Annotated in this window: 52 protein-coding genes and 2 pseudogenes (2 of these 54 only partly in view); 34 read left to right on the top strand and 20 right to left on the bottom strand. The window is 75.2% G+C overall.

Translation table 11 applies throughout. The features are described 5' to 3' along the window. Positions 1-678 carry the end of a DUF2398 family protein gene (locus AB0M03_RS06185; RefSeq protein WP_363488970.1) on the top strand. The gene continues 723 nt to the left of window position 1, outside the view, so 678 of the gene's 1,401 nt are visible here — the last part of the coding sequence; the start codon falls outside the window, past its left edge; the stop codon is at positions 676-678. Positions 679-715: 37 nt separating this feature from the next. Here the strand turns inward: AB0M03_RS06185 and AB0M03_RS06190 are convergent, their stop codons facing one another. Further along, positions 716-922 (bottom strand): cold shock domain-containing protein, encoded by a 207-nt coding sequence (locus AB0M03_RS06190; RefSeq protein WP_363488972.1) that lies wholly within the window; start codon positions 920-922, stop codon positions 716-718. A gap of 80 nt (positions 923-1,002) precedes the next feature. Then, positions 1,003-1,185: a hypothetical protein gene (locus AB0M03_RS06195; protein WP_363488974.1), complete on the bottom strand. Its 183-nt coding sequence runs from the start codon at positions 1,183-1,185 to the stop codon at positions 1,003-1,005. 148 nt (positions 1,186-1,333) lie between these two features. On the opposite strand from AB0M03_RS06195, the gene AB0M03_RS06200 reads away from it, so the two are divergent. Next, positions 1,334-2,443 carry a sulfite oxidase gene (locus AB0M03_RS06200; RefSeq protein WP_363488976.1) on the top strand — a complete coding sequence of 370 codons (1,110 nt, stop codon included), beginning with the start codon at positions 1,334-1,336 and terminating at the stop codon, positions 2,441-2,443. A gap of 14 nt (positions 2,444-2,457) precedes the next feature. Here the strand turns inward: AB0M03_RS06200 and AB0M03_RS06205 are convergent, their stop codons facing one another. The 4 genes and pseudogenes from AB0M03_RS06205 to AB0M03_RS06220 all read right to left on the bottom strand — a co-directional run bounded on the left by AB0M03_RS06205 (position 2,458) and on the right by AB0M03_RS06220 (position 5,437). Then, positions 2,458-2,868: a carbohydrate-binding protein gene (locus AB0M03_RS06205; RefSeq protein WP_363489170.1), complete on the bottom strand. Its 411-nt coding sequence runs from the start codon at positions 2,866-2,868 to the stop codon at positions 2,458-2,460. Further along, a pseudogene (locus AB0M03_RS06210) lies at positions 2,848-3,651 on the bottom strand (Tat pathway signal sequence domain protein); the annotation flags it as partial. The pseudogene AB0M03_RS06210 and the gene AB0M03_RS06205, both read right to left, overlap by 21 nt. Positions 3,652-3,871: 220 nt before the next feature. Further along, positions 3,872-4,501 (bottom strand): TetR family transcriptional regulator, encoded by a 630-nt coding sequence (locus tag AB0M03_RS06215; RefSeq protein ID WP_363488978.1) that lies wholly within the window; start codon positions 4,499-4,501, stop codon positions 3,872-3,874. A 48-nt stretch (positions 4,502-4,549) separates the two neighbouring features. After that, complete coding sequence (locus AB0M03_RS06220) at positions 4,550-5,437, bottom strand: acyl-CoA thioesterase II (RefSeq protein ID WP_363489172.1); 888 nt, start codon at positions 5,435-5,437, stop codon at positions 4,550-4,552. A gap of 147 nt (positions 5,438-5,584) precedes the next feature. Between AB0M03_RS06220 and AB0M03_RS06225 the strand changes: the two genes are divergently transcribed. From AB0M03_RS06225 to AB0M03_RS06245, 5 genes are all read left to right on the top strand, one after another. Further along, on the top strand, positions 5,585-6,952 hold the full coding sequence (locus AB0M03_RS06225; RefSeq protein ID WP_363488980.1) for an SWIM zinc finger family protein: 1,368 nt from the start codon (positions 5,585-5,587) through the stop codon (positions 6,950-6,952). Then, the gene (locus AB0M03_RS06230) at positions 6,949-9,549 is read left to right on the top strand and encodes a DUF6493 family protein (protein ID WP_363488982.1); all 2,601 of its coding nucleotides are present in this window, start codon (positions 6,949-6,951) and stop codon (positions 9,547-9,549) included. The genes AB0M03_RS06225 and AB0M03_RS06230 overlap by 4 nt, the downstream gene beginning before the upstream one ends. Before the next feature lie 72 nt (positions 9,550-9,621). Next, the gene (locus AB0M03_RS06235; protein WP_363488984.1) at positions 9,622-10,158 is read left to right on the top strand and encodes a helix-turn-helix domain-containing protein; all 537 of its coding nucleotides are present in this window, start codon (positions 9,622-9,624) and stop codon (positions 10,156-10,158) included. A gap of 50 nt (positions 10,159-10,208) precedes the next feature. Then, on the top strand, positions 10,209-10,586 hold the full coding sequence (locus AB0M03_RS06240) for a hypothetical protein (RefSeq protein ID WP_363488986.1): 378 nt from the start codon (positions 10,209-10,211) through the stop codon (positions 10,584-10,586). Positions 10,587-10,657: 71 nt separating this feature from the next. After that, the gene (locus tag AB0M03_RS06245) at positions 10,658-11,608 is read left to right on the top strand and encodes a DUF389 domain-containing protein (protein WP_363488988.1); all 951 of its coding nucleotides are present in this window, start codon (positions 10,658-10,660) and stop codon (positions 11,606-11,608) included. Here the strand turns inward: AB0M03_RS06245 and AB0M03_RS06250 are convergent. From AB0M03_RS06250 to AB0M03_RS06260, 3 genes are all read right to left on the bottom strand, one after another. Further along, positions 11,598-12,800, bottom strand: coding sequence for an MBL fold metallo-hydrolase (locus tag AB0M03_RS06250; RefSeq protein ID WP_363489174.1), 1,203 nt, complete (start codon positions 12,798-12,800; stop codon positions 11,598-11,600). The two genes, AB0M03_RS06245 and AB0M03_RS06250, sit on opposite strands and share 11 nt — an antisense overlap. 353 nt (positions 12,801-13,153) lie before the next feature. Then, a complete protein-coding gene (locus tag AB0M03_RS06255) occupies positions 13,154-13,612 on the bottom strand; it encodes a MaoC family dehydratase (RefSeq protein WP_363489176.1) in 459 nt (152 codons plus the stop codon). Between the two features lie 86 nt (positions 13,613-13,698). Further along, positions 13,699-14,148 carry a pyridoxamine 5'-phosphate oxidase family protein gene (locus AB0M03_RS06260; protein ID WP_363488990.1) on the bottom strand — a complete coding sequence of 150 codons (450 nt, stop codon included), beginning with the start codon at positions 14,146-14,148 and terminating at the stop codon, positions 13,699-13,701. A gap of 75 nt (positions 14,149-14,223) precedes the next feature. Between AB0M03_RS06260 and AB0M03_RS06265 the strand changes: the two genes are divergently transcribed. From AB0M03_RS06265 to AB0M03_RS06355, 19 genes are all read left to right on the top strand, one after another. Then, positions 14,224-15,108 (top strand): hypothetical protein, encoded by an 885-nt coding sequence (locus AB0M03_RS06265; protein WP_363488992.1) that lies wholly within the window; start codon positions 14,224-14,226, stop codon positions 15,106-15,108. Between the two features lie 351 nt (positions 15,109-15,459). After that, positions 15,460-15,867, top strand: coding sequence for a hypothetical protein (locus tag AB0M03_RS06270; RefSeq protein WP_363488994.1), 408 nt, complete (start codon positions 15,460-15,462; stop codon positions 15,865-15,867). Positions 15,868-15,965: 98 nt separating this feature from the next. Further along, positions 15,966-16,793 carry a hypothetical protein gene (locus AB0M03_RS06275; protein WP_363488996.1) on the top strand — a complete coding sequence of 276 codons (828 nt, stop codon included), beginning with the start codon at positions 15,966-15,968 and terminating at the stop codon, positions 16,791-16,793. Between the two features lie 57 nt (positions 16,794-16,850). Further along, positions 16,851-17,678, top strand: a complete 828-nt coding sequence (locus tag AB0M03_RS06280; protein WP_363488998.1) for an SAF domain-containing protein — start codon at positions 16,851-16,853, stop codon at positions 17,676-17,678. Beyond that, positions 17,678-18,751 carry a hypothetical protein gene (locus AB0M03_RS06285; RefSeq protein ID WP_363489000.1) on the top strand — a complete coding sequence of 358 codons (1,074 nt, stop codon included), beginning with the start codon at positions 17,678-17,680 and terminating at the stop codon, positions 18,749-18,751. Before AB0M03_RS06280 ends, AB0M03_RS06285 begins: the two co-directional genes overlap by 1 nt. Beyond that, on the top strand, positions 18,741-20,285 hold the full coding sequence (locus tag AB0M03_RS06290; RefSeq protein WP_363489002.1) for a CpaF/VirB11 family protein: 1,545 nt from the start codon (positions 18,741-18,743) through the stop codon (positions 20,283-20,285). The genes AB0M03_RS06285 and AB0M03_RS06290 overlap by 11 nt, the downstream gene beginning before the upstream one ends. Further along, positions 20,285-21,235 carry a type II secretion system F family protein gene (locus tag AB0M03_RS06295; RefSeq protein ID WP_363489004.1) on the top strand — a complete coding sequence of 317 codons (951 nt, stop codon included), beginning with the start codon at positions 20,285-20,287 and terminating at the stop codon, positions 21,233-21,235. The genes AB0M03_RS06290 and AB0M03_RS06295 overlap by 1 nt, the downstream gene beginning before the upstream one ends. Beyond that, positions 21,232-22,113 (top strand): hypothetical protein, encoded by an 882-nt coding sequence (locus AB0M03_RS06300; RefSeq protein WP_363489006.1) that lies wholly within the window; start codon positions 21,232-21,234, stop codon positions 22,111-22,113. The genes AB0M03_RS06295 and AB0M03_RS06300 overlap by 4 nt, the downstream gene beginning before the upstream one ends. Before the next feature lie 42 nt (positions 22,114-22,155). After that, entirely contained in the window at positions 22,156-22,431 is a 276-nt protein-coding gene (locus AB0M03_RS06305; RefSeq protein WP_363489008.1) for a hypothetical protein, read from the top strand. Beyond that, positions 22,428-22,838, top strand: a complete 411-nt coding sequence (locus AB0M03_RS06310) for a TadE/TadG family type IV pilus assembly protein (RefSeq protein ID WP_363489010.1) — start codon at positions 22,428-22,430, stop codon at positions 22,836-22,838. The genes AB0M03_RS06305 and AB0M03_RS06310 overlap by 4 nt, the downstream gene beginning before the upstream one ends. After that, the gene (locus tag AB0M03_RS06315; RefSeq protein WP_363489012.1) at positions 22,838-23,296 is read left to right on the top strand and encodes a TadE/TadG family type IV pilus assembly protein; all 459 of its coding nucleotides are present in this window, start codon (positions 22,838-22,840) and stop codon (positions 23,294-23,296) included. The genes AB0M03_RS06310 and AB0M03_RS06315 overlap by 1 nt, the downstream gene beginning before the upstream one ends. Before the next feature lie 44 nt (positions 23,297-23,340). After that, complete coding sequence (locus AB0M03_RS06320) at positions 23,341-23,772, top strand: hypothetical protein (RefSeq protein ID WP_363489014.1); 432 nt, start codon at positions 23,341-23,343, stop codon at positions 23,770-23,772. Next, positions 23,772-27,530: a LysM peptidoglycan-binding domain-containing protein gene (locus AB0M03_RS06325; RefSeq protein WP_363489016.1), complete on the top strand. Its 3,759-nt coding sequence runs from the start codon at positions 23,772-23,774 to the stop codon at positions 27,528-27,530. Before AB0M03_RS06320 ends, AB0M03_RS06325 begins: the two co-directional genes overlap by 1 nt. 147 nt (positions 27,531-27,677) lie before the next feature. Further along, positions 27,678-28,052: a GatB/YqeY domain-containing protein gene (locus AB0M03_RS06330; protein ID WP_363489018.1), complete on the top strand. Its 375-nt coding sequence runs from the start codon at positions 27,678-27,680 to the stop codon at positions 28,050-28,052. A gap of 91 nt (positions 28,053-28,143) precedes the next feature. Next, complete coding sequence (locus AB0M03_RS06335; protein WP_363489020.1) at positions 28,144-28,842, top strand: hypothetical protein; 699 nt, start codon at positions 28,144-28,146, stop codon at positions 28,840-28,842. A gap of 79 nt (positions 28,843-28,921) precedes the next feature. Continuing rightward, a complete protein-coding gene (locus AB0M03_RS06340; RefSeq protein WP_363489022.1) occupies positions 28,922-29,050 on the top strand; it encodes a hypothetical protein in 129 nt (42 codons plus the stop codon). Between the two features lie 39 nt (positions 29,051-29,089). Further along, a complete protein-coding gene (locus AB0M03_RS06345; RefSeq protein ID WP_363489024.1) occupies positions 29,090-29,884 on the top strand; it encodes a zinc-binding dehydrogenase in 795 nt (264 codons plus the stop codon). A gap of 82 nt (positions 29,885-29,966) precedes the next feature. Next, entirely contained in the window at positions 29,967-31,010 is a 1,044-nt protein-coding gene (locus tag AB0M03_RS06350) for a S66 peptidase family protein (RefSeq protein ID WP_363489026.1), read from the top strand. Positions 31,011-31,171: 161 nt separating this feature from the next. Then, positions 31,172-33,028 (top strand): hypothetical protein, encoded by a 1,857-nt coding sequence (locus AB0M03_RS06355; protein WP_363489028.1) that lies wholly within the window; start codon positions 31,172-31,174, stop codon positions 33,026-33,028. A gap of 119 nt (positions 33,029-33,147) precedes the next feature. On the opposite strand, the gene fabG is transcribed toward AB0M03_RS06355, so the two are convergent. Genes fabG through AB0M03_RS06370 form a run of 3 tightly spaced genes read right to left on the bottom strand, consistent with a single transcriptional unit; the run spans position 33,148 to position 36,281 of the window. After that, positions 33,148-33,906, bottom strand: a complete 759-nt coding sequence (fabG, locus tag AB0M03_RS06360) for a 3-oxoacyl-ACP reductase FabG (protein WP_363489030.1) — start codon at positions 33,904-33,906, stop codon at positions 33,148-33,150. A gap of 11 nt (positions 33,907-33,917) precedes the next feature. Then, positions 33,918-35,105, bottom strand: a complete 1,188-nt coding sequence (locus AB0M03_RS06365; RefSeq protein ID WP_363489032.1) for an acetyl-CoA C-acyltransferase — start codon at positions 35,103-35,105, stop codon at positions 33,918-33,920. A 27-nt stretch (positions 35,106-35,132) separates the two neighbouring features. Then, positions 35,133-36,281 (bottom strand): acyl-CoA dehydrogenase family protein, encoded by a 1,149-nt coding sequence (locus tag AB0M03_RS06370; RefSeq protein ID WP_363489034.1) that lies wholly within the window; start codon positions 36,279-36,281, stop codon positions 35,133-35,135. Between the two features lie 126 nt (positions 36,282-36,407). Between AB0M03_RS06370 and AB0M03_RS06375 the strand changes: the two genes are divergently transcribed. Further along, the gene (locus AB0M03_RS06375; protein WP_363489036.1) at positions 36,408-37,040 is read left to right on the top strand and encodes a TetR/AcrR family transcriptional regulator; all 633 of its coding nucleotides are present in this window, start codon (positions 36,408-36,410) and stop codon (positions 37,038-37,040) included. Positions 37,041-37,276: 236 nt separating this feature from the next. Here the strand turns inward: AB0M03_RS06375 and AB0M03_RS06380 are convergent, their stop codons facing one another. From AB0M03_RS06380 to AB0M03_RS06410, 7 genes are all read right to left on the bottom strand, one after another. After that, a complete protein-coding gene (locus AB0M03_RS06380; RefSeq protein WP_363489038.1) occupies positions 37,277-38,539 on the bottom strand; it encodes an aminoglycoside phosphotransferase family protein in 1,263 nt (420 codons plus the stop codon). Positions 38,540-38,628: 89 nt separating this feature from the next. Continuing rightward, complete coding sequence (locus AB0M03_RS06385) at positions 38,629-40,050, bottom strand: sugar porter family MFS transporter (protein WP_363489040.1); 1,422 nt, start codon at positions 40,048-40,050, stop codon at positions 38,629-38,631. Between the two features lie 139 nt (positions 40,051-40,189). Further along, positions 40,190-41,161, bottom strand: a complete 972-nt coding sequence (gene egtD, locus AB0M03_RS06390) for an L-histidine N(alpha)-methyltransferase (RefSeq protein WP_363489042.1) — start codon at positions 41,159-41,161, stop codon at positions 40,190-40,192. Next, positions 41,158-42,024 (bottom strand): ergothioneine biosynthesis protein EgtC, encoded by an 867-nt coding sequence (egtC, locus tag AB0M03_RS06395; protein WP_363489044.1) that lies wholly within the window; start codon positions 42,022-42,024, stop codon positions 41,158-41,160. Before egtC ends, egtD begins: the two co-directional genes overlap by 4 nt. Further along, complete coding sequence (gene egtB, locus AB0M03_RS06400; protein ID WP_363489178.1) at positions 42,024-43,340, bottom strand: ergothioneine biosynthesis protein EgtB; 1,317 nt, start codon at positions 43,338-43,340, stop codon at positions 42,024-42,026. Before egtB ends, egtC begins: the two co-directional genes overlap by 1 nt. Then, on the bottom strand, positions 43,337-44,665 hold the full coding sequence (gene egtA, locus AB0M03_RS06405) for an ergothioneine biosynthesis glutamate--cysteine ligase EgtA (protein WP_363489046.1): 1,329 nt from the start codon (positions 44,663-44,665) through the stop codon (positions 43,337-43,339). The genes egtB and egtA overlap by 4 nt, the downstream gene beginning before the upstream one ends. 99 nt (positions 44,666-44,764) lie before the next feature. Beyond that, positions 44,765-45,895, bottom strand: coding sequence for an aminotransferase class I/II-fold pyridoxal phosphate-dependent enzyme (locus AB0M03_RS06410; protein WP_363489048.1), 1,131 nt, complete (start codon positions 45,893-45,895; stop codon positions 44,765-44,767). A 141-nt stretch (positions 45,896-46,036) separates the two neighbouring features. Here AB0M03_RS06410 and AB0M03_RS06415 point away from each other — a divergent pair. Continuing rightward, positions 46,037-47,527 (top strand): annotated as a pseudogene (locus AB0M03_RS06415) (glycoside hydrolase family 6 protein); the annotation flags it as partial. 70 nt (positions 47,528-47,597) lie between these two features. Here the strand turns inward: AB0M03_RS06415 and AB0M03_RS06420 are convergent. Beyond that, on the bottom strand, positions 47,598-49,385 hold the full coding sequence (locus AB0M03_RS06420; RefSeq protein ID WP_363489050.1) for a glycoside hydrolase family 15 protein: 1,788 nt from the start codon (positions 49,383-49,385) through the stop codon (positions 47,598-47,600). Between the two features lie 163 nt (positions 49,386-49,548). Here AB0M03_RS06420 and AB0M03_RS06425 point away from each other — a divergent pair, with 163 nt between their 5' ends. From AB0M03_RS06425 to AB0M03_RS06450, 6 genes are all read left to right on the top strand, one after another. Continuing rightward, positions 49,549-50,355 carry an SAM-dependent methyltransferase gene (locus AB0M03_RS06425; protein WP_363489052.1) on the top strand — a complete coding sequence of 269 codons (807 nt, stop codon included), beginning with the start codon at positions 49,549-49,551 and terminating at the stop codon, positions 50,353-50,355. Next, complete coding sequence (locus tag AB0M03_RS06430) at positions 50,352-52,478, top strand: EAL domain-containing protein (protein ID WP_363489054.1); 2,127 nt, start codon at positions 50,352-50,354, stop codon at positions 52,476-52,478. The genes AB0M03_RS06425 and AB0M03_RS06430 overlap by 4 nt, the downstream gene beginning before the upstream one ends. A 293-nt stretch (positions 52,479-52,771) precedes the next feature. After that, positions 52,772-53,605 (top strand): glycosyltransferase family 2 protein, encoded by an 834-nt coding sequence (locus AB0M03_RS06435; RefSeq protein WP_363489056.1) that lies wholly within the window; start codon positions 52,772-52,774, stop codon positions 53,603-53,605. Continuing rightward, positions 53,605-54,915, top strand: coding sequence for a glycosyltransferase (locus AB0M03_RS06440; RefSeq protein ID WP_363489058.1), 1,311 nt, complete (start codon positions 53,605-53,607; stop codon positions 54,913-54,915). The genes AB0M03_RS06435 and AB0M03_RS06440 overlap by 1 nt, the downstream gene beginning before the upstream one ends. Continuing rightward, positions 54,912-56,150, top strand: coding sequence for a glycosyltransferase (locus tag AB0M03_RS06445; RefSeq protein ID WP_363489060.1), 1,239 nt, complete (start codon positions 54,912-54,914; stop codon positions 56,148-56,150). The genes AB0M03_RS06440 and AB0M03_RS06445 overlap by 4 nt, the downstream gene beginning before the upstream one ends. Next, positions 56,147-56,952: the 5' portion of a hypothetical protein gene (locus tag AB0M03_RS06450; RefSeq protein WP_363489062.1), read on the top strand. 568 nt of this gene lie beyond the right edge of the window; 806 of the gene's 1,374 nt are visible here — the first part of the coding sequence; it begins with the start codon at positions 56,147-56,149; its stop codon lies beyond the right edge, outside the window. Before AB0M03_RS06445 ends, AB0M03_RS06450 begins: the two co-directional genes overlap by 4 nt.

Raw genomic sequence — 56,952 nt, forward strand, 5'->3', positions numbered from 1 at the left:
GGGCTGCTGACGGAGTGGCAAGTCGTCACCAGCGACCCGGACGGCGGCCTCGCCATCGACCGCGACCTCGCCCGCACCCTGCTCGCCGAACCCGCGCCGGCCGCCGCCGGCCCGGCCGCGGGCCCCGCGCCGGCCGTCCGCCGACTGCTCGCCGAGAACCCGGTCGTCCTCGTCGACGAACTCGCCGCCACCGAACGCACCTGGCTGCTCGGCCGGCTGCCCGCCGAGGCCGAACTCTTCGCCGACTTCCTCGGACTGGAGGCGGAGATCCGCAGCGAGGGCATGGCGCTGCTCGACCCGGCCGACGAACTCTCCGACCTCGCCGACGCCGGCGGCGGCCCGATCGCCCCGACCGCCCTGCTGCTCGCCGAGCGCCTGGTGGAGGAGCTCCGGCCGCTGCCCGAGGAGGCCGCCCCGCCCGCCGTCCTCGTCCCGGACGCACTGATAGACGGCGCCCTCGGCGACATCACCGACGACTACGGGCTGCCGGACCGGCCCGAGTGCGACTACCTCGCGGACCGCACGGCGCTGCGCCGCGACGTCCTCGACCTGCTCCACCGCATGCAGCTGATCGCCCCGGCCGGCCGCAACTGGGTGCTCCGCGCCCCTGCCGCCCGCTACGCCCCGCAGCTCGAACTGCACCCCGCCCCGGGCACCGGCCGCCACTCCCGCCCGTAGCACGCGGCGGGGTGCATCGCCCTTGAGCGGTCCTCCGTCATTCGACGGCGCGGACGCGCTCGGCGACCTCGCGGAACTCCTGGACGGTGGCGTCGTACTCGACCCGCTGCCCGTCGGCCAGGACGTGGTCGGGTGCGTCGACGATCGAGTCGTAGTAGACGGTCAGCTCGGGCCCGCCGTCGTCGGGCGTGATGTAGCCGTAGCCGTGGCCGCGGAAGTACGTCCTGACAGTGCCGGTGGCCATGGGACCACCCCTTCGTTCCAGGGGCTTGTGCCGATGACGGCAGTATCGGCCGCCGGAGGTCCCGGCACCACTCGGTCGGCTCAGCGGGCCGCCTGCGCGGCCTCGGCGCGCTGCTGGTGCCGGACGGTCTCCGCGGTGGCGGCCACGCCGAGAACCCCGAGGGCCAGCGAGGCGGCGACGGCGGCGCAGGCCAGCCGGCGGCGGTGGCGCCGGGGGAGCAGGAAGCGCGGCTGCGGTACGGGAGTGGTGGATGGTGCGAGCATGCCGAGGAGCCTTCCAGATCGGTGTGAAAGGACGGCCACGAGCGGATGAAGTCCGGGCGGGCGCCCGGCGTCGAGTCCGTCGTCGCAGCTCAGGGCCGGTGACCGGACGGCGTGCCGTCACCCGGTCGGCCGTACTACCGTGGGAGTCGTGCCCTCCGGGAGTCCGCCCCCGTACGGCGGCGGCATCGTCAAACCGCTGCCGCGGGAGTGGTTCGTGCCGCACGGCGGCAGTGCCGAGATGCGCTGGGACACCCTGGCCGGCACCGGGCTGTACACCCCGAACGAGCGGTTCTTCGTCCGCAACCACACCGCCACCCCGCTGATCGACCCGCGCACCTGGCGGCTGCGGGTGCACGGCAGTGCGCTGCGCGGCGGCGGCGCCGAGTTCTCGGCGGCCGACCTGCGTACCCTGCCCGCCCGCACCGTGGACGCCGTCCTCGAGTGCGCCGGGAACGGCCGCCGCTTCTGGGCCGAGCAGCAGGGCACGCCGGCTCCGGGCACCCCGTGGGGGCTCGGCGGTGTCGGCATGGCGGCCTGGCGCGGCGTCCCGCTCGCGGACCTGCTGCGGGCCGCGGGCCTCGGCCCGGACGCCGTGGACGTGCTGCCGAGCGGCCTCGACCCGGAGTACACGGTGGGCGGCCGGAACCTGGGGCACGTCCGCCGGCCGCTGCCCATCGCCAAGGCCCTGGACGCCGACGTGCTGGTGGCGTACGAGATGAACGGGGAGCCGCTGCCGCCGGACCACGGTGCGCCGGCCCGGCTGGTGGTGCCGGGCTGGGTGGGGGTCGCCTCGATCAAGTGGCTGGGGGACGTCGAGGTCGCCGACCGGCCGCTGGGATCGCCGTGGAACACCGAGTACTACCGGCTGTTCGGCCCGGCCCAGCCGGAGGGCGGCGGGCCGGCGCTCACCGGACAGGTCGTCAAGAGCGCCTTCGAGCTGGCCCGCGGCGCGGTGCTGGCGGCGGGCCGCAGCCACCGGCTGTGCGGCCGCTCCTGGTCGGGGACGGGCCCCGTCCGGGAGGTCGGGGTGAGCACCGACGGCGGCCTCGTCTGGCGCCCGGCCGAACTGCTCGACCCGCCGGCCGGCCACGGCTGGACGCGGTGGTGCCTGGACTGGCGGCCTCCGGCGCCCGGCAGGTACGGGCTGCGGGCCCGCGCCACCGACGGGCGGGGTGCCGTCCAGCCGGCGGAGGCGGAGTTCAACCGGGAGGGCTACCTCTTCGGCGCGGTGGTGGTGCATCCGGTGACGGTGGTCTGACGCGATCGGCCGGGTCAGGAGATCGCGATCCGGTCCAGGTGGGGGCCGCCGGCGGCGGTGGCGGCGGTGACCCGGACGGTGTTGGCGCCGGTCCTGAGGGTGATCGGCACGGAGACGGTGGCCCAGCTGCCCCAGCCGCCGGTGGGCCGGAAGGGCCGCGCGGCCACCACCCGCGTGCCGTTCACCGCGATGTCCATCGGGCGGTCGGCGGTGCCGCCGTTGGCGTACCGCAGGGCCAGGGTGGCGCTCGCCGGGGCGGCCGCCTCGACCTCCCACTCGGCCTGCCCGCCGGCGCCCTCCTCGAGGACGGCGTAGGCCGCGCCGCTGTATCCCGGGTGCTCGGTGTCGGTGCGGCCGCGGTGCAGCCGCGCCTCCTCGGCCCGGAAGACCCCGGACGCGCCGGAGACCAGTTGGTAGCCGCGCATGTTCCGGATCAGCAGGTGGCAGTCGCGCAGCGAGCCGGAGGTGTCCCCGAGCGAGCGGTAGATGCCCCACTTGGGGCGGACCCGGTCGGCGAGGAAGGTGTCCACGCCCTCGCGGGAGGCGTCGACCACGGTGCTGCCGCCGCTGCGGAGGATCCAGCGGACCATGCCCTTCTTCCCGTCGCCGATCCTGATCCGGAAGTCGACGTCCACCCACCGGTCGTGCAGCGGCTCCAGCGCGGTGCGGCCGACCAGGACGTCCGACTCCGGGAGCCTGAGCTCGACGGTCTGTGCGCCGCCGACCCGCCGCAGCGACTGGACGACGATGGGCGAGGTGCCGTTGCCGGGCTGCTTCATCTGCATGATGTGGGTGAAGGTCGTGGTCGCCTGCAGCGAGGCCGGGATGTACACGGAGTAGGTGGTGCGCCAGGTCTCGCCGGGCTTCCACAGCAGGTGGGCGCTGCCGGCGGGGGTGCGCATGCCGGTCACCTCGTGGCGCTGCCGGTCGGTGTCGGAGTCCCGGTCGACGGTGTGCATGGTCCAGCGGTAGGCGTCGCCGTCGGTGGTGATGTGCGGCCGGGCGGAGGGGTGCGAGCCGGCCCGGTCGTCCTCGACGGTCTCGAAGGCGCGCAGGCCGTCGTGGGCCGCGGACGGGGACCAGCGCAGCTGCCAGGCGGCGACGGCCGGGGCGGCGGAGGTGTCGCCGCGGGCGACCATCTGGAGTCCGGCGGAGGCCGCACCGCCGAGGGCGGCACCGAGCAGCAGGCGGCGGGAGGTCGTGCTCATGACAGGACTCCTCGTGGTCGGGGGCAGGCCGAGGGGTGTTCCTGGGTCGGAGTCCGTCCAGCGTCGGCGCCTGCCGGGCCGCGGTCAAGGAACGTCAGGAAGGCTTAGGGCCGATTTAAGGCCGACCGGCACATGGGGGTGGGAGAAGGAGCGGCGGCAGGGCGACAGCCATGGCGCCGTGACGCCGCCCCCCATGTGCCGGTCGGCCCGAGAGCCGCCGTCAGGCCGCCGGATCGGCCGCCTCGTACGGGGTGAGCACCAGGCGCACCACGTCCTCCAGGCGGCGCCGCGCGTCGTCCAGTGTGGTGCGGCCGGTCACCCAGGCCGTCAGTTCGCCCTGCCAGGCGTGCCCGACGATGTGCCGCACCACGTCGCCGGCCGAGGGCGGCACCTCCACCATCACGGCGAGCAGGGCGGCGCCGTCGGCCCGGGCCATCGCCTGCAGCGCCTCACTGGCGAACGGGTCCGTGGACGCCGCCACCGACACCCTCAGCCGGGCCAGCTCGGGCTGCCGCTGGTAGGCGCGCATGCCGTGCCGGACGAAGCGCACCATGCGGTCGCTGGCGGACGGCCCGGCGCGGCGCCCGCGCCCCTCGGACACCAGATCGGTCAGCAGCGAGCGGTGCCACTCGGCGATCGCCGCGGCCAGCAGGTGGTCCTTGGACGAGAAGTAGCGGTAGGTCGTCCCGAGGGCGACCCCGGAGCGCTCGGACACCTGGCGCATCTGCAGCCGCTCGACACCGATCTCGGTCACCAGGGAGAGGGCGGCCGCGATCAGGTTCCTGCGCCGTTCGAGCTGACGGGGCGACATCGCCTCCACCGGACGTGGTGACAGGTCAACCTTGGTCACCTTCACCATCATACGGCCCGGGGTGTCGTACGGGTATGACGCGATCGGTCACGGACGGGTCGCGCGCCGCTCGCGCAGCAGTGTCTCCTGCACCGCGGAGGCCACCAGCTGGCCGTCCCGGTTGTAGAACTCGCCGAGCGCCAGCCCCCGGCCGTCCGAGGCGGACGGGCTGCGCTGCGCGAACAGCAGCCACTCGTCGGCCCGGAACGGCCGGTGGAACCACATCGCGTGGTCCAGCGAGGCCAGCAGGGTGCGCCGTGGCTCCTTGCGGCCGAAGCGGTGCGGCTCCAGGTGCAGGGCGGTGGTGGACGCCAGCGTCAGGTCGGAGAGGTAGGTGAGGGCGCAGACCTGCAGCAGCGGGTCGTCCTCGGGCAGCGGTGTGCCGGTTCGCAGCCATACGAACTGCTGCGGGACACCCGGCAGTTCCGGCGGCATCCCGGGCGCGTCGGCGGGCAGGAAACGCATTTCCAGCGCGCGGAAGCCGGTCGACTTGGCGAAGTCCTCCGGGTTCGCCTGCTCCCAGGCCACGAACGGGTCCGGCAGCTCCTCGGGGCCCGGCACCGGCGGCATCGTCCGCTGGCGCTCCCCGGACTCCTCCGGACGCTTGAACGAGGCCGACATGGTGAAGATCGCCTCGCCGCGCTGAACCGCCGTCACCCGCCGGGTCGCGTAGGAGGAGCCGTCGCGGATCCGGTCGACCTGGTACACGATCGGCCGCTGCGGATCGCCCGGCCGCAGGAAGTACCCGTGCAGCGAGTGCACGGCGCGGTCCGCCCCGATCGTCCGGCCGGCGGCGGTGAGCGCCTGCGCGGCGACCTGCCCGCCGAACGCGCGCATCGGTGCGCCGGCATGGCACCGGCCGCGGAACAGGTTCTCGTCCAGCTCCTCGATGCACAGCAGATCGACGAACGGGGGCACGGAGTCGTCGGCCGGCATCCCCTGCTCCATGGCGTCTGTCACCGCTCCATAGTGGCAGATCGCCCCCGGGGGAGGGTGTGACCTGGGTTACCCGTGGTGCCGATGGGAACAAGAACACGTTACAGATCGGACGCCCTGTCAGTGCCCACCCCTAGCGTCCTCGCCATGACCCAAGCCGTGCAGACGTACGCCTACCTGCGCTCCTCGGCCGTGCAGGAGAGCACCGCCGGGCGCAGCCTCGCCCTGGAGACCTCCGGCGGCGCCGGCCCGCTCGGAGCCGCCGCCAACCCGCGCTTCTTCAGCGGCTTCCTGACCTCCCCGGGCGCCGCCGCGGCCGCCCTGCTCGCGGTGGCCGACGTCGCCGCCGCCCGCTACTACCAGCCCCTGCTGCGCGCCTCCCTCGACCCGGTGGTCACCGCCGGCGGCGACCGGCTGCGCTTCGAGTCCTTCTCCGGCTGCTGCGGCGTGCACGCCCGCCTCGACGTCCTCGCCGACGGCCTCGACGGCGACGACATCGGGTACGGCACCACCAACGTCGACGTGAACAACCCGCTCCGCGAGGGCCTGAGCCGGATCGGCACCGGCGAGCCGCTGCACATGGCCGTCGGCCCGGACGCCCTGGAGGTCACCACCCTCGACGGGCCCGTGGTGGAGAAGAAGGTGCCGCTGCCCGACCGCTGGCTGCGCGGCTTCGCCGAGACCCAGGTGCTCGCCGCCGGTTTCGACCTGCGCGCCGAACTGCCCGCCGCCGAGGCCGTCCGCTTCCTGCGCTCGCTGCCTCGCTCCGGCGGCCGCGGCTCCACCGTCGGCTGGGTCGTCCCGGCCGGCCGCACGCTGCGCCCCACCAGCCGCCCGGTACCCGGGGCGGTCTGCCTGCCCGGCCCCGAGCGGCTGGCCGCCCTGCAGCGGGTGCTGCGGCACGCCCTGGCCCTGCGGGTGTACGGGCCGGCCCGTGCGGACGGCCCCGCCGCCTCCGCCTGGGAGGTCGTGCTGCCCGGGATGCGGCTCACCCTGACGCTGTCCCCGGACGCCTCGCGCGGCTTCTCCGGGGAGGGCGGGGTGCTCACCGCGCTGGCCGCCGAGGGCTCCGCCCAGGACGCGGAGCTGATCGCCACCCTGCTCGCCTGGGAGCCGCGGATCGACCCGGCCGAGCTCGCCGAGCAGTCCGGCCTGCCCGTCGCGCGGGTGCGCGCCGCACTCACCCGGCTCGGCACCGCCGGCCAGATCGGCTACGACTTCGCGGACGCCGCCTACTTCCACCGCCGGCTGCCGTACGAGGCCGGGCGCGCCGAGGTGCACAACCCGCGGCTGCGGGCCGCCCGGGCCCTTGTCGCCGCCGGCGCCGTCCGGCTGGAGGGCGCCACGGCCGTCGTCACCGTGGACGACCACGTGCAGCGGGTGCGCACCGGCGCGGACGGGCAGCTCGGCTGCACCTGCCTGTGGTGGGCCAAGTACCGCGGCGGGCGCGGACCGTGCAAGCACGTGCTGGCGGTCGGCCTGGTCCGCGCCGAGCAGCCGGAGGTCGTCCGATGAGCCTCGCCGACCTCGTGCGCAAGGGCGACACCGCCGGTGTCGCCGCCGCCCTCGCCGAACTGACCCCCGAGCAGCGCCGGGCCGAGGTGCCCGCGCTGCGCGAGCGCCGCAAGGAGATGCGGGACAGCTGGTCCAGCTCGCCCGACCGGTGGACGGCCCTGCTGGTGGCCGGCGCCGGCTGCCTGACCGCGCCCACCGCGGCCGCCGAGTGGATCGGCAGCCGGGCCTTCGAGGACCGCGCCGGCTGGCGCAACCCGCTGCTGGTCGAGGTGATCGACCGCCAGCCGCCGGAGTGGCGGCAGGTCGTCACCGAACGGCTGGCCGAGCGGCGGGCACCGGGCTGGGGCTGGTCGGAGCACTTCCCGCTGCTGGAGTACCTGGTCCGCTCCACCGGCTGCCCGGTGCCGACCACCGACTCCTTCACCACCCAGTGGGTGCGCGAGCGCTCCCGGCCGGAGCCCCGGCACGCCGCCTTCGGCACCCTGCCGCCCGGCCGCAACCTGTTCGCCCGGCTGGCCGCGGACCCGTTCACCCCGGTGCTCGCCCCGCGGGTCTTCGAGGTGCCCGACCTCGCGTCCGAGCTGGAGGGCCCCTGGTCCGCCCGCGACGACTCCGAGCGCTGGCCGGGCGTGCTGGCCCGGCTGGCCGCCGAGGGCGTCCTGGACCGGGCCGACCTGATCGACCGCTGCCTCGCCCGGCTGCTGCGCGGCGGCGGCCGGCCGAACGACAACCGCGTTCACCTGAGCATCCTCGGCGCCCTGGCGCCCACCGAGGACGAGTACGCCGGGCACGCCCGCACCCTGCTCGGCATGCTGGACGGCCCCTCCACCACCGCTGCCCTGGCCCAGCAGGTGCTGGCCGCGCTGGACGCCGCCGGCCGGGTCGATGCCGAACTGCTCGGCGAGGCCTGCCTGACCGTGCTGTTCCGCCCGGAGAAGAAGCTCGTCCGCACCCAGCTCGGCTGGCTCGACCGGGCCGCCCGCACCGCCCCCGACCGGGCCGGGCCGGTCGTGCTCGCCGCCGCCGGCGCCTTCGGCCACCCCGACCGCATCCTGCAGGAGCAGGCGCTCAAGGTGGTCGCCAAGCACCTGCGGAAGGCCGGCCCCGCCGTCCTCCCGGAGCTGCGCGACGCCGCCGAGCAGCTGGACCCGGCCCACCACGTCCGCGCCGCCGAGCTGTTCGGCACCGAGGTGCGGGCCGAGGAGTACGCCGAGCTGCTGCCGGCGGTGCCGCAGCCCCGGCCGGTGCCGGCGCCGATCGCCACCCCCGCCGAACTCGCCGAGGAGCTCGGCGCAGTGCTCGCCGGGGACACCGGGCTCGTCCCCTGGGAGCGTGCGCTGGACGGGCTCGTCCGGCACGCCCGGGCGGACCGCCCGGCGCTGGCCGAGGCCCTGGAACCGGTGTTGCGGGTGCACGGCGGGAACAGCCTCGCCCTGGTCGCCGAGGCCGCCGCCGGCCGGATGACCGCCGCCCGGGCCGCCGAGATCTCCCTGGGGCGCGTCCGCGGGCACTTCCGGTACGACTGGTCCACCGGCTTCGACGTCCAGATCGCCGCCCGGCTGGAGGAGGCGGTGCGGCTGCTGGCCGTCCGCCCGGTGCCGTACCTGCTGGCCACCCCGACCCTCTCCACCGGCGCGATCGACGCCGCCGTCCTGGTCGAGCGGATCGCCGGGTACGCGGCCGCCGACATCGGCCCCGGCCCGGTCGACCTCGGCCAGGCCCTGCTGCGGGTCACGCCCACCGACGACCCGGCGGTGCTCGCCGCGGCCGCGCAGATCGACACCCCGGCCGGCCGACGGCTCACCGCCTGGCTGCGCGGCGGCGGCCTGCCGCACCAGGAGTCCACCGTGCTGGCGCCGTCGAACGGGCGGGCGCCGAACGGCCGGCGGCGCTCCGCCACCCGCCGCCTGGTCCACCAGCCGGGCGCGGGCGCCACCGGGCTGCCCGCCGACGCCGACCGGCTGGTCGACTCGACGGACCGCCAACTGTCGCAGCGTTACGTCTGGTGGAACCCGCCGGCCTCCGAGCAGTGGGCCGCGATCCTGCCCCACCACCGGGAGGAGACCGCCGCCCGGATGCTGGAGCGTTTCGCGGCCTGCGCCGACGCCGACGACCGCGGCGGGTGTCGACTGCTCCCGGTGCTGGCCGAGGCGGGCGGCCCGGCCGGCCCCGCGGTGCACCTCGCGGTCGCCTACGGCCTCGGCGCCCGGCACTCGGAGGACCGCACCGCGGCCGTCGACGCCCTGCTGGTGCTCGCCGCCCGGGGCGACCTGGACGGCGCCCTGCTCGGCCGGGAGGCGGCCGAACTGGTGGTGCCGGGTGCGGTGAAGCCCAACCGCCTCGCCGAGGCGCTGCGTTCGGCCGCCGACACCGGCGCCTTCGGCACCGTCTGGACGGTGCTGGCCGCGGCGCTGCCCGTCCTGCTGGCGGGGGAGCCGGGCCGAGGCACGGGCGACCTGCTGGCGATCGCCGCGGACTGCGCCCGGCGGACGGCCGCCCGAGGCCCGATCGCCGAGGTCACCGCGCTCGCCGCCCGCGGCGGCAGCTCCCGCGCGGTGCGCGAGGCCGCGGCCCTCCGCGACGTGCTGGCGGGCTGACCGGAGGGGTGGGGCGAGTTTGAGAATGATTGTTCTTGACTGACCGTTCTTCAACTCGCTACGGTTCGGCGCATGGGAAGACCACGCGCCTTCGACGAGGACGAGGCCGTCGAGGCCGCTGCCCGGCTGTTCGCCGTGCACGGCTTCGAGGGCACCTCGGTCGACGACCTGGTGGGCGCGCTCGGCGTCCACCGGGGCAGCCTGTACAAGGTGTTCGGCAGCAAGCGCGGCCTCTACCTGGCCGCCCTCCGCCGTCACCTGGACCGGGACGTCCTCCCGGTCGCGGCGGCCGTCGCCGCCGCGGGCTCGCTGCCCGCCGCCCTGGCGCAGGCCGCCGCCGCGTACGACGCGGGGCCGGCCGCAGGGCTGCTGCTGCTCGCCGCCGCCGAACGGGCCGCGGCCGACCCGGACGCCGCCGCCCTGGTCGAGGAGGGTGTCGCCGCCCTCGAGACCGCGGTCACCGCGGTCCTCGGCCCGGGCGACACCGCGCCCGGTCTCGCCGAGGCGCTGGCGGCCACCGTGCTCGGCCTGCGGCTGCGCGGACGCGCCACCGGCGGCCGCCCGGCGGGCGCCGCCGTCCTCGCACTGGCCGACCGCCTCACCCCCTGACCCGGGCCGGCCCACCCGCCGCCCTCCACCACCACCCGAGGAGCCATCAGATGGCACGCCTGTCCGTCGTGGACGACACCCTGGTCGTCGAGGTCGAGGGCCTCGACAAGCTGTGGGCCCTGCGCAGCCGGCTGGAGATACCGCTGGCCAACATCCGCGGCGCCACCGCCGACCCCGGCATCGTCCACGAGTCCAAGGGCATCCGGATGGGCGGCACCCACCTGCCGGGCGTGATCACCGCCGGCACCTTCCGCTCCCAGGGCGAATGGATCTTCTGGGACGTCCACAACCCCGCCGGGGCCGTCGTGGTGGAGCTCGCGGACGAGCGGTACAGCCGCCTGGTCGTCGAGGTCGCCGACCCGCGCGCGGCCGTCGCGCTGGTCGAGGACGCCATGCGCGCCCACGCCACCGGGGCCGGCTCCGCCTGACCCGGCGCGGACGGCTCCGCCCAAGCCCTAGGGTGAGCTGGTCCGACCGGTCCACCCCTCACGGAGCCTCCGTGCTGCACCTGCGCCTGATCGTCCCCGTCGACCTGCGGGACACCGTCCTGAAGAGCCTCGACGACTGCGTGGGCGTCACCCACGTGATCGTCCTGCCCGGCTCCGCCGTCCGCCCCGCGGGCGACGTGGTGCTCTGCGACGTCGCCCGCGAGTCCGCCGACGAACTCCTCGGCGAGCTCCGCGGACTGGGCCTGGCCGAGCGCGGCGCGATCAACGTCGAGGAGGTCGCGCTGACGATCTCCGCCGCCGCGGACAAGGCCGAGGAGGAGGCGCCGGGCGAGGGCGCCGACGCCCTGGTCTGGGAGGAGGTCTCCGAGATCACCCACGAGGAGTCCACCCTCACCGCCGTCTACCTGGCCTTCCTCACCGTCGCGACGATGCTCGCCGCCTGCGGGGCCGTGCTCGACAGCGCGATCCTGGTCGTCGGCGCCATGGCCGTCGGCCCGGAGTTCGGACCGCTCGCCGGGCTGTGCGTCGCCCTCGTCCAGCGGCGCGGCCGGCCGGCCCTGCGCTCGCTCACCGCCCTGGTGGCCGGCTTCGCGTTCGCCATGCTGCTCACCGTCGGCTTCTGCCTGCTGATGGACCGGCTGGGGCTGTTCACCGAGGCCATGTTCGAGGCCGACCGGCCGAACACCTCGTTCATCTGGAAGCCCGATGCCACCTCCTTCGTGGTGGCCCTGCTGGCCGGCGTCGCCGGACTCCTCTCGCTCACCTCGGCGAAGGCCGGGGCACTGGTCGGTGTCGCCATCTCGGTGACCACCGTCCCGGCCGCGGCCAACGCCGCCGCCGCGATCGCCTACGGCGACTTCGCCCAGGGCAGGGGGTCGGCGGAGCAGTTGCTGTTGAACATGCTCGGCATCGTCGTGGCGGGCGTCGCCACCCTGCTGGTGCAGAACGTCGCCTGGAGGGTCATCCGGTCCCGCCACCGGGTCCGCGGCGTCACACCGTGATGCCGTCGTCCTCCGCGGTCGCCGCCGTGCTGCGGGTCGGCCGCCGGGAGGCGGCGGAGGCGGGCGAAGCCAGCCCGTCCGGCACGGTCAGGCCGCCGGCCTCGGGCACCGCGGCGACCGCCCGCCACCACAGGGCGGGAGCCGGCGGATCGGCCGGCTCGAACGGCGCACCGGGACGGGGCACCGCGAACCGCACCCCGAGCGCCTGTGCCGCCGCGACCGTCCGCTCCGCGGGCTCCTCCCACGGGTGCGGCGCCAGGTTGAAGGTGCACCAGTGGATCGGCAGCAGCAGCCCGCCGCCCACGTCCTGGTGCGCCTGCACGCCCTCCTCCGGCGTCATGTGGACCTCGGGCCAGAAGTCGCTGTACGCCCCGATCTGCACCATCGTCGCGTCGAACGGGCCGAGCCTGGCGCCGATCTCGGTGAAGCCCGGGAAGTAGCCGGTGTCCCCGCTGTGGAACACCCGGTGCTCCGGGCCGGCCACCGCCCAGGAGGCCCACAGCGCGTACGGATGGGTGCGCGGGCCGCGGCTGCAGTAGTGCCGGGCGGGCGCGGCGGTCAGCGTGAGCCCGGCAACCTCGGCCGACTCCCACCAGTCGAGCTCCACGATCCGCCGCGGCGGCACGCCCCAGTGCTCCAGGTGCGCACCGACGCCGAGCGGTACGGCGAACACCGTGTCGGTGGCGGCCAGTGCCTTGACGGTCGGCATGTCGAGGTGGTCGTAGTGGTCGTGCGAGACCACCACCACGTCCACCGGGCCGAGTTCGGCCAGGTCGACCGGCATCGGGTGGAGCCGCTTGGGGCCCGTCCAGGAGAACGGCGAGCAGCGCTCGCCCCACACCGGGTCGAACAGCACCCGGCGGCCGTCGATCTCGGCGAGCACCGTCGCGTGGCAGAGCCAGGTCAGCCGCAGGCCGGACGCCGGCGGCTCGGCCAGGTCGAGCGGGCGCAGCCGGTGCAGCGGCACCGGCGCGGCCGGCATCCGGCGCGTCCGGTCGCCGGCCAGCTGGGCCCGGCTCACCGACAGCGGCGAGTACCCGTCGGCCAGCCGGCGGGTGGGGACGGGGTTGCGGAAGGCGCCGTCCCGGAACTGCGGCGAGCGCCTGATGCGCTCCAGCCGCTCCCCGCGGGGGTCGGCGCCGAAGGCGTCCGTGCGGATCAGGTGCCACGTCCTGCGCGGCAGCCGGCCGATGCCGCCGGTGTCGGTGAAGGCGGTGCCGAACTGCGCGGCGAGGGCGGCTGCACGGGCGATCCAGGGGACGGAGCTGGGCACGGCACCTCCACGGTCGGGACATCCGTACGGCGGTGACCGCCCGACGCCCGCGGTCGCGAATGCCGGCCGGCCGGAGGCGTACGGTGGTGGCGCTGTGGCTCCGCTGCCGTACGACGACCGTCGCACCGGACACTACCCCTCCTGGCCCGTACGGGCCCGGCCGAAACATGATCGGGCGCGCCGTTCGGCGGACGCTTCGGCCCGGCCCCGGACACGCGCGGACGGGCCCGTGCAACAGCGGGCCCGTCCGGGTGCGGAGGATCGGTCGGCGGTCAGGCCGCGTAGAACCGGGTGATCGTCTCGGCGACGCAGTGCGGCTTGGGGCTGGCCTCACTGGTGATCGTGAAGCGCACCAGTGCCTGCACGCCCCCCGGCACCTCGTCGGCCGACAGCAGCTCGGCGGTGGCCCGCACCGCGGTGCCGACCGGCACCGGCGCGGGGAAGCGCACCTTCTCCGAGCCGTAGTTCAGCGCCATCCGGACGCCCTCGACGCCGTAGCACTCCTTCGCCAGCACCGGGATCAGCGACAGCGTCAGGTAGCCGTGCGCGATCGTGCCGCCGAACGGGCTCTCCTTCGCCCGCGCCGGGTCCACGTGGATCCACTGGTGGTCCCCGGTGGCCTCGGCGAACAGGTTCACCTGCTCCTGGCCGATGGTGTGCCACTCACTGGTACCGAGCTCGGTGCCGACCGCGGCCTTCAGGTCGGTCAGGGAGGCGAACGTCGTCACAATGCGCTCCAGGTGGGGTCGGGGGCTCCGGTCCCCGCGGCTGCGCCCGGAGGGACAGTCGGAGAGTATGCCTACCGGCCGGTCACCTGTCAGCGGGGGGCCGCCGTGCCGTCCGGCCCGACCGGTGCCACGGCCGGGCGCAGCCGGCGGCCGCCCACCAGCTCGGGGGTGAGGGCCACGTACACCGGCCGCGGCCCGCCCGCCCAGGGCCGCAACCCGGCGTCGTACAGGCCGTCCTGCGCGCGGTGGTCGCGGACGACCTCGGCGTGGCCGTGCACCAGCACGCTCCAGCCGGTGCGGGTCGCCGGGTCGAGCACGTCGGCCTGGAACGCGGCGACCGTGCCGTCCAGCGCCCGTGCCGTCCTGCTGTCCGCGCGCAGGGCGAGGACCAGCCTGCCGTCCGGCGCCACCTCGAACGCCACCGGCAGCACCGCGGGCAGTGCGTGCTCGGTGTACACCACGCGCCCGACGGGCACGGTGCCGAGCAGACGGCGGCACTCGGCCTCGCTCAGCTCCTCGACAGGGTCCTCGTACTCCATAGCACGATGCTCGGGGGGTGCCCCGGGGGCCGGTAGGGCCGATGGTCCCCGTTCGGGGGGTCCTACGGCGGTAGCTTGTCGCCGGAAGCGGCGAACGGCGGAGGGGGCTGGTGCGGGGTGGGCGGCGGCATCGAACTGGTGGTGATCGGCGCGGACGGGGGGCCGGACCGCAGCTGGGCCGGCTCGGCGCAGGCCGCCGAGGGCGCCCGGGTGCTCGCCGAGGTCCTGCCGGGCCGGACCTTCGACGCCGGCCTCCGGGGCTGCCGGCCCACCGTCCTCGCACCGGACGCGGACGCCAACACCATGCTCACCGCCCTGCGGGCCGCCGCCGCGAGACCCGCCCGGTGGCTGGTGGTCTGCCTGCTCGGCCAGTTGACCGCCGACCCGAGAGGACGGCGGATCGCCCTGGTCACCGCGGGCTCCACCCCGGACAACGCGTACCGGCGCGGCCTCGCCTGGGACTGGGTGGTCAGCGCCATGGTGCACGGCGGCCAGGAGGAGACCCTGCTGATCGTCGACGCGGTCGCCGACCGCGACACCTGGGCGGCGCTGGCCCGCGAGGACGCCGCCGGAGAACTGATCACGCACTCCCGGGTCCCGCTGTGGGGCCGGATCGGCCGTCACCAGCCGGGGCGGCGCGGCCGGGACGCCGTCCGGCCCGGCGGCGAGGGCTCGTTCAGCCGGGTTCTCGGGCACGTCCTCGACCAGGGCGTGCCCGGCGCACCCGCCGCCCTCGGGCCGCAGGAACTCCAGCCCGCCCTCGAGCACGAACTCGCCCTCCGCGACGGCGGCGCCCTCGCGGCCGGACAGGCCCTCGCGCTCGTTCCCGGCGACGGAGGGCGACTCCTGATGCGCAATCGCGCCGCAGTGAAGGGCGCATTGGCCGGATTGTCGCTTTCTGATGAACTGTTGGCAGTTCTGTGGCGGGAAAGCGCCCCAACCGATCCGCCCACCGCGTAAGGTCGGACCGCCCGGGGTGTTGCTGAGCAGGGGCGGGCGGCGAAGAATCGATGCCCCCGCGGCAGCACCGAGGGACGGCGGAGGGACTTCTGCGACCATGGCCGCGGACGGGGTCGGGCGCGATGAGGTGGGGCTATGCGGCAGCGCGGAAATTCGTTGCGCCCTGGGGCGGTCGGGATCGGTGGGGTGGCACTGCTGTTGGCGCTGAGTGCCTGCGGTTCCGCCGGAACCGGCGGTTCTGCGGATCGTCTGGGCACTCCTGTGGCCAGTGTTCCCGGTGGGACTGCAGTAACTTCTTCGGGTGGTTCGGGTACCGCCCCTGCCGTCCCCGCCGAAGGGGTCGACGGGGCAGTGGCACGCGCCGTTCTGACGACGTATCGGGCCTGGTGGGACGCCAAGGTCGACGCCTTCGGGCGATCGGATTCGGACGGTTCCCAGCTCCAGGCGTACTCCACCGGCCAGGCATTGAGCGATTCGCTCGCAAGCCTCCATCAACTCCACGAGTCGAAGCTGGTGATGACCGGCGGGCCGCGGACTTCTCCGGTGGTCCGGGAACTCGATGTCGCCGCCAATCCGCAGACCGCGGAGATCGAGGACTGCCTCGATGTCACAGGGTGGCACCAGGCGGATCCGGCCACGAAGGCAATCCGAGATCCGGCACAGCGACTCACGCGCTACGTTTCGATCACCCGTCTGCGAAAGACCGGTGCCAGCTGGACGATTGTGGAAGTCACCCGTGAGGTGGGACGGACATGCTGAAATCCCTGCGACGTGTAGTCGTTGCTGCACTGTTTCTGGCGCTGACGGTCAGTCCGGCGGCAGCCGATCCGGGGCCTTCCGGTGACGTGGGCCCGTGCATGAACAGGTACATCTGCATCGTCGTCACCGAACCCGGTGGGGGCGGTGGTTCCGGCGGTGGTTCCGGCGGGACGACCGGAGGGTCGGACGGCGGGGTGCAGATGTGCAGTTGGAACGGGCAGCAGTGGCCCTGCTGGGACGACGACCTCGGGTGGTTCTCGACGGCCGACGGCTGCTACTACCACCGGTCCGAGCCGCAGCCGCCCGCCGGCGACCCGTCCTGGGCGGGCCACTCGCCGTCCGAGGGGGCGGTGTACGACGTCAACTGCCGTGGTGTCGGCGGCCAGATGTCGCCCAAGCCGCCGATGTTCTTCGCACAGCCGCCCGGCGGCCCGCCGCCGCCGGACCGCCCGTACGACCTCGGCATGAAGGCGCTCGGCATGATCCACTTCGACGCGCCGTCGCTGCACGCCGCCCCGTCCGGCACCGCCGTCGTCGGGGTGCCGGTCTGGCTCTGGTACACCGCGACGCCGACCACCGCCGGCCCGCAGAGCGCCACCGCCAAGGGCCGGACGATGAGCGTCACCGCCACCGCCCGGCTGACCAAGGTGCACTGGGACACCGGGGACGGCGCGCAGGGCGTGGACTGCGCCGGCCCCGGCACCGAGTACAAGGCCGGCGCGGGCGGCCAGCCCTCGTGCGGATACACGTACCGGACGGCCTCGGTGAAGCCGGACGACCACACCTTCTACCTGACCGCCACGCTCACCTGGCGGGTCGAGGCCGTCCGGTCGGACACCGGGGCGCGGGTGTTCGCGGTCGACTACCTGGTCACCACCGACGAGCCGATGCCGCTGAAGGTCGCCGAGGCGCAGGCGCTCAACTGACCGTCAGCATCCCGCCCGACCACGCCGAACCACAGCTCCGGAAAGGCCCCCAGCCCGGTGGAAACCCGCAACGTCCCGACGCCGAGCGCAGGCAGCGCAGCCCTCGCCCCCGACCCGGTCCGCCCCGCCCCGCACGTGCCGCCGCGCACCCTGCGGGCACGCCGGCGCAGGCCCGCCGTGCTGGCGATGGCGGTCGCGCTGATCGCGGCCGGCGGACTCGGCGGTGCGGCGCTCTACACCAGTTCGGGGCAGCGGATCGCCGTCCTGGCCCTGGCCCGTGACGTCCCGATGGGCCAGACCATCACCGCCGACGACCTGGTCGTCGCCCACATCGCCGGCGACCCGGCCCTGCGGCCCCTGGACGCCCGGGACCGGGCCCGCACCGTCGGGCTGCGCGCCACCACCGACCTCAAGCGCGGCGCCCTGCTGCTGAAGGCGGACCTGACCGCCGATCCGGCCCTGCAGCCGGGCCAGCAGGTCGTCGGCCTGGCCGCCAAGCGCACCCAGCTGCCGGCCACCCGGCTGCAGTCCGGCCTGCAGGTGCTCGTGGTGTTCACCCCCGACGCCAAGTCCGACCAGCCGGCCGTCCGGACACCGGAGACGCTCTCCGCCGTGGTGGTGGGCGTCGGCAAGGTCGACACCGATGGCAGCCAGGTGGTCGACGTGGCCGTCCCCGCGGGCGACGGCCCGCGGCTGGCGGGCTGGGTGGCCACCGGCAGGTTCCAGGTGATCCTGGCGCCCCGGGCGGCGGCCGCCGCGCCCGACCCGGCACCCTCCGCGGGCGGCACCGCGGCAGCCGGAAGCCCGGGCGCCGCCCCCTCGGGCAGCGCGTCCGGGAAGGCCACCGGCAGCCCGCGCAGCGGCGCGACGGGGGGTGGCACCTGATGGCCGTCGTCGCCGTGGTCGGCGGCCCCGGAGCGCCCGGCGCCACCACCACCGCCCTCGCCCTGCTGCTCTCCTGGCCGCTGCGGCCCGGCCGCCGGGTGCTGCTCGCCGAGTGCGACCCGGACGGCGGCGCCGTGCTCGCCGGCGCCCTCGAGGGCCGCATCGAGGCGGTGTACGGGCTGCGCAACCTGGCCGTGGCGGACCGCCGCGGCCTGCTCGCCCAGACCATGTGGGAGCAGCTCGTCGACCTGTCCCCGGACGGCGCCGCGGACCGGCTGCTGCTGCCCGGCCTCACCGACCCGGCGCAGGCGCCCGGCCTCGCCTACACCTGGGAGCCGCTGGCCGACACCTTCCATGCGCTCGACGCCCACGGCTACGACGTGATCGTCGATCTCGGCCGCTCCGGGGCACTGGGCCCGGGTGCCGTGCTGGCCCGGCAGGCCGACGTGGTGGCGGCGTCCGTCCGGACCACGCTGCGCGGCCTGTCCGCGGCCCGGCCCCGCCTCGCCGCCCTGCGGGACGACCTCGAGACCTCCGGTTCGGGGGCCGACGCGCTCGGCCTGCTGCCGGTCGCCGAGGGCCCGTACCCGCTGGCGGAGGCCGCCCGGGAGCTCGGCGTCTCGGCGCTCGGCCTGCTGCCGTTCGCGCCGCGCACCGCACGGGTGCTCTCCGACGGCGGGGACACCGCCGACCGGCGCTTCGTCCGCTCCGAACTGATGCGCACGGTGCGCAGTGCGGCCGACCGCATCCAGGAGGTCGCGGCCCGGCGGCGGCATCGGCTCGTCCCGCAGCCCCATGAGCAGTCGGCACCGCCGCAGGCCGACCGGCCGCAGGAGACGTACCCCCGGGCCGACCGGCCGCAGGGCGGGTACCCGCAGCCCGGGCCGGTGCTCGGCCCGGTGCAGGGGCGCCGGCCGTGGGCGGCGCCGGCCCCCGAGCAGCCGTACCCGTCGGGCTTCCCGCAGCACATCGCCCCGCCGGCCGCGCCGCAGCCGCCGGCGCCCGCGCCGTTCCCGCCGCCGGACCGGCAGCAGCCGCAGACCGGGTACGGGGAGGTGCTCCGTGCGCGGTAGTCCGCTCCAGCAGGGGCCGTCCTCGCTGCCCTGGCCGGTGCCCGTCCCGGCCGGACCGGCCGGCGGGTTCACCACGGGACCGGTCCGGCCGGCGGCCCCGGTGCCCCCGGCGGCCGCCGTGCCGCCCGTGCACGCACTGCAGCCGGTCGGCGCCAAGCCCGCGGTGGACCCGCAGGTCGCCCGCGAGCTCAAGCGCCAGGTCGCGGCCGAACTCCACCAGCAGCTGTCCAAGTTGGAGGGCGCCGGCGAGGTCGACCGGGCCACCCGGCGGCAGCGCGGCCGAGCCCTGATCGAGGAGGCGGTGGCCCGCTGGTCCGACGCGTACGCGCAGACCCACGGCATCCCGCCCACCCGGGACCAGGACCGCGCCCTCGCCGAGGCCGTCTACGACCTGCTGTTCCGGGCCGGCCGCCTGCAGCCGTACCTGGACGACCCGGAGATCGAGAACATCCTGGTCAACGGCTGCGACGACGTGTGGGTGTCGCGGGCCAACGAGCCGCTGCGGCAGGTCCCGCCGATCGCCGACAACGACGCCGAACTCGTCGAACTGCTCCAGGACCTGGCCCGCCAGCACGGCGGCGGCGAGCGCACCCTCTCCACCGCCAGCCCCACCCTGGCACTGCGGCTGGAGGGCGGGATGCGCCTGCAGGCGCTGACCGAGGTCACCCCGCGCCCGTACGTGGCGATCCGCCGGCACCGGGTCGCCTCGGCGACGCTCGGCGACCTGGTCGGCCTCGGCACGCTCGACCCGACGCTGGCGGCCTTCCTGGCGGCCGCGATCCGGGCCAAGAAGAACGTGATGATCACCGGCACCCAGGGCGTCGGCAAGACCAGCCTGCTGCGCGCCATGGCCGCCGAGATCCCGCCGGACGAGCGGGTCGGCACCCTGGAGACCGAGTACGAGCTGTGGCTGCACACCCTCGGCCACCTGCGCCAGGTGGTGCCGATGGAGGCCCGCGAGGGCAACGGCGAGCGGGTCGACGGCCGGATCGCCGGCGAGCTGACCATCGGTGAACTCATCCCCGCCGCGCTGCGGATGACGCTCTCCCGGATCATCGTCGGCGAGGTCCGCTCCGCCGAGGTGGTGCCCATGCTGCGGGTCATGACCAACGGCGAGGGCGGCTCGATGTGCACCCTGCACGCCCGTGCCCCGCACATGGTCGTCGACCGCATCGCCGAACTCTGCCTGGAGTACGGCGCCCACATGACCGACAGCCTCGCCTACCGGCTCACCGCCAACGCCGTCGACTTCGTCGTGCACGTCGCCATGGTCGACGAGACCGCCGTCGGCGGCCGCCGGCACCGCTTCGTCTCGCACGTCCTGGAGGTCACCGGCCTCGGCGAGAGCGGCCGCCCGGCGATGAACCAGGTCTTCGGCCCGCGCCCCGAACAGGGCGAGCCGAGGGCCGTCCCGCACACCCCGCCGCAGTGCCTGGACGACCTGCGCCGGGCCGGCTTCGACGCCGGCCTGCTGCAGTCCCCGTACGGCAGTTGGGGCGCCCCGCTGGCGCTGCGGATCGGCGGTGGCCGCTGATGCTGCTCTTCGTGCTCTGCGGCCTCGCCGTCGCCGGGGGCCTGGTCGCGCTGGTCGGCGGCCTGGTCGGCACCCGGGAGGCCCCGCCCGAGACCCGGCCCGGCACCGGCCGGCTGCACGTCCTCTGGTACGGAGCCCCCGGCACCGCCACCCCCGGCCGGGCCCGGCAGCGGCGCATCCAGGCGGTGCTCGCGCTGGCCGGCGGCGCCGGCGCCTGGCTGTTCACCGGCATCCCGCTGACCGCCCTCCTGGTGCCGCTCGCCGTCTTCGGCCTGCCCTGGCTGTACGACGCCACCCGCTCCGACACCCGGCGGATCGAACGCCTGGAGGCGCTCGCCGAGTGGACCCAGCGCCTCGCCGACGTGCTGCTGCTCGGCGTCGGCCTCAACCAGGCCATCGTCACCAGCCGCCGCACCGCCCCGCCCGGCCTGGAGGCCGAGATCAACGACCTCGCCGCCCGGCTGCAGTCCCGCTGGCGGCCGGAGGACGCGCTGCGCGCCTTCGGCGACGAACTCGCCGACGCCACCGCCGACAAGGTGCTCGCCGCCCTGCTGCTGCGGGCCGGCGACAGCGGCCCCGGCCTGGCCCGGGCGCTCGCCGACATCGCCGACTCGGTGCGCGAGGAGGTCCGCCAGCGCCGCACCATCGAGGCCGACCGGGCCAAGCACCGCACCACCGTGCGCTGGCTGGTCGGCATCATCCTGGCGGTGATCCTGGTCGGCGCGTTCAACTCCCGCTACACCGCGCCCTATGCGAGCGTCACCGGCCAGGTGGTGCTGGCCGTGGTCGCCGCCGCCTTCGTCGCGGTGATCGCCTGGATGCGCTCGCTGGCCGCGCACACCCCGCTGCCCCGGCTGATCGAACCCGACCGGCGCAGCAAGGCCGGCCGGCTGCCCGGCGACCCGGCCGAGCCGGAGCCGGTCCCGGCGGCCGCCGAGGAGGCCCGATGATCTCGCCCTGGGCCGTGCTGGCGGGCGGCGCCGCCGCAGGCGGCCTCGCCCTGCTGCTCGCCGAACTCCGCCCCGCCCCGCCGGACCTCGGCCAGGCCCTGGGCCGGCTGCACCGCACCCCGGACCCGCGGCCCGTCGAGGACACCAGGCCCGCCTGGTACGACCGGATCGGCGCCGACTCGCTGCGGCTGCCCGGCGCCCGCATCCCGCACCGGCAGCTCGCCCTGATCGGCCGCAGCCCGGCCCGGTTCATGGCGCACAAGCTGCTCTTCGCGCTGGTCGGCCTGATGCTGCCCGGCTACCTGGCGGCGATGGCCACGGTGGCCGGGATCGGCCTGCCGATCGCCGTCCCGCTGCTCGCCGGGCCGCTGCTCGCGGCGGTGCTGTGGCTCGTCCCGGACGGCATCGTCGCCGGCGAGGCCGAGGAGGCCCGCACCGAGTACCTGCACGGCATCGCCGCCTACCTGGAACTCGTCGCGCTGGAGCGGGCCGCGGACTGCGGCCCCGCCGAGGCGCTGCGCCGGGCCGCCGCGGTCGGCCGCGGCACCGTCTTCCGGCGGATCAGGGACGCCCTGGAGCGCGCCGCCACCGACCGGCTGCCGCCCTGGGACGGCCTCGACGCGCTCGCCGAGGACCTCGGCCTGACCCCCCTCCAGGACCTCGCGGACATCATGCGGATCTCCGGCACCGACGGCGCCGCCGTGTACGACACCCTGCGTGCCCGCGCCAAGAGCCTCCGCGGCGAACTCCTCGCCGAGGAACTGGCGCAGGCCAACACCGACAGCGAGCGGATGGTCGCGCCCGGCGCGGTCCTCACCCTGCTCATGACGGTGCTGATCGTCTTCCCCGCGCTGTACCAGATGCTCGACGTCAGCTGAGCAGCCGACGACCACCGACCGCCCCGTCCTGGAGACCACACCATGACCCCGATCACGGCCTGGTTCAAGACCCTGTTGACCGCCCTGCTGCTGCCCGTGCTGCTGCCGCTGCGGCTCGGCGCGCCCTTCCTGCATTTCCGCCTCGGCAGACTGCGCGCCGCCCGCGCCGCCGGCGACCGCGGCGCGATCAGCATCGAACTCGCGCTCACCATCATCGTCATGGTCGCCATCGCCGGTGCGGTGCTGGCCGCGGTCAAGGTGCTCGCCGGCAAGGCCCAGAACAAGATCCCCACCGACGTCCCGGACGCGGTGAAGTGATCCGTCGCCCGCGCGTCCCCGCCGCCCTCCGCGACCGCGGGGCGGTCGTCCTCGGCCTCGCCGTCCTCTTCCCGGTCGTGCTGCTCGCCGTCATGCTCGTGGTGCAGGCCTCGCTCTGGTGGTACGCCGACCAGGCCGCCCTCACCGCGCTGCGCGAGGGCGTGGACGCCGGCCGGGTGCAGGGCGCCGTCGCCGGGGACGGGGACGCCCGGGTGAAGGAGTTCCTGGCCCGCTTCGGCAAGCTCGCCGAACTCGAGAGCGTGGACCACACCGGTTCGGACGCCGAGACCCAGCAGATGACGGTGACGGTCCGTCCGCAGTCGATCGTGCCGTTCTTCGACCGGCTGACGATCACCGAGACGCTCAGCGCACCCCGCGAGCGGTTCGTCCCGCAGGGCGGGCAGTGATGACCGGCCCCGCCCCGCGCCGGCCGCGGACCGCCGCCGGCCCCGACGCCGGCGGCGTCCCGGTCGAGGCGGCGCTGCTGCTGCCGGTGGTGCTCGCCTTCGTGCTCATCGTCGTCGCCGCCGGCCGGGTGCAGAGCACCGGCGCCGTCGTCGACGCCGCCGCCCGGGCCGGCGCCCGCGCCGCCTCGCTGGCCCGCACCGAGGACGGCGCCCGGCAGGCCGCCGCCGACGCCGTCCAGGACGTCCTCGGCCGCCGCAGCGTCCGCTGCTCGCAGGAGCCGGTCACACCGGTCTCGTACGGCACCGTGCAGACCCCGGGCGGCGAACTCGACACCGTCACCGTGCGGGTGCGGTGCTCGGTGCCGCTGCGCGACCTGCTGGGTGTGGACGGGCTCCAGGGGGACAAGACCATGACGGGGGAGTTCACCTCGGTCGTCGACCGGTACCGCGGCGACTGAGCAGGAGAGGGGGGCCGGTGGCACACCGGAGGAGACTGCCGCGGTTGCGCCGCGGACCGGACGACGGAGCACTGTCGCTGTACGTCGCGATCTGCGCGGCGGCCCTGGTCGTCCTGGTCGGCATCGTGCTCGACCTCGGCGGCCGGCTGCGCGCCATCGAACGCGCCGACGCGCGCGCCCAGGAGGCCGCCCGCGTCGCCGGCCAGCAGCTCGACGTGGAGGCCGTCCTGCAGGGCCGCGGCTACCGCATCGTCAGCGAGCAGGCCGCCGCGCAGGCCGCCGACGAGTACCTGGCGGCGTACAACCTCACGGGCAGGACCCGGCTGGTGGACGAACGCACCGTCGAGGTGCGGACCACCGGCACCTACACCAGCGCCCTGATCGGCGCGGTGCTCCCCGACTTCACCCACCTCGAGGTGCACGGGTACGGCAAGGCCACCCTCGTGCACGGCATCACGGAAGCGGAGAACGGCTGATGGCCGCGCGACGAGCCAACGACCCCGCCCGTACGGCCTCCCCGGGCACCCCGGCGCCTCCCGGCGGCGGCGTCCGGCGACCGGTGCCCGTCCGGCCCCGGCGCCGCAGGACCGCCGGCTCGGTGGCCGCCGCCCTCGCCTCACTGGTCGCCCTGGCCGCCCTGCTGGCCGGCCTGCCCGCCCTGCTCGGCTACGGCACCCTCGCGGTCGCCTCGATGGGCGAACCCGCCACCGGCGGCGGCCTGGCCGGCCTGCTGACCAGCCCCGACGACGGACGGCTGTTCCTGTGGGCACTGGTCGGCGTCGGCTGGATCGCCTGGCTGTGCTTCGCCGCCGCCGTCCTGCTGGAGATTCCCGCGCAGCTGCGCGGCCGTGCCGCCCGCCGCATCCCGGCCTTCGGCTGGAGCCAGCGGATCGCGGCCGGCCTGGTCGGCTCCGTCCTCGCGCTGCTCCCGGTGGCCGGCTCGGCGTTCGCCGCCACCCCCGAGCGCGGCCCGCAGGCCGTGGCGGCCGCTCTGCCCGCCTCGCCCCAGTACGCCGCGCTGCCCGCGGCCGCACCCGCCGCGGCCCCGGCCGCGCCCGCCCAGGACCACCCCGTCTACACGGTGCGCGACACCCGCCCCGCCGACAGCCTCTGGTCCATCGCCGAGCGCCAACTCGGCTCGGGCGAGCGCTGGCAGGAGATCGCCCGGCTCAACGACGGCCGGGTGATGGACGATTCCGGGCGTCGCTTCGACGCGGACCGGCCGATCCACCCGGGCTGGAAACTGCAGATGCCCTCCGACGCCAAGGCCGACGCGGCCGCCGGAGCCCCCGCCGCCCAGCAGCCGCAGCCGCACACCCCCCAGCACGCCACCGTGACCGTCGCCCCCGGCGACAGCCTGTCCGCCATCGCCCTGCGGGAGTTGGGCAACGGGGACGAATGGCCCAAGCTGTTCGAGGCCAACCGGGGTGTGCGCGCCCCCGACGGCGAGCGGCTCACCGACCCGGACCTCCTGGTCCCCGGCATGGTGCTGGCCGTCCCCGGCGCGCCGGCCGCCGAACCGCAGCCCCAGCCCCAGCCCCAGCAGCCGGACCCGGAGCCGCCGGCGGCCGACACCACCCCGGCCCCGGCCACCCCCGCACCGGCCACCCCGGCGCCGACGGCCCCGAGCACTCCCGCCCCGAACACCCCCGCGGCGATGACCCCGGCCCCCGCCGACACCGCGCCCACCGCCGTGCCGGCCGGCACCGGCACCACGGCCCACGCGGCCTCCGGCGACTACACCGCCGCCCTCGCCGCCTCCACCGTCGGCGTCCTGCTCGCCGCCATCATGATCGGCACGGTCTCCCGCCGCCGCGGGGACCAGCAGCGCGCCCGCAAGCCGCGCCACCGCATCGCCCTCCCCGACCCGCCCGCCGCCGCCTTCGAGGCCGAACTGAAGGCACGCCAGAACGTGCCCGCACTCGAACTGCTCGACCGGGCGCTGCGCACCCTGGCCCGCAACACCGTCCGCAACGGCAAGCGGCTGCCCGCCCTGGTCGCCGCGCGGATCACCCCCGGCCGCACGGTCGAACTCCACCTGTCCGGCCCGGCCGTGCCGATCGCGCCGTTCCGCGCCGCACACGCCAACAACGTGTGGTGGTGCCCGGAGGACTCGAACGAACTGCTCTCGCCCGGCCAGGCCGCCAAGTCCGCCGCGCCCTACCCGGCGCTGGTGACGCTCGGCAGCGCACCGGACGGCTCGGTCGTCCTCGCCGACCTGGAGACCGTCCGGCTGGTCCACCTCTCCGGCCACCCGGACGACTCCCACGACGTCCTGCGCACCCTCGCGCTGGAACTCGCCCACAGCCCGCTCGCCGACCGACTCCACCTGCACCTGGTCGGCTTCGCCGAGGACCTGCCGATCGCCGGCCGCGCCGCCGAACGCGTCCACCGCTACGACACCCTGGAGCACGCCCTCGGAGCGCTCGGCCCGCGCACCGCCCGCGCCCGCGCCACCCTGGTCGCCGCCGAGGCCACCAGCCCGCGCGACGCCCGCAGCCGCGGGCAGGCCGACGACTCCTGGGTGCCGGAGATCGTGCTCTCCGCCCAGCCCCCCGGCGGCGACGTGCCCGCCGAACTCGGCCGGCTCCTCGACGCCAAGCCGCGCAGCTGCCTCGCCGTCGTCACCCGCGCCCCGGAGCGCGGCGCCGGCCCGGTCGCCCGCTGGACGCTCCCCAGCACCGGCGCGGCCACCCTGCCCGGCCTGCACCTCCAGGTGGAGCTCCAGCGGCTGGACCGGACGCAGTACGGGCACCTCGTCGAGCTCGTCCGCAGCTCCGGCGACACCACCCAGCACCCGGCGCCCGAATGGACCCTGGACGGCCCCGGCGTCGACCTCGAACCCGCCGAACTGCCCGTTCCCGTCCCCGTCCTGGCCGCCGTCGGCCCCTTTGACGGACACCGGGACGGCGCGAACGGCAGCGCCGACCCCGAGGCGGACCCGGCCGGGCCCGGGGCAGGTCCCCGCCTGATCGCCCGCGTCATCGGCACCGGGGCCAGCCCGTTCGCGGGCACCGACCCCACCGCGACCCCGCCGCGGAAGGACGGACCGGCCGCCGGCCGGCCCGTGCCCCCGGTCACCGCGGTACCGCCGCTCACCGCCGTCCCCTCGCCCGCGCCGCAGCCCCCGGCCGGGCCCGATCCCGCCGCGCCGCCCGCCGACCGGGCACCGCGCCACACCGCCAACGGCATCGGCCGGCACGCCGCCTCGGGCCCCGCCCGCCTGCCGCAGCCCGAACCGGCCCGCCCGGAACCGCCGCAGCCCGTGCCGCCGCAGCCCGTGCCCCCGCAGTCCCTTCCCGAGCAGTCCGTTCCCGACCGGCCGGGTCCGGTGCCGACGCCGGCTCCCGAACCGGCTCCCACCCATGACCCGGCCCCCGACACCGCGGCCCCGGCCGGCCCGGCCCGTGCCGCCGCGGCCCGCACCGACAGCGCCGAACTGCTGGCCATCCTCCGCTCCCCGGAGGCGCACACCGGCCGTTCGGCGCCCCGGGTACGGCTGCTCGGGCCGGTCGACATCACCGGCGCCACCGGGACGACCGAGCCGGTCGCCGTACCCCGGCTCACCGAGCTCGCCGCCCTGCTGGCACTGCGCCCGGGCATCGACCACGGCACCCTCGACCGGGCCCTGCACCCCGGCGCGGCCCACCTCACCGAACTGGCACCGGGTCTCGCCGCCAGCCCGCTGCCGGGCAAACTCACCCGCCTCGCCGCCTGGCTGGGCGCCTCCCAGGACGGCCGCGCCTACCTGCGCACCGACCAGCCGGAGGGCTACACCCTGGCACCGACCGTCACCTGCGACTGGGACGAGTTCCGCGGGCTCTACCGGCGCGGCATGCGGTCCACCAGCTCCACCGCGGACGCCGCGCTCGCCCACGCACTCGCCCTCGTCCGCGGCGCACCGTTCGCCGAGGCCGCGGCCGGCACGTACGGCTGGGCCGAGCCCGAGCGGCAGGACATGCTCGCCGCGATCGTCGACACGGCGCACGAACTCGCCGTCCGGCGGCTCCAGTACGGCGACCACCGCACCGCGGAGGCCGCGATCTTCCGGGGGCTCGCCGTCGCCCCGGACGTCGAACTCCTGCACCGCGACCTGTTCTACGCCTACGCCTCGGCGGGCGCCCGCGACCAGCTCGTCCGCGCCGTCAACCGCCTGGACGCCCTGAGCCGCCGCACCGGCCGCGACCTCGACCCGGACACCGTCGCCCTCCTCCGCGACCTCCTCGCCGCCTAGAAGGGGCACCCGCGATCAGGGGCAAGCGAAATCAGGGGCGTGTGGGGGCTCCCCCAGCCTTCGGCCGGGAGGTGCCCCTACGCGCCCCTGGGATGCCCCCACCAATTTCGGTCGCGGGGGAGGCGGCACGCCGGTTAGCGTCCGGCCATGACGAGCGAGTCGACGACCACGGACATGCCCCTGCGCCCCCGCCTGCGGGCCGCCCTCACGGCGGCCATGAAGGCGCGCGACAAGGTGGCCGTCGATGCCCTGCGGCCCACCCTGGCGGCGCTGGACAACGCCGAGGCTGTGGAGCGCCCCGAGGGCACCGACCGGAACCTCGCGGTCGAGCTGATCCTGGTCGGCGCCGGCGCCGCGGAGGTGCTCCGCCGTGAGCTGACCGAGGAGCAGATCGTGGGGATCGTCCGGGCCGAGGCGGCCGAGCGGTCCGAGGCGGCCGAGGCGTACGAGCGCGCCGGTCGGGCCGACCGGGCGGAGCGGCTGCGTGCCGAGGCCGCCGTACTGCTGGCCCACCTGGCCTGAGCGGGCCGAGCAGGCCGAGCGGGCCCCGTGGGATGTCAGTGCCGGGCGGCAGGATGCGGTGCAGCAGCGAGTACCGCACCGAGGAGCCGCCGTGACCGACCTGACATCCGACCGGCCCGTGTCGTTCGTCGACGGGTGGTGCGCCACCGACCTGGGCGACCATCGGCCGTGCCGGGGCACCTACGAGTGGTACCCGTACGAGAGCCTGCCGCCGCTCGCGGCGGACCGGTTCGACGGGGGCTTCGGCTGGCTCGGCGGCCTCGGCCCGGCGGATCCGGAGCGGGTGGCGCTGCTGGACGGCGTCTCGGCGGCCCTCGCCGGGACGGGCATGCAGCTGCCCGCGGACTTCACGGCCTTCCACACCTCGGCCCGCTGCCACGGGGCGCTGGACGAGGTGTCGGTGACGGCCTGTTGGACGGACGTCTCGGGCCCGCTGCCCAGCCCGGTCGAGCCCGGCGCCCGGCTGGTCCGCTTCCTGCGGGACCAGCAGGACTGCGTGCTCTGGTACCTGTACCTGCGCCCCTCGGGGGAGTCCTTCGTGGTCGCCTCGCCGCTGGACTTCGAGGACCTGCCGGAGTGGGACGAGGCGGACGGCGCGGCCGACCTCAGTGCGGCGATCGCCCGCTGCGCCCCGACCTTCGAGGAGTTCGCCTACCGCTTCTGGGTGGAGAACCGGCTCTGGTTCGCGGTGCACGGCGAGGGGCCGCCGTCCGAGCCCGCCCTCGCCGAGTACCTGGCGCACTACACCGGCACTGCGGAGGCCGCGTCCCCGGGGCCCGTGGCCGGTTGACTCGAAGCGCGGTTGACTTGAAGTGCGGTTGAGCTTGCAGGCTTGACCCGACGGAGTCGGAACGAGCCGGGGAGCGGTCGTGCGGGCAGTGTGGTTGCGGGAGTTCGGCGGGCCCGAGGTGCTGGTGGCGGGGGAGGCACCCGATCCGGTGCCGGGCCCGGGGCAGGTGGTGGTGGACGTCGTGTACGCCAACACCACCTTCGTCTAGACGCAGTTCCGGGCGACCGGGCGCGGCCCGTTCGCCGCGGTGCCGCCGCTCGTCCCCGGCAACGGCGTCGGCGGCGTGGTGTCGGCGGTCGGCGACGGGGTGGACGCCGGGCTGGTCGGTCGCCGGGTGGTGACCGCCACCGGAGGCTCGGGCGGGTACGCCGAGCGGGCGGTCGCCGCCGCCGACAGCCTGTTCGAGGTGCCCGAAGGGCTGGCCCTGGCCGATGCGGTGGCGCTGCTCGCGGACGGCCGCACCGCGCTCCTCCAGCTGCGGGCCGCCCGGGTCGGCGCCGGGGACAGGGTGCTCGTCCTCGCGGCCGCCGGCGGGGTCGGCAGCCTGCTGGTGCAGCTGGCCGCCGCTGCGGGCGCGACGGTGGTCGGTGCGGCGGGCGGTGCCCGCAAGGCGGCCGTTGCGGCGGAACTCGGCGCGAAGTACGCGGTGGACTACCGGGAGGCCGGCTGGCCGGAGCTCGTCCGGTCCGGCACCGGCGGGCTGGACGTCGTGTTCGACGGAGTCGGCGGCGATCTCGCCCGGGCCGCTTTCGAGTTGCTCGCTCCCGGCGGACGGATGGTCAGCTACGGTCTGGCGGGCGGCACCTGGGCGGCGATCCCGCCGGAGGCGGCCGCGGCCCGCGGCGTGGAACTCGTCGCACCGGGCCGGCCCGACCCGGCGCTGCTGCGCGCCGCCACCGCGGAGGCCCTCGCCGAAGGAGCGGCCGGCCGGCTCCGTCCGCTGATCGGGCAGCGCTTCCCGTTGGAGCGTGCGGCCGAGGCGCATGCCGCGATCGAGTCCAGGGCGACCACCGGCAAGACCCTGCTGGTCGTCCGGGAGTAGGACCGCCCGTCACCGCGGACCGGATGCCGTGCGCTGCCGAATTCACCGGGGAGCGGGGTACGGGCGAACCTACGATCGGGTCATGACAGCTCCCTCGTACCCGCCCAAGCCGAAGCCCGGCGACCGGGTGGCGATCCTCTCGCCGTCCTCCGGTCTGCCCGCCGTCCTGCCGCTGCCCTTCGACCTCGGCCTGCGTCGGCTGGCCGAGGAGTTCGGCCTGAAGCCGGTGGAGTACCCGACCACCCGCCGGATGGGCTGCTCGCCGCAGGAGCGGGCGGCCGACATCCACGCGGCCTTCGCCGACCCGGAGATCAAGGCGGTGATCGCCAGCATCGGCGGCGACGACCAGATCACCGTGCTGCCGCACCTGGACGACGAGCTGATCCGGGCCAACCCCAAGCCGTTCTTCGGGTTCAGCGACAACACCAACCTGCTCACCCACCTGTGGAACCTCGGCATCGTCGGCTACCACGGGGCGAGCGTGATGACCGAGTTCGGCCGCCCCGGCGGCCTGCACCCCGTCACCACCGCCTCGGCGCGCGCCGCGCTCTTCACCTCCGGCCCGTACGAACTGGCCGAGCCCACCGGGTTCAACGACATCGACCGGCCCTGGCAGGACCCGGCGACCTTCGAGACCGAGGCGCAGATGCAGCCCTCCGAGGGGTGGATCTGGCACCGGCCCGAGCGGGTGGCCGAGGGGGTGAGCTGGGGCGGCAACCTGGAGATCCTCGGCCGGCTGATGACGGCCGACCGGGGCATCCGCAGCCCCGAGGCGTACGAGGGGTGCGTGCTCTTCCTCGAGACCTCGGAGGAACTCCCCTCCGGCGAGGAGGTGTTCAGGATCCTGCGCACCATGGGGGAGCGGGGGCTGCTCGCCCGCTTCCCCGCGCTGCTGATGGGCCGGGCGAAGGCGTGGTCCTTAGACCGGCCGAACGAGGCCGGGCAGCGTGCCGCGTACCGGGCCGAGCAGCGCGAGGCGGTGCTCCGCGCGCTGGCCGCGTACGCGCCGGACACCATGGCGGTGTTCGACGTCGACCTCGGGCACACCGACCCGCAGGTGGTGATCCCGTACGGCGGCACCGTCCGGGTGGACGGACCCGCCCGCCGGATCACCGTGACCTACTGACGGACCGACGGCTGCGCCGCCCGCCACCGCGGGCGATCGTCGACCCGGCCTGGAACCGCCACCGGATCACCCCGTATGGTGGCGCAATCGTGTGCGGTGGCGGTCACCGTGCAGGCAGGGACGATGCCGCGGCGGGCGGCGGGGCGGGGCGGTGACCGGGCGTGGCGGACGTGACAGCGGCCTCCGGGGGCGGGGAACGGACGCCGTTCGACACGGACGTGCCCCCGCGGTTGGTGCCGCACCGGCCCGCGGAGGAGCCGGCCGACGGGCCCGCCCCGGTGCCCAGCACCGGCTGGACGACCACCATGCCGGCCATCACACTGCCGCCCGTCCCGCCGGCCCCTCCCGCGCCGCCGGCCCAGCCGCCCGGCCCGGCCCCCGCGCCCGCCCCGGCCGCTGCGCCGTCCGCGGGCCCCGGCCCCGCCCAGCCCCTGCTGCGCGGCTTCGGTGCGGGCCTGCGAGGCCGCATCCTGGTCGTCGAGGGCGGCTACGCCAGCACCGGCCGCAGACCCTGGGGCCGCGGCAGCGCCCAGGCCCCGGTGCTCTCGGCGATGCTCGCGGGCGTCTCCCCGCACATCCTGCTGGCCTCGGACTCGGTGGACGCGGTGCACCTGCCCGGGGCCGGCGACCCGCAGACCGTGCTCGCACACCTGCGGGCGGCCTCCCGGCACCCCGGTCCGCTGCTCGTCCACATCGGCGGGCACCTGGTCACCGACCGCCGCGCCGAGCAGCTCTTCCTGACGCTCCGTGACGCGCGGTCGCACGACACCCTGCCCTGGCAGGCCCTCGCCGACGAGCTGCGCCACCGCCCCGCGGAGTGGGACACCCTGATCATCGGCGACCTGAGTGCGGACCAGACCGCCTGGCCGCTGGTGCAGAGCGCGATCTCGCCGCTCACCGACGGCGTGCCGCTGTGGGCCGTCGTCAACCCCGACCCGGACCAGGTCGGCACGTTCACCCGCGCGCTGATCGAGGTGCTGCACGTCGGTGTGCCCGGCGCCGGGCCGGTGCTCGCGCCCGAGGAACTGCGCCGCCAGGTGCACTCGGTGCTCCGCCCGGACGCCGCGCTGCTGCTCTCGCACGCCCCGGACCGCCCGGTGTTCCGCAACACCTCGCGGCAGATCGGCGACCGGTCCACCGAGGCCCGGCTGAGCGAGGCGCCGCGCCCCGCCGCCGTGCAGCCGAAGCGGCCGGCGGCCAAGCCGCCTCGGCCCCGCCCGGCGGCGTACGTGCCGGCCGCGCCGCGGGTGCAGCTGGCCAAGGCGCAGAAGGCGGCGCCGCGCGGTCCGGTCTCGCTGCTCAAGCCCGGTGTGCCGCCGACCCCGCCGCGTCCGGCCCGCCCGGTGTCGCTGCTGAAGCGGCTGCCCGGCGATCCGCCCGTGCCCCCGCCGATGCCCGAGCTGACCCCGGAGGAGGAGGCGGCCATGATGGAGGCCGCCAAGCGGCCGGTGCCCGAGCCGACCACCGCCCCGCCCGGGGCGCTGCGGGTGGAGCTGGGCAAGCCCGCCCCCGCCGCGCAGACCCCGGCCCGGGTGGAGCTGGGCAAGCCCGTCCCCGCCGGGGCGGCCCCGGCGGGCGGCCCGCTCGCCGACTACCGCGACGCGGTCGGCCGGATCGTCCGGGCGGCCGACGCCGGGGAGCACGACTCGGCGGCCGAACTCGCCCTCGCCCTGGAGGACGAGGCGGTGGCGGCGCACGGCCCGATCGCACCCCAGGTGCTGCAGGTCCGTCAGGTCCGGGCGCACGTCTCCCGGCTGGCTGGCCGTACGGTGCTGGCCGCCGACCTCTACCGGCAGGTGGCGCTGGCCCTGCTGGACACGGCCGGCCCGGACGACCCGGAGACCCAACGGGCGGCGACCAACGCCGAGGCCTGCTGGCGGGCCGTCACCGACCGGGCGGAGGCGCTCCGGATCGCCCCGGAGATCATCGAACTGCGCGCCCACCTGCCCGGCCAGGACGGCCGCAAACTGCGCGCCGCCGAACGCCACCTGGCCAAACTGGCGGCCGCCCCGGCCTGAAGGGCACCCGGGTAGTCGCTTCAGGATTCGCCAGGAGCACCACTCCCGGACCGCGCAGATCCCCGCGCCCCTACGAGGCACTCACAAGGGGCGCGGGGATCACCCGCCCGCGGGCGGGGTCAGCGGGCGCCGCCGTTGATGTACAGCGTCTGCCCGCTCACGTACGAGGCGTCCTCGCTGGCCAGGAAGGCCACCACCGAGGCGACCTCCTCCGGCTGCCCGACCCGGCGCAGCGGGGTGCGCTCGGCGGCCAGCGCCTGGTGGTCCTCGGCGCTGGAGCCGACCCGCTCGGCGGTGGCGGCGGTCATCGCGGTGGCGATGTAGCCGGGGGCGACCGCGTTGACGTTGATGTTGAACGGGCCGAGCTCGATCGCCAGGGTGGCGGTGAGGCCCTGGATGCCGGCCTTGGCGGCGGCGTAGTTGGCCTGCCCGCGGTTGCCGAGCGCGGAGCGCGAGCTCAGCGAGACGATCTTGCCGTACTTCTGCTTCACCATGTACTTCTGCGCCACGTGGCTGCAGTTGTAGGCGCTGGTGAGGTTGACGGTGAGGACGGCGTCCCAGTCGCTCTTCGCCATCTTGAAGAACAGGTTGTCCCGGGTGATGCCGGCGTTGTTGATCAGGATGTGCAGCGCGCCCAGGTCCTCGACGATCTGCGCGAACACCGCCTCCACCGCGTCGTAGTCGGCCACGTCGCAGCCGTACGCGCGGGCGGTGCCGCCCTTGGCGGTGATGGCGTCGGCGGTGGCCTGCGCCCGCTCGGCGGTGAGGTCGACGACGGCCACGGCCGCGCCCTCCTCGGCGAGCCGGGCGGCGGTGGCCGCGCCGATGCCCTGGGCGGCGCCGGTCACCACGGCGACCTTGCCTGCGAATCGCGTCATCTGATCTGCCCTCAGTTCTTCTCGACGAGTACGGCGGTGCCCTGTCCGACACCGACGCACATGGTGGCCAGGCCGCGCCGGGCGCCGGTCCGGCGCATCCGGTGCAGCAGGGTGGTGAGGATGCGGGCGCCGGAGCCGCCCAGCGGGTGGCCGAGCGCGATGGCTCCGCCGCTCGGGTTGACCAGGTCGTGGTCGAAGCCGAGCTCGTTGACGCAGGCGAGGGCCTGGGCGGCGAAGGCCTCGTTGAACTCGGCCTCCTCGACGTCGCCGACCTGCCAGCCGGCCCGGGCGAGCACCTTGCGGGTCGCGGGGACGGGGCCGATGCCCATGACGTCCGGGTGGACGCCGGCCGAGGCGCCCGCTACGTAGCGGCCGAGCGGCTCCAGGCCGAGCCGGCCCAGTGCTTCCTCGGAGACCAGCAGCAGGGCGGCGGCGCCGTCGTTCATCGGCGAGGCGTTGCCGGCGGTGACGGTGCCGTCGGTCCGGAAGACCGGCTTGAGGCGGGCCAGCTTCTCGAGGGTGGTGTCCTCGCGGATCGACTCGTCGGCGGTGACGGTGACCCCGTCGGGCCGGACGACGGGCAGCAGCTCGGCGTCGAAGTGGCCGTCCTTGCGGGCGGCGGCGGCCCGCTGGTGGCTGCGCAGCGCGAAGGCGTCCTGCTGCTCGCGGGTGACGCCGAAGCGTGCGGCGACCTCCTCGGCGGTCTCGCCCATGGAGAGGACGCCGTGCAGCTCCTTCATCCGCGGGTTGGTGAGCCGCCAGCCGAGCCGGGTGTCGAAGGTCTCCATCCGGTGCGGCATCGCCTCGTCGGGGCGGGGCAGCACGAAGGGGGCGCGGGTCATCGACTCGCAGCCGCCGGCGACGACGACCTCGGCCTCGCCGGAGCCGATCGTCCGGGCGGCGGCGGTGACGGCCTCCATGCCGGAGGCGCACAGCCGGTTGACGGTGGCGCCGGGGATGCTGTCGGGCAGCCCGGCGAGCAGCACGGCCATCCGGGCGGCGTTGCGGTTGTCCTCGCCGGCCTGGTTGGCGGCGCCCCAGTAGACGTCGTCGATGAGGGCGGGGTCGAGCTGCGGCACGTCGGCCAGCAGACCGGAGAGGACGGCGGCCGACAGGTCGTCGGGCCGGACGGTGGACAGCGCGCCGCGCAGCCGCCCGATCGGGGTGCGGCGGGCAGCGGCGAAGTAGACGGGACGCACTTCGTCGGGCTCCTGTTCTGGTGGGTTCTAGAACGCGTTGATGCCGGTCAGGGATCGCCCGATCAGCAGCTTGTGGATCTGGCTGGTGCCCTCGTAGAGGGTCATGACGCGCGCGTCGCGCAGGTACTTGCCGACCGGGTACTCGTCGATGAACCCGTACCCGCCGAAGACCTGCAGGGCGTTGTTGGCGGCGCGCACGGCCGCCTCGCTGGCGTACAGCTTGGCGGTGGAGGACTCGGTGGCGAAGGGCAGACCGCGCTCGATCAGGTCGGCGACCTTCCAGGTGAGCAGCCGGGAGGCCTCGACGTCGACGGCGATGTCGGCGAGCAGCTCCTGCACCAGCTGGTGGGAGGCGATCGGCTTGCCGAACTGCTCGCGCTCGCCGGCGTACTTCACCGCGGCCTCCAGGCAGGCCCGGGCGATGCCGACGCAGCCTGCGGCGACCGACATCCGGCCCTTGGCCAGGGCGGACATCGCGATCTTGAAGCCGGCGCCCTCGGCGCCGAGCCGGGCGCTGTCGGGCACCCGGACGCCGTCCAGGACGAGTTCGGCGGTGGCCTGGCCGCGCAGCCCGAGCTTGCCGTGGATCGTGCGCCGCTCGAAGCCGGGTAGGCCGGTCTCCACCAGGAAGGCGGTGATGCCGCGGTGGCCCGGCTCGCCGGTGCGGGCGAACACCAGGGCGACCTCGGCCCAGGTGCCGTTGGTGATGAACATCTTGCTGCCGCTGATCAGCCAGTCCCCGCCGTCGCGGACGGCCCGGGTGGTCAGGTTGGCCGCGTCGGAGCCGGTCCCGGGCTCGGTGAGCGCGAAGCAGCCGAGCGCCTCGCCGGAAGTGAGCCGGGGCAGCCACTCCCGCTTCTGCTCCTCGGTGCCGTACCCGGCGACCGACTTGGCGACCAGGCCGAGTGAGACGGAGACGATGCCGCGCACCGCGGAGTCGCCGCGGCCGAGCTCCTCCAGCACCAGGCAGTACGCCAGGTGGTCGCCGCCGCTGCCGCCGTACTCCTCGGGGATCGTCAGGCCGAGGAGTCCGAGCTTGCCGAGTTTGCCGACGATGCCGGGGTCGACGGACTCGGCGCGGTCCCAGGCGGCTGCGTGCGGGACTATCTCGCGGTCGGTGAAGGCCGCGGCGAGGTCGCGGACGGCGGCCTGCTCCTCGGACAGCTCGAGATTCATGGCGGCGGATGCTCCATAAACTAGCAGTGCAAGTTTTAATGGGACTGTAGCCCCCACCGCCCCGCCCGCGGAAGGGGCCGCCTGCAAGAATGTGCGACACCCCACCCGATCGGAGGCCGCGACCGCATGGCCCGCCCACGCACCCCGCTGCTCAGCCGCGAGCGGATCGTCGCCGCCGCACTCGCCCTGGTCGACGCCGACGGCCTGGACGCGCTCTCCACCCGGCGCCTCGCCACCGAGCTCTCCGTCAGCGGGCCCTCCCTCTACAACCACTTCGCCACCAAGGACGACCTCCTCGACGCCGTGGTCGACAGCGTGATGGGCGAGGTCGACCTCTCGATGTTCGACGCGCCGGACGACTGGCGCGCGGCCCTCCGCGACTGGGCCCGCTCCTACCGCGCCGCCCTCGCCGCCCACCCCAACGTCGTCCCCGTCCTCGCCCAGGGCCCCGGCCGCCGCCCCAACGCGCTGCGCCTCGCCGACGCCGTCTTCGGCTGCCTCGTCGACGCCGGCTGGCCCCGCGGCCAGGCCACCCGGATCGGCGCCCTGATGCGCTACTTCATCACCGGCTCCGCGCTCGGCTCCTTCGCCGGCGGCTTCCCCGAGGACGCCGCCGTCTATGCCGCCGACTACCCGCACCTCGGCGAGGCCCACCTGCTCGCCGAACACCGCCGCTCCATCGACGAGGGCGCCTTCGAGACCGGCCTGGAGGCCCTGCTCGACGGCCTCGCCCTGCGCCACCCCGCGGCAGCCGGCTGAGCCGCACCCCGATGGGTCGCACCCGGGCCGGGGGCGTTTGCCGGAGCCGCCGGACGGTGATTCCCGGGGGTTGTCCCCTCGCCGCCCCATCCGGAGGCATCGCCGTGCAGCCACGACCCCGCCAGGCCCGCGGCCGCCGCACCCGGCCCGCTCGGTGCTCGCCGCCGCCCCCGCCCTGACCGGCGTGCTGCTCGCACAACTGCGGGCCGTCCAGGAGGACTTCGTCTGTCGGCTGTTCAACGGCCCGGGGCGCTGAGACCGATCGGCGCTCCCTGTCTCCGGTCGGTCCCGAGGCCCGCGGCCGCCGCCAGCGCGGCCCGCACCTCGGAGGCCGGATCGCCCTCGTGGTAGATCCGCTCGCTGCGCTCGATGCCGTCCAGGAACTCCTGGTACCGCACCGCGTACCCCAGGTGCATCAGCGGTGCCGCGAGCTCCAGGGCCCGCAGCGGGTCCGAACCGGGGGCCGCCGCCGACCAGGCGGCGGCCCACACCGTCCGGACGTCCGCCCAGCGCTGCTCGCCCAGGAAGTCCTGCGGCCGCAGCCCGTCGAAGGCCGGATGCCCGAAGAAGGCGTCCGAGAAGTCGACCAGCACGGTGGCGCAGCCGTCCGAGCGGTAGTTGCCCGGGTGGAAGTCGCCGTGCACCAGGGTGAGCGGCAGCCCGCAGGCGTCCAGCTCGTCGATCGCCGCGGGCAGGCCGTCCAGCAGCGCCCGGGCCCGCCCGTGCTCCTCCGCCGACAGGTCGTCCAGCCGGGGGAGCAGCTCCCGGGCCTGCGCCAGCACCCGCCGCGGCGAGCGGTCGCGCAGCCCGTGCGACGCAGGGTCGGCGGCCAGTGCCGCGGCCAGCCCGGCCTGTACGGCGACCGTGCGCCCGACCGCGTCCAGCATGGCGTCCTCGGGCAGTCCCCAGCAGTCCACGCCCGGTACGTGCTCCAGCAGCAGGCGGCCGGGCGCCGCGGCGATCACCCCCGGCACCAGGGCCGGGTCCACCGAGGCGACCAGGGCGATCGGCCGGTGCTCGTCGGTGCCGAACGGTGGCGTGGTCTTCAGCCAGGCCGGCCCGTCCGCGGTGGGGATGCGGACCAGGCCCGACAGGTTCCAGGTCTTCACCTGCTCGGCCGGGCCGGTCGCCGGGCGGCCGCAGCCGCGGAGCGCCTCCTCGGCCCAGGCCAAAGCCGCCCGCAGACCGTCCGCGGTGGCCCAGGCGGCCCGCAGCGGGTCCTCGTCCAGCCGGACGCTCCCCTCCTCCAGTACGGCCTCCGGGCGGCGCAGCGCCTCCGCGTGGTACACCACGTGCCCGCCCCGCCCGGCCTCCCCGCCCTCGACGGACACCAGCCGCAGCACCAGCACCGGCACCCCCAGCCGCTGCTCCAGCCCCCGCGCGACCGGCCCGACCTCCTGCCATCGCGGATGGTCCACCGGAAACGGCCCGACCTCCCCCAACCGCTCCCCGCCGAAGGTCACCACTGCCGTCACACTGCGCCGCACGCTCTGATCCACCCGCGCATTGTGACGACCCCTCACCCACCCCACCACCGAATTACGCAAGCCCTCAGGGGCCCCTGCGGCTCACCGCTCCCCGGCGGCGGTCAGCCCATGTCCTCCAGGCGGACGCCCTTGGTCTCCTTCATGAAGCGGGCCACGAAGAGCATCGAGCCGAGCGCGAAGGCGGCGTAGACCGCGTAGGTGGCGGAGAGGTTCCACCGGGACATCGCCGGGAAGCTGACGGTGATCGCCCAGTTCGCGACCCACTGGGCGGAGGCGGCGACCGACAGTGCGGCGGCGCGGATGCGGTTGGGGAACATCTCGCCGAGCATCACCCAGACCACCACGCCCCAGGAGAGCGCGAAGAACAGCACGAAGAGGTTGGCCGCGACGAGTGCCACCGTGCCCTGCAGGTCGGGCAGGGTGACGTCGTCGCCGGTGCCGGTGGCCGAGGAGAACGCCCAGGCCGCCGCGCCGAGCGAGAGCGCCATGCCGGCCGAGCCGATCAGCGCGAGCGGCTTGCGGCCGATCCGGTCGACGAGGAGGACGGCGATCGCGGTACCGGCGATGTTGATCACCGAGCCGACGAAGCTGATCAGCAGCGAGTCGCTCTGGTCGATGCCGACCGACTGCCAGAGGATCGACGAGTAGTAGAAGATCACGTTGATGCCGACGAGCTGCTGGAACACCGAGAGCCCGATGCCGACCCAGACGATCGGCAGCAGGCCGAGGCGGCCGCCGAGCAGGTCGCGGAAGCGCGGCCGGTGGTCGGCGGCGATCAGCCCGCGGATCTCGGCGATCCGGGCGTCGGTGTCCGTCCCGTCGCCCTCGACCTGGCGCAGCACGGTGCGCGCCTCGTCCAGCCGGCCGGCGGAGATCAGGTAGCGCGGGGACTCGGGGATCGCAGCGGACATCACGAAGTAGAGCACGGCGGGCAGCACGCAGATGCCGAGCATCCACTGCCAGGCCTCCAGACCGAGCAGGCTGCCGCGGGTGTCGCCGTCGGCGGCCTCGGCGAGCACCCAGTTCACCAGCTGCGACACGGCGATGCCGAGCACGATGGCGGCCTGCTGGAAGGAGGCGAGCCGGCCGCGGTACTCGGTCGGCGCGACCTCGGCGATGTAGGTCGGGGCGATCACCGAGGCGATGCCGATGGCGGCGCCGCCGAGGACGCGCCAGGCGGCGAGGTCCCAGGCGGAGAACGGCAGCATGGAGCCGACGGCGCTGATCGCGAAGAGCACGGCCGCGGCCTTCATCACCCGGATGCGGCCGTAGCGGTCGGCGAACCGGCCGGCCAGGGCCGCCCCCAGGGCGGAGCCGAGCAGGGCGGAGGACACGATGAGCCCGGTGACGCCGTCCCCGATCCCGAACCTGCCCTGGATGCCGGAGACGGCGCCGTTGATCACCGAGCTGTCGTAGCCGAACAGGAAACCGCCGAGCGCGGCCGCGGCCGCGATGAAGACGACGAACCCCAGCCGGTCGGGGGCCTGGCCGCGAGCCGCTACGGGCTGTTGGGTGACGCTCACGATCTCTGACTCCTGTGTACTCGACATTGAGGGAGGCGTCAGGATCGTACCCTCGGCCTGTTCATCACATGTACGCATTATGCGGACAATGGGACAAACCGAGCCGGCCAAACGTTCAAGAGATGAATTGTATGATGATTCAGACGGGCTCCGAGAGCGACAGCCCGAACCGTCCCGCGGCGTCCGTCCACCAGTGCGTCAGCCGCATCCCGGCCGCCGACAGCTCGTCCGCCACCCGCTCGCGGCGGAACTTCGCGGAGACCTCGGTGCGGAGCTCCTCACCGGCGTCGAAGTGCACCGGCAGGTCGAGCACCGGGATCTTCACCGTCTGGTCGCGCACCGAGCGCAGCCGCATCTCGATCCACTCCTGCTCGGTGTCCCAGAGCGCCACGTGCTCGAAGGCGTCCGGGTCGAAGTCGGCGTCCAGCTCCCGGTCGAGGACGTTCAGCACGTTCTTGTTGAACTCGGCGGTCACCCCGGCGGAGTCGTCGTACGCGGCGACCAGCACCGCCGGGTCCTTCACCAGGTCGGTGCCCAGCAGCAGCGCGTCGCCCGGCTCCAGTGCGGCCCGCAGCGTGCGCAGGAAGCCGGCCCGCTCGGCGGGCACGAAGTTGCCGAGCGTGCCGCCGAGGAAGGCCACCAGCCGGGGCCCGCCGCCGGGCGGCAGGCCCAGCCCCTGGGTGAAGTCGGAGAGCACCGCGTGCACGTCGGTGCCCGGGTAGTCGACGGCCAGCGCCGCGCCCGCCGCCTCCAGCGCGCTCTCGCTGACGTCCACCGGCACGTACGCCTCCAGGCCGCCGAGCCCGATCAGCGCGTCCAGCAGCAGCCGGGTCTTCTCGGACGAGCCGGAGCCCAGCTCCACCAGGGTGCGGGCCCGGGTCAGCGCGGCGATCTCGGGGGCCCGTTCGGTGAGGATCTCCCGCTCGGCCCGGGTCGGGTAGTACTCGGGCAGCCGGGTGATCTCCTCGAACAGCTCGCTGCCCCGCGCGTCGTAGAACCACTTCGGCGGCAGCCACTTGGGACTCGCGGTCAGGCCCCGCTGCACGTCGTGCCGTAGCGCGTGGCTGAAGTGGTCGGCGGGCAGCAGGCGGGTCAGGTCGAAGGTGCTCACGGCGAGTCGTCCTCTCGCGTCGGGCCGTCGCTCTTCCGCGTCGGGCGGCTGATACCTCGTGCGGGTCGGTCGTTCTCGGATGCGGGCTCGTCGTTCTCGGGTGCGGGGCCGCCGATGTCGGACCAGGGCCGGTCGACCGGGTGCAGGGTCACACCCGCCGGCCCGGCCAGCAGCAGCGTCCGGTCGGGGACCTCGACCCAGCCGGGTACGTCGTCGTACGGCTCGGAGGCGACCACCGTGCCCGGCCCCGAGCGGTGGAAGAGGGTGTCGCCCCAGGCCGTCGCGGCGATCGAAGTACCGTCGGTGACGAGCAGGTTGAGCCGGCCGTCGCCGTACTTGGCGGCCTCCCGGACGGTGTCCGCGACGGCCTCGCCGAGCTCGGCGCCCGTCCGCAGCCGGGCCAGCAGCAGCGCGAACAGCAGGGCCGAGTCGCTGCGCGCCTCCAGTGCCATCAGGTCCGCCGGCGGCAGGGTCGCGGCGAGCGGCCCGTATCGCTCCGGCCAGCCGGGCAGCGCGCCGTTGTGGCTGAACAGCAGCCGCCCGGAGGCGAACGGCGCGGCGGCCGCCTCGCCCGGCGCGCACCCCGCGGTGGCCGAGCGGACGGCGGCCAGCAGCGCCCGGGTGCGCACCACCCGGGCCAGGTCGGCGAGGTTCTCGTCCGCCCAGATCGGGCCGGCCCGCCGGTAGCGGGCGGGCCGCTCGTCGCCGCCGGCGTACCAGCCGATGCCGAAGCCGTCGGCGTTCACCGTGCCGTACCGCTGCCGCCGGGGCGCCCAGGACTGCCGGACCAGCCCGTACGGCGGGTCGAACAGCAGGGCGCCCAGCGGGAGTTCGCCGCCCAGGTAGGCGAGGTGTCGGCACATCAGGCGTCCTCCGCGTCACGGGCGGTGCGGAAGCCGGAGAAGATCTGCCGCCGCACCGGGTAGTCCCAGTTGCGGAAGGTGCCGCGGCAGGCCACCGGCGCCACCGCGAACGAGCCGCCGCGCAGCACCTTGTACTCCGGGCCGAAGAACACCTCCGAGTACTCCTTGTACGGCCACGCGGTGAAGCCCGGGTACGGCAGGAAGTCGCTCGCCGTCCACTCCCACACGTCGCCGATCAGCTGCCGGGCGCCGCAGGGCGCGGCCCCGGCCGGGTAGCTGCCCGCGGGGGCGGGCTGCAGGTGCCGCTGGCCGAGGTTGGCGTGCTCGGCGGAGGGCTCCTGGTCGCCCCACGGGTAGCGGCGGGAGCGTTCGGTGGCCGGGTCGTACCGGGCGGCCTTCTCCCACTCGGCCTCGGTCGGCAGCCGCCGCCCGGCCCAGCGGGCGTAGGCGTCGGCCTCGTACCAGCTGACGTGCAGCACCGGCTCGTCCGGCGGCACCGGCTCGACGGTGCCGAAGCGGCGGCGCAGCCACTGCCCGCCGTCCCGGCTCCAGAACAGCGGCGCGCTCAGCCCGGCCTGCATCCGGTGCGTCCAGCCCTCGGCCGTCCACCAGCGCGGGTCCAGGTAGCCGCCGTCGGCGATGAACTCCTGGTAGGCGGCGTTGGTGACCGGCGCGGTGTCCAGCCGGAAGGCCGGCAGGTCGACCTGGTGGGCGGGCCGCTCGTTGTCCAGCGCCCACGGCTCGGTGTCCGTGCCCATGATGAACGGGCCGGCGGGGACGAGGACTTCGGCGGGCAGCCGGTCGGCGGCGGCCGGCGGGGGAGGGGCGGCGAGCACCGCCGCGCCCTGCCGCAGCTGGTGCGTGATCAGCATGGTCTCGTCGTGCTGCTGCTCGTGCTGGGCGATCATCCCGAAGGCGAAGCCCGCGTCCAGCAGCGGCGCGCCCTCCAGCGGGCTGGCCTCCAGCAGGTCGAACACCCGGCCGCGGACCTCGTGCGCGTAGCGGCGGGCCTCGTCCGGCGGCAGCAGCGGCAGGCCGGGCCGCTCGGCACGGGAGTGCTCGAAGGCGTCGTAGAGCGGGTCGATCTCGGGGTGCATCGGGTCGTGGCCGCCGACGTTGCGCAGCAGCCACAGCTCCTCCTGGTTGCCGACGTGCGCGAGGTCCCAGACCAGCGGCGACATCAGCGGCGAGTGCTGCGCGGTGAGGTCGCGGTCGTCGACGCAGTCGGTGAGTGCGGCGGTGCGGTCGCGGGCGGTCTGCAGCTCGGCGGCGATCGCCTCGCGAAGGACCGCGGGGTCGGTGCGGTCGGCGTTCAGCACGGTGCGTCCTCCTCCACGGCGGGGCGGCGGCCGGCCCGGACGGCCTCCAGCTGGTCGTCGGCCGGGCAGCGGCCCCGGGCGGGGTAGCGGTCGGCGTACTCGTTCAGGGCGCGGCGCAGCTCGGCGGCCTCCGGCCGGCGGGCGAGCGCCCGGTCGGCGGCGGCGAAGCAGGCGAGCGCCGCCCGGCGCAGTTCCGGGTCGGCGGTGGCGAGGGTGGCCGCGCGCCGCCAGAGGCTGCAGCGCGGCGGCGGGAGGGCGCCGTCGTGGTCCAGCGGTTCCAGGGCGGCCAGTGCGGCGTCCGCGGCGGCCCGGTCGTCCAGCAGCGCGGTGACCAGGACGAGCGGGACGAGCCAGCCGTCGCCGGGCTGGGCGTCGATCATCCGCAGTTCCAGGTGGCCGCGCGGCCGGACGGGCGGGAAGAGCGTGGTGCGGTGGTACTCGAGGTCGGCGAGGGTGGCGGGCCGTTCGCCGGCGCCGCGCAGCCAGTGCCGGAAGGTCAGACCGGGCGGGGCCGTCCAGGGCCGCCCCTCCGGGCGGCGGATGCACAGTACCCGGGCGTCCAGCACGTACCGGGCCCAGGCCTCGCGGGGGTCGCCGTCGGGCGGCGGGGCGAGGGTGCGGGTGGGGTCCATCCGGGACCACACCACCTGCCGGCTGGACCGGAAACCGGTCGGACGGCCGTCCAGCAGGGGGGAGTTGGCGAAGGCGGCGACCAGTACGGGGCCGAGCCGGTGGACCAGCCGCCAGCGCCCGGCCACGGCGGACTCGGTGCCGGCGTCCACGCAGACCTGGACGGAGGCGGTGCCGGTCATCATGATCTCGCCCCAGGGCCCGGCCCGGTCGAAGAAGGTCTGCATCGCCCGGTAGCGGGGGTGTTCGGCCTGCATCCGGCGGGTCCTGGCCAGCGGGTCGGTGCCGCTGCCGGTGAGGCGCAGGCCCTCGGCGGCCAGTGCGGTCCGCAGCGCGGCCTGGTCGCGCAGCAGGTCGGCTGCGCAGGCGGCGGGGGAGTCGGCGGGCCGGGAGCTGAGCTCGACCTGGCCGCCGGGTTCGCGGGTGAAGCGGGAGCCTGCGGGGAATCGCGGGCCGTCGGGGTCCTGCGGGAGGGCCGCGAGGGCGGCCGAGGTGCGCTCGGGGGCGACCGGTTCGTCGGGACATCGGCTGTCGTGGACGAACCACTCCGCCTCCACCCCGACGAGGGCGGGCGGCCCGATCTTGAAACATATGCCGGCCAGATGGGTCTCGGCGGACGCCTCGGTCAGGGGCGTCACGCTCAGTGCCTGACTCTGGTTGTCGGTGGTGCGCTGCGGGCTGACGGGTATCACCGGACTCACCATCCCTCGGTACGCGGCTGCGGCCCGGTTGTTCCTGCTCAGTCTGCTACGTGGCAAACATCGCCGCCGCCCCACGCAGGTCAGGGCCGGTCAGCGGCATGCCAACCGACTCAGTGCGATTTCCAGCACCGGAAGCGGAAGGGCGTAGTTCAGCCGCAGCAGGCCGGGTCGGGGTGCGCCGAAGTCGGCGCCGTCCGCCAGCTCCACGTCACGCTCCGTCATCGCAGCCTCCCTCGCCCGTTCGGACGGCAGGCCGAGTGCGGCCCCGTCGAGCCACATCACGTAGGAGGCCCGGGGGCGGACGAGCACGGCCGGGCCGAGTGCGTCGAGGGCGAGATCGCGGGCTTCGACGAGGTGCTGCAGCAGGCCGTCCAGCCACGGCCCGCCGTCGGTGAGCGCGGCCCGCTGGACGGTCTGCTCCAGCAGCCCGCCGGCCCACACCCCGAAGGCGGCGGCCTGTTCGGACAGCCGCGCGCGCAGCCCGGCGTCCGGGACGAGCAGCCAGCAGCTGGGGATGCCCGAGGTGTTGAAGGTCTTGCCGACCGAGCCGACGGTCACGGTGTGCCCGGCGGCGTCCGGGTCGGCGACGGCGACTGCGACGGGGTGGCGCAGGCCGTGGTCGGGGTGGACGAGGTCGCCGTGCACCTCGTCGGAGACCAGCAGGCCGCCCTCGGCGGCGGCGAGTGCGGCCAGCCCGCGGATCTCCTCGGCCGTCCGCAGCCGCCCGGTCGGGTTGTGCGGGCTGCTCACCAGCAGCACGCCGGGGCGCAGCGCGGCGAAGCCGTCCAGCGGCAGCCCGTAGGAGTCGTCGGCGTGCCCGGGCGGGACGGCCTCGAACGGCAGCCCGGCCGAGGCGCACAGCCCGGCGAAGCCGCCCCACTCCGGTGCGGTGGCGGCCGCCGTCCGGCCGCGGATCCGCGGCGCGGCGGCGTCGAGCAGCAGCCGCATCGCGGTGCGCGGGCCGCAGGGCAGGCAGAGCACCCAGTCCGGGTCGATCGCGGTGCCGTGCCGGCGGCGGTACCAGTCGGCGACCAGCTGCGGCGCGCCCGGGTCGGCCGCCGTGTAGCCGTACGCGGGGTGCCGGGCGCGGGCGGCCAGCGCGGCGCCGATCGCGGCGGGCCCGGGCAGGTCCATGTCGGCCAGGCCCAGGGCGATCCTGCCCTGCCCGGCGCGGGCCCATTTGATGCTGCCCGTCCCGCTGCGGTCGAAGACCTCCGGCACGCCCGCTCCCTCCGTCCGGGCCCCGGCGGGCCCCGCCCCTCCACGCTACGAGAGGCGGCCGGGCGGCGGGCGGTGTCCGCCGGAATGCCGCGGGCGCCCGCGGCTCGGCCTCAAGGGGGAGCGCTCCCACAGTAATTCAGGATTCGCATCGTCAACGTCATCGAGCCGGACTCGCTGCCGAACCTGGTCACCAACGCGGGCGGCACCGCCGGTTCGACCGAGGCGTGCGCCACCATGAAGGCGAACGGCAACTACGAGGCCGGTGTCGGGTACGCCCTGCACACGCTCGGTGCGATCCCGAACGTCTACAACTACATCGACGCCGCGCACCACGGCTGGCTCGGCTGGGACTCCAACATGGGCCCCGCCGCGACCGAGTTCAAGAAGGCTGCCACCACCGGCGGCGCCACCGTCAACGACGTGGCCGGCTTCATCGTCAACACCGCCAACTACAGCGCGCTGACCGAGCCGAACTTCAAGGTCACCGACTCGGTGAACGGCACCACCGTGCGCCAGTCGAAGTGGGTCGACTGGAACTACTACGTCGACGAGCTGACCTTCGCCCAGGCGCTGCGCACCAAGCTGGCCGGCGAGGGCTTCAACAGCAACATCGGCATGCTGATCGACACCTCCCGCAACGGCTGGGGCGGCACCGCCCGTCCGGCCGGTCCGGGCCCGCTGACCTCCGTGGACGCCTACGTCGACGGCGGCCGGGTCGACCGCCGCATCCACGCCGGCAACTGGTGCAACCAGAGCGGTGCCGGCCTCGGCGAGCGCCCGACCACCGCGCCCGCGACGGGCATCGACGCCTACGTGTGGGCCAAGCCCCCGGGCGAGTCGGACGGCGCCAGCCAGGTGATCCAGAACGACGAGGGCAAGGGCTTCGACCGGATGTGCGACCCGACCTACACGGGTAACGGTCGCAACGGCAACAGCATGTCCGGCGCCCTGCCGAACTCGCCGCTCGCCGGCGCCTGGTTCTCCGCGCAGTTCCAGCAGCTGCTCGCGAACGCCTACCCGCCCGTCGGCGGCACCACCACCGACACCCAGGCCCCGACCGTCCCGTCCGGTCTGACCTCGCCGACGAAGACCTCCAGCAGCGTTTCGCTGTCCTGGACGGCCTCGACCGACAACGTCGGTGTCACCGGGTACGACGTGTACCGCGGCACCACCCTGGTCGGCTCGACCGCGACCGCCTCGTTCACCGACACCGGTCTGACCGCCTCCACGGCGTACAGCTATACGGTCAAGGCGAAGGACGCGGCCGGCAACGTCTCGGCGGCCTCCTCGGCCCTGTCCGTGACCACCTCCGGCGGCAGCACCGGCTCCGGCTGCACCGCCACCTACAAGGTGAGCAGCGACTGGGGCGCCGGCTTCAACGCCGACGTCACCGTCACCAACAGCGGCACCACGGCGATCAACGGCTGGAAGGTCACCTGGACCTTCGGCGGCCAGCAGAAGATCTCCAACCTCTGGAACGGCAGCTACACCCAGACCGGCCAGGCGGTGACCGTCACCAACGCGGGCTACAACGGCGCCCTCGGGGCCGGCGGCTCCACCGGCTTCGGCTTCGGTGCGAGCAACACGGGCGGCAGCAACGCCGTCCCGACGCTGACCTGCACCGCGCTCTGATCCGCACCGCGAACTGATCGGCCGCCCTTCTGCATGGGTGGTGCCCCAGTGCCCCTGACCTGCCGCCTGCTCAAGCTGCCGCGGCGGACAGCTCGAAGGCCGAGTTGACCAGTGCCACATGGCTGAACGCCTGTGGCATGTTGCCAAGTTGGCGCCCCTCCAGCGGGTCCCACTCCTCGGCGAGCAGTCCGACGTCGTTGCCGAGCGAGACCAGCCGGACGAACAGCTCGCGCGCCTCGGCGGCGCGGCCGATCGCGCCCAGAGCGTCCGCCAGCCAGAACGAGCAGGCGAGGAAGGCCCCTTCGGAGCCGGGCAGGCCGTCGGTGCCGGAGGAGGTGGAGTAGCGGCGGATCAGTCCGCCGTGGTCCAGCTCGGTGCGGACGGCCTCCACGGTGCGGGTCACCCGCGGGTCGTCCGGCGACAGGAAGCCGCTCTTCACCACGAAGAGCGAGGCGGCGTCCAACTCGCTGCTCCCGTAGTCCTGGACGAACAGGCCGCGGCGGCGGTCGACGCCGTTCTCGCACACATCGGCGTGCACGGCGTCGCGCATCTCCCGCCAGCGGTCCACCGGGGCGGGCAGGCCGGTGAGTTCGGCCATCTTCAGGGCGCGGTCCGCGGCGACCCAGGCCATCACCTTGGAGTGCACGAAGTGCCGCCGGGCGCCGCGCACCTCCCACAGGCCCTCGTCGGGTTCGGCCCAGTGCTTCTCCAGGAAGGCCATCAGTGTCCGCAGCAGGCTCCAGACCTGCCGCTCCATCGGAATGCCGGCCTGCAGGGCGAGGTGCATGGTGTCCACCACCTCGCCGTAGACGTCCAGTTGGAGCTGGCGGACGGCGACGTTGCCGAACCGCACCGGCACCGAGCCGTCGTACCCGGGCAGCCAGTCGGCCTCGATCTCGGGCAGCCCCCGCTCGCCGGCGACGCCGTAGACGGCCTGCAGGTCGCCGGGGTCGCCGGCGATGGCACGCAGCAGCCACTTGCGCCAGGCGGACGCCTCCTCGCGGAAGCCGCCGCGCAGCAGCGCGGAGAGGGTCATGCTGGAGTCGCGCAGCCAGCAGTAGCGGTAGTCCCAGTTGCGGATGCCGCCGATGTCCTCGGGCAGCGAGGCGGTGGGGGCGGCGACGATGCCGCCGGTCGGCTCGTAGGCGAGCGCCTTGAGGGTGATCAGCGAACGGAGGACGGCTCGGTGCCATTCGCCGCGGTAGCGGCAGCCGGCCGCCCAGTGTTCCCAGCCGTCGAGGGTGCCGGCCAGCGACTGCACCGGGTCGGAGCGCGGGGTGGAGTGCAGGTGGGAGGGCTGCCAGGTGAGCACGAAGGGCACCCGGTCGCCCGCCCGGACGGTGAACTCGGAGGTGGTGCAGCCGTCCTGGCCGTAGGTGTGCACGCCGGGCGGCACCCGGAGCCAGGCGGAGTCGGGGCCGGCGACGGCGACCCGGTGGTGCTCGGTGCGGCGCACCCAGGGGTGGACGCGGCCGTAGTTGAAGCGCAGCCGCAGTTCGCCGCGCATCGGGACGGTGCCGTTGACGCCTTCGACGATCCGGACGAGCTGGGGGACGCGTTCGCGGTGCGGCATGAAGTCGACGACCCGCACGGTGCCGTCCGGGGTGGCCCAGATCGACTCCAGGACGAGGCTGTCGCCGAGGTACTGCCGGCGGGTGCACTCGCCGGCGACGGACCCGCCGACGGCGGCAGGGGCGAGCCGCCAGGCGCCGTGCTGTCGGTCGCCGAGCAGGCCGGCGAAGCAGCTGGGGGAGTCGAAGCGCGGCAGGCAGAGCCAGTCCACCGAACCGTCCCGGCCCACCAGGGCGGCGGTCTGGAGGTCACCGATGAGGGCGTAGTCCTCGATGCGTCCGGCCATCACGACCATTGTCCGCCGAACGTGTCAGGAACCGCGCGGCGTAAGGAATCCGGGGCGCCCACCGCTGGAGCCGGGAACTCCTGTTCCGCTTGCAGTGAAGATCAGATCATAGGAAAATCATGTCGAGTTGTTGTCTCATGCCTGAGCCGGAGGGGGTGCCGTCATGCGGCAACCGAACTGGGTGCCCGCCGGAACGGATCTCGAGAGGCCCAACGCGGCCCGCATGTACGACTACTACCTGGGCGGCTCGCACAACTTCGAGGCGGACCGGCAGATGGCGCGCAAGGCGGTCGAACTCTGGCCGGAGCTCCCGCAGATCATGCGCGCCAACCGGGCCTTCCTGCGCCGTGCGGTGCAGTACCTCGCCGAGTCCGGCATCACCCGGTTCCTCGACATCGGCTCCGGCATTCCCACGTTCGGCCCAGTCCACGAGGCCGCCCGGGCCGTCGCACCCGACGCCCGCGTGGTGTACGTCGACAACGACCCGGTCGCGGTGGCGCACAGCCGCCTGCTGCTGGAGGGCGACGCGGCGTGCAGCGTCGTCCAGGCCGACCTGCGGAACACCGACGACCTGCTGGACCGGCCCGAGGTGGCCGACCTGCTGTCGGCGGGCGAGCCGGTCGCCCTGCTGCTCGTCGCCGTCCTGCACTTCGTGCCCGACTCCGACGACCCGCACAAGCTGGTCGCCGCCCTGCGCGACGCGCTGCCGCCCGGAAGCGCCCTGGTGCTCTCGCACGCCGGCCTGGAGGGCCGTCCCGACCAGGCCGGGTCGCACCAGGACCTCTACAAGCGCACCCCCACCCCGCTGACCATGCGCAGCCGGGACTCCATCGCGGCCTTCTTCGACGGCTTCGAGCCGGTCGAGCCCGGCGTGGTCTACCTGCCGGAGTGGCACCCCGACGCACCGGGGACGGTCGGCCCGCATCCCGAACGGATGACGGGTCTGGCCGGCGTCGGACGACTGCCGTGAACGACGGGCTGCCGGCGGGATCCGGCAGCATCGAGGGCCTGCGCGACGAGTGGACCCGGCTCCTCGGCGGAGGCCACGGCGGCGCCGTCCACCCGCGGGTGCTGGACAGCCTCGTCGAACGCACCGCCGGCCTCTTCGACCGGGCCGTCGGCTCCCGGCCCTTCGACCCCGGCCCGGCCCGGCAGGCCGGCGCGCTGCTGGTCGACGCGCACTTCACGGACCCCGAGGTGCTGGCCAGGGCGGTCGAGATCCTGCACCGGCTGCCGGCCGCCAACGGCTGCGGCCCGATGCTCTCCGGCGCCTTCGCCGCGGGCTGGGCGGCCGCGCTGCGCGAGCGCACGCTGCGCGAGCAGGAGTCGATCCGGCTGGCCGCCGACACCGCCCGGCACGGTGTGGAGCGGGCGCTGCGCGAGTCGGAGGCCCGCTTCCGCGCGCTGTTCGAGAGCGCGGCGATCGGCATCGGCATCGGTGACGTCGAGGGCAACATCCTGGCGGTCAACAAGGCCATCGGCGACATCTTCGGCGTCGGCGCGGAGGACATGGCCGGCCGCAGGGTCGGCGACCTCGTCCACCCCGAGGACACCCCGGGCGTCTGGGAGGCGTACGGCGACCTGATCAGTGGCAAGCGGGAGTACTTCCAGGTCGACAAGCCGTACTACCGGCACGACGGCGAGGTGGTCTGGACGCACCTGACCGTCTCGCTGATCCGCGACGCGGACGGCGTGCCGAAGTACCAGGTCGCGATGCTGGAGGACATCACCGACCGCTACCGCCTGCAGGAGCGGCTGCGCCACCAGGCCACCCACGACCCGCTCACCGGGCTGCCCAACCGGGCGGCGTTCTTCGAGCGGCTGGAGCGGCTCTTCGAGGACCCGGAGCCGGGCGCCAGGTTCGGCCTCTGCTACGTGGACCTCGACGGGTTCAAGGTGGTGAACGACAGTCTCGGCCACGACATGGGCGACCAGCTGCTCACCGCCGTGGCCAGCCGGCTGGACGCCGCGCTCACTCCGCTGGGGCACCTGGTGGCCCGGCTCGGCGGCGACGAGTTCGTGGTGCTGCTGGAGAACTGCCGGGGCGAGCAGGAGGCCGTGGCGGCCGCCAAGACGGTGCTCGCGGCCCTCGCCAAGCCGGTCATCGTCGGCGACCACAAGCTCGCGGTCGGCGCCAGCGTCGGCGTGCTGGAGCGCAGGGTCGCCACCACCACCCCGGGCGCCGCCGTCCGGGCCGCCGACCTGACGCTGTATCGGGCCAAGGAGGCCGGCCGCGGGCGCTGGACGCTCTTCGACCCGAAGGAGAACGCCCGCGCGGTCAGCCGGTACGCCGTCTCCGTGCGCATGCCCTCCGCACTGGACCGCGGGGAGTTCTTCATCGACTACCAGCCGCTGGTCAACCTCGCCGACGGCTCGCTGGCCGCAGTGGAGGCGCTGGTGCGCTGGCGCCACCCGCAGCTCGGGGTGCTCGGACCGGAGGAGTTCGTCGGCACCGCCGAGGAGACCGGGCTGATCATGCCGCTCGGCCGGTGGGTGCTGGAGCAGGCCTGCGGCCAGGCCGCCGACTGGGTCCGGCGGTTCGGCGACCGGGCCCCCCAGCTCAACGTCAACCTGGCGGTCCGTCAGGCCCGCAACGCCGGATTGGTCGCCGACCTCGACCGTATCCTGCGCACGAGCGGTCTGCAGCCGGGGAAGCTGCAGCTGGAGATCACCGAGTCCACCGTGGTCGGGCCCGAGGACGAGGCGCTGAAGTCGCTGCACGGCCTGGTCGACCTCGGCGTCTCGCTCGCCGTGGACGACTTCGGCACCGGCTGGTCGAACCTCGCCTACCTGCGCGACCTGCCGGTCTCCGGGCTGAAGATCGCCGGCTCCTTCGTCGGCGACCTGCACGACCCGGCCAAGGACACCCACCTGGGATGGCGGATCGTCAGCGGTCTGGTCTCGCTCGCGCACACCCTGGGGCTCACCGTGACCGCCGAGGGCGTGGAGAACCGGGCCGACGCCGAGCGGCTGCGGCTGATGGGCTGCGACTGGGCGCAGGGCTGGCACTTCGGCCGACCGGTGCGCCCCGGCGAGATCGCCCGCCGGATCGCCGAGGCCAACCTGCCGGAGGCGATCGACCTCGCCGAGTGACGGGCCGTCCGGCTGCGCCCCGAAAATCGGAGAAAACGGACAAAAGCCCTTGACTCGGCGTGACCGCCGTGAGGATGATGGCTCCAACCGGTACCGCAACGGCGGGATGCCAGGTACCGGCCGTCACCGTCGGCGCCGCGTGCGCCCGAGACGACCGACGCATTAGAGGGGCGGGCCCGGGGGGCTCACCGAGGCCGCGGGGGGCGCAGCCCGAGCGTCGTTGATCCGTCTCCATCACATCACCCTGCGGGCACCCCTGTGCCCTGCGCCGCCTCCCGAGAGGCCCGCCCGCGATGAGCAGCACTGCGTCTTCCGACCCGTACCAGCCGCACCCGATCCGCAACGGCCGGCCCATGCGCCGTGCCACCGACCGGCCGGACGGCGCACCGCAGCCCCTGCGCCGGGCCGAGGACTTCGCCACCCGGCACACCGTCAGCCTGGTCGTGCCGGCCCACAACGAGGCCCGCAACATCCCCTGGGTGTTCGAGCAGATCCCCCGTTGCGTGGACGAGGTCATCCTGGTCGACGGCTCCTCCAGCGACGCCACCCTCGCCATGGCGCGGCACTGCCTGCCGACCGTGCGCAACGTCCAGCAGACCGCCCCGGGCAAGGGGAACGCCCTGCGCACCGGCTTCGCCGCCGCCACCGGCGAGTACATCGTCATGATGGACGCCGACGGCTCGATGTGGCCCGGCGAGATCCCGCACTACCTGCACTTCCTCGACAACGGGTACGACTTCGTCAAGGGCTCGCGCTGCATCGCCGGCGGCGGATCGCTCGACCTCACCCGCATCCGCGCGCTCGGGAACCGCGCCCTGATCGCCGTGGTCAACCGGCTGTACCACACGGTGCTGACCGACCTCTGCTACGGCTACTGCGCGTTCAACCGCAACTTCCTCGACGAACTCCGGTTGCGCTCGTCCGGCTTCGAGATCGAGGCCGAGATGATCGCGCACGCCCTCCGCTCGGGTCTGCGCATCGCAGAGGTCCCGAGCCTCGAACTTCCCCGCCGCAGCGGTCGCTCGCACCTCCACGCCGTCTCCGACGGTCGGCGGGTGCTGCGGACGCTGATCGCCGAGCGTCCCGGTGCAAGGTCCGCGGCGCCCGTTGCTGTGGGGGAGCGATGATGAATGGCTACGACCGGCGCACCCCGGCAGCCTGCCCGCGCCCTGCCGCCCGCGAATCGCTCTACACCCCCGTCCAGGTGGTCGAGCTGGACCTGGACGAGCCGGGGCGGCTGCACGCGCCCGGCGGTCTCGGCCCCGTCGACCCGGACGGCCGCGTGTTGGCGTTGGTGCGACTGCACGGACACCCGCTCGGGTTGGTCGAAGCCACCGGCACGGCAGGCGATCCCGCCACGCTGCGCCGGGCGCTGGTCGAAGCCGCTCACCGGGAACTGCGCGTTCCCTCCCTGTCCACCGCGACACCCGCGGCGCGTCCCCGCCGGACCGGGCCGCCGCGGGTGCCCGCGGACCCGCCGACCGTCACCGTGGTGGTCTGCACCCGCAACCGCCCGCACCTGCTGCGCCGCTGCCTCGACTCGCTGCTGCGCACCGACTACCCGTACGTCGAGGTGGTCGTGGTCGACAACGCACCCGACGACGACGACGCCCGGGAACTGGTCCTGGGACGGTACGCCGATCGGGTCCGCTACCTGCGCGAACCGGTGCGGGGCGTGGCCCGGGCCCGCAACACCGGGCTGGCGGCGGCCCGCGGCGAGATCTGCGCCTTCGCCGACGACGACCTCGTCGTCGACCGCGGCTGGGTGACCGCCCTCGCCGAGGCCTTCCGGGCCGACGACCGGATCGCCTGCGTCACCGGCCTGGTGCTGCCCGCGGAACTCGACACCGCGGCCCAGGCCGCCCTGGAGAGCTACGGCGGCTACTCCCGCGGCTTCGCGGCCCGCAGCTGGTCGGCCCGCGACGAGGACGCCGACCCGCTGCAGCGCTTCTCCGCCGGCCGCTTCGGCTCCGGAGCCAACATGGCCTTCCGGACGGAGGTGCTGCGCTCCGTCGACGGCTTCGACCCGGCCACCGGCGCCGGCACCCCGGCTCGCGGCGGCGAGGAGCTCTACGCCTTCTTCTCCGTCTACAACAGCGGCCACGACATCGCCTACCAGCCGGAGGCGATCGTCTGGCACAGCCACCCGCGCACCGACGAGGCGCTGGCCCGGCAGATCTTCAACTTCGGGGTCGGCTTCGGCGCGTACCTGACCACCGCGGTCGCACACCGGCCGGACGTGCTCGCCGACCTGCTCCGGCGGCTGCCCCGGGGCCTGTGGCGCTGGCAGGTCGCCCGCCGCCGGCGCGCGGCCGGGAACCGCGGCCCCGAACCGGTGCCCGGACTCGGCCGGCGGGAGCTGCAGGGCCTCGTGTACGGCCCCTTCGGATACCTCTGCAGCGTCTGGCACCAGCGCGGTGCACGGATCGGAGCGTGATCACCGTGATGACCCCCGCCGCCACCGTACTGCCCGACCCGCCGACCGCGATCCTCGACCTCGACCTGGCCCGCCCCTCGGAGCTGAAGGTCCCCGGAGGCGCGGCCGCGCCGCCGCCCGCGGGCGGCCCCGTGCTGGCCCTCGTCCGGCGGCACAGCCACCCGCTCGGCATGGTCACCGCGACCGCCGCCCCCGGGGACACCTCGGGGCTGCGGGCCGCCCTGCTCGCCGCCGGCACCGGACTGGGTGCCACGCCGGTCGTCCCGCCGCCGACGGCCGCCGCCACGCCCTCGCTCACCGTGATCGTCTGCACCCGCGACCGCACCGAACTGCTCCCGCCGTGCCTGGACGCCCTGCTGCAGGCGGCACCCGCCGCCGCCGAACTGCTGCTGGTCGACAACGCCCCCAGCGACCTCGCCACCCACGACCTGATCCGCGACCGGTACGGCGACCGCATCCGCTACCTGTGCGAGCCCGCGCCCGGAGTCTCGCGGGCCCGCAACACCGGCCTGGCGGCCGCCACCGGCGAGGTGTGCGCCTTCACCGACGACGACACCCTGCCGGACCCCGGCTGGTTGCGCGCCCTGCTGGAGACCTTCCGGACCGACGCCCGGATCGGCTGCGTCACCGGCCTGGTCCTGCCCGCCGAACTGGACACGCCCTCCCAAGTGGCCTTCGAACGCCACTGCGGCTTCTCCCGCGGCTTCGCCCCGCGCATCTGGTCGCTCGCCGACCAGGGCGGCGACCCGCCCGTCCCCTACACCGTCAGCCGCTTCGGCACCGGCGCCAACATGGCATTCCGCACCGAGGCCCTGCGGGCGATCGGCGGGTTCGACGAGGCCGCCGGCGCCGGCACCCCGACCCGCGGCGGCGAGGACCTGCTGGCCTTCCTCGGCGTCCTCACGGCCGGGCGCCTGGTCGCCTACGCGCCCGACGCGCTGGTCTGGCACCGCCACCGCCGCACCCCGTCGGCCCTCCGTGCCCAGGTGTACGGCTACGGCGTCGGCTACGGCGCCTTCCTGGCCGCCGTCCTCGTCAACCGCCCGGCCATGCTGGCCGACCTCGTCCGCGGCCTGCCGGCGATGCTTCCGCTGGCCCCGGGCCGGCGCCGTCCCGACAAGGAGCCGGCCCCGCGCGAACTCGTCCGGCTGCAGTGCCGCGGTCTGCTCGTCGGGCCGCTCAGCTACCTCGTCAGCCGGGGACGCCGGCGGACACGCGGCGGTGCCCGGCCGTGATACCGGAACTGACCCGCCGCACCGCACCGGCCCGCGCGTGCTCGTGCCCGCTGCCGCTGCCCTGCGAGTGCACCTACCGCGCGCTGCTGCGGGCCCGCGCCAGGGCCGTGCTCCGGCGGACCGCGGGCGAGCCGCTGCTGCGCAACGGGCACATCCTGGCCGCCAGCGCGGTGCTCGCAGCCGGGCTCGGCGCGCTGTTCTGGATCTTCGCCACCCGCTGGTACAGCGCCGAGACCGTCGGCACCAGCTACGCGGCGCTCTCGGTCGCCGCCCTGATGTCCGCCCTCGGCCGGTTCAACCTCGGCGACGTCCTCGTCCGGTTCGTCCCGCGGGCCGGCCGGCACACCGGGCGGCTGGTGCTGAAGTGCTATGCGATCGCCGGCGTGTTCAGCGCACTGGCGGCCTGCGGCTTCCTGCTGCTCATCCCGGTCGTCGCCCCCGGTCTGGACTTCCTGCGCGCACCGCTGCTCGGCACCGCCTTCGTGATCGCCGCCGCGGGCTACTCCATCTTCGACCTCCAGGACGGCGCCCTCACCGGCCTGCGCCGCACCGGCTGGGTCCTCGGCGAGAACGTGATCTTCGCCGTCGCCAAGGCCGGCGCCCTCGCCGCCTGCGCCGCCCTCGCGATCGGCACCGGCATCCTCACCGCGTGGGCCGGCGCCCTCGTGCTGGCCATCCTGGTCGCCAACTCCGTGCTGTTCCGCCACGCCATCCCGGCCCACCAGCGTGCCGACCGCGAGGGCGCCCCGATGCCGGGCCGGGTGAAGCGCTACGCCACCGCCGACTACCTGGGCAAGCTCGC

The organism is Kitasatospora sp. NPDC051914, assembly GCF_040680995.1.
GTDB lineage: Bacteria > Actinomycetota > Actinomycetes > Streptomycetales > Streptomycetaceae > Kitasatospora.

Bases quoted from the DNA above. Each gene is read 5' to 3' on its own strand.
- AB0M03_RS06190 (WP_363488972.1), bottom strand. From the start codon at position 922: ATGGCCACCGGCACTGTCAGGACGTACTTCCGCGGCCACGGCTACGGC.
- AB0M03_RS06195 (WP_363488974.1), bottom strand. From the start codon at position 1,185: ATGCTCGCACCATCCACCACTCCCGTACCGCAGCCGCGCTTCCTGCTC.
- AB0M03_RS06205 (WP_363489170.1), bottom strand. From the start codon at position 2,868: ATGCGCGGCTACCAACTGGTCTCCGGCGCGTCCGGGGTCTTCCGGGCC.
- AB0M03_RS06220 (WP_363489172.1), bottom strand. From the start codon at position 5,437: ATGCCGGCCGACGACTCCGTGCCCCCGTTCGTCGATCTGCTGTGCATC.
- AB0M03_RS06225 (WP_363488980.1), top strand. From the start codon at position 5,585: ATGACCCAAGCCGTGCAGACGTACGCCTACCTGCGCTCCTCGGCCGTG.
- AB0M03_RS06230 (WP_363488982.1), top strand. From the start codon at position 6,949: ATGAGCCTCGCCGACCTCGTGCGCAAGGGCGACACCGCCGGTGTCGCC.
- AB0M03_RS06235 (WP_363488984.1), top strand. From the start codon at position 9,622: ATGGGAAGACCACGCGCCTTCGACGAGGACGAGGCCGTCGAGGCCGCT.
- AB0M03_RS06240 (WP_363488986.1), top strand. From the start codon at position 10,209: ATGGCACGCCTGTCCGTCGTGGACGACACCCTGGTCGTCGAGGTCGAG.
- AB0M03_RS06260 (WP_363488990.1), bottom strand. From the start codon at position 14,148: ATGGAGTACGAGGACCCTGTCGAGGAGCTGAGCGAGGCCGAGTGCCGC.
- AB0M03_RS06275 (WP_363488996.1), top strand. From the start codon at position 15,966: ATGAACAGGTACATCTGCATCGTCGTCACCGAACCCGGTGGGGGCGGT.
- AB0M03_RS06285 (WP_363489000.1), top strand. From the start codon at position 17,678: ATGGCCGTCGTCGCCGTGGTCGGCGGCCCCGGAGCGCCCGGCGCCACC.
- AB0M03_RS06295 (WP_363489004.1), top strand. From the start codon at position 20,285: ATGCTGCTCTTCGTGCTCTGCGGCCTCGCCGTCGCCGGGGGCCTGGTC.
- AB0M03_RS06300 (WP_363489006.1), top strand. From the start codon at position 21,232: ATGATCTCGCCCTGGGCCGTGCTGGCGGGCGGCGCCGCCGCAGGCGGC.
- AB0M03_RS06305 (WP_363489008.1), top strand. From the start codon at position 22,156: ATGACCCCGATCACGGCCTGGTTCAAGACCCTGTTGACCGCCCTGCTG.
- AB0M03_RS06315 (WP_363489012.1), top strand. From the start codon at position 22,838: ATGACCGGCCCCGCCCCGCGCCGGCCGCGGACCGCCGCCGGCCCCGAC.
- AB0M03_RS06325 (WP_363489016.1), top strand. From the start codon at position 23,772: ATGGCCGCGCGACGAGCCAACGACCCCGCCCGTACGGCCTCCCCGGGC.
- AB0M03_RS06330 (WP_363489018.1), top strand. From the start codon at position 27,678: ATGACGAGCGAGTCGACGACCACGGACATGCCCCTGCGCCCCCGCCTG.
- AB0M03_RS06350 (WP_363489026.1), top strand. From the start codon at position 29,967: ATGACAGCTCCCTCGTACCCGCCCAAGCCGAAGCCCGGCGACCGGGTG.
- fabG (WP_363489030.1), bottom strand. From the start codon at position 33,906: ATGACGCGATTCGCAGGCAAGGTCGCCGTGGTGACCGGCGCCGCCCAG.
- AB0M03_RS06370 (WP_363489034.1), bottom strand. From the start codon at position 36,281: ATGAATCTCGAGCTGTCCGAGGAGCAGGCCGCCGTCCGCGACCTCGCC.
- AB0M03_RS06375 (WP_363489036.1), top strand. From the start codon at position 36,408: ATGGCCCGCCCACGCACCCCGCTGCTCAGCCGCGAGCGGATCGTCGCC.
- egtC (WP_363489044.1), bottom strand. From the start codon at position 42,024: ATGTGCCGACACCTCGCCTACCTGGGCGGCGAACTCCCGCTGGGCGCC.
- AB0M03_RS06420 (WP_363489050.1), bottom strand. From the start codon at position 49,385: ATGGCCGGACGCATCGAGGACTACGCCCTCATCGGTGACCTCCAGACC.
- AB0M03_RS06425 (WP_363489052.1), top strand. From the start codon at position 49,549: ATGCGGCAACCGAACTGGGTGCCCGCCGGAACGGATCTCGAGAGGCCC.
- AB0M03_RS06435 (WP_363489056.1), top strand. From the start codon at position 52,772: ATGAGCAGCACTGCGTCTTCCGACCCGTACCAGCCGCACCCGATCCGC.
- AB0M03_RS06440 (WP_363489058.1), top strand. From the start codon at position 53,605: ATGAATGGCTACGACCGGCGCACCCCGGCAGCCTGCCCGCGCCCTGCC.